The 54,319-nt window shown below is 66.6% G+C and carries 65 protein-coding genes and 2 pseudogenes (2 of these 67 only partly in view); 22 read left to right on the top strand and 45 right to left on the bottom strand.

Annotated elements, in window-relative coordinates; genetic code table 11:
- A protein-coding gene (locus K244_RS0102170) for an MFS transporter (protein WP_020184601.1) crosses the window boundary here: on the bottom strand, positions 1–759 show its 5' portion. Its footprint begins 528 nt before the window's first position; 759 of the gene's 1,287 nt are visible here — the first part of the coding sequence; it begins with the start codon at positions 757–759; the stop codon falls past the left edge of the window.
- A 344-nt stretch (positions 760–1,103) separates the two neighbouring features.
- On the opposite strand from K244_RS0102170, the gene K244_RS23390 reads away from it, so the two are divergent.
- From K244_RS23390 to K244_RS0102115, 11 genes are all read left to right on the top strand, one after another.
- A complete protein-coding gene (locus K244_RS23390) occupies positions 1,104–2,042 on the top strand; it encodes an aliphatic sulfonate ABC transporter substrate-binding protein (RefSeq protein WP_020184600.1) in 939 nt (312 codons plus the stop codon).
- 3 nt (positions 2,043–2,045) lie between these two features.
- Complete coding sequence (gene ssuC / locus K244_RS23385; RefSeq protein WP_020184599.1) at positions 2,046–2,813, top strand: aliphatic sulfonate ABC transporter permease SsuC; 768 nt, start codon at positions 2,046–2,048, stop codon at positions 2,811–2,813.
- A 12-nt stretch (positions 2,814–2,825) separates the two neighbouring features.
- A complete protein-coding gene (locus K244_RS0102155) occupies positions 2,826–3,707 on the top strand; it encodes an ATP-binding cassette domain-containing protein (protein WP_020184598.1) in 882 nt (293 codons plus the stop codon).
- Positions 3,704–4,255, top strand: a complete 552-nt coding sequence (msuE, locus tag K244_RS0102150) for an FMN reductase (RefSeq protein WP_020184597.1) — start codon at positions 3,704–3,706, stop codon at positions 4,253–4,255. Before K244_RS0102155 ends, msuE begins: the two co-directional genes overlap by 4 nt.
- Before the next feature lie 46 nt (positions 4,256–4,301).
- Positions 4,302–5,270: a sulfonate ABC transporter substrate-binding protein gene (locus K244_RS0102145; RefSeq protein WP_020184596.1), complete on the top strand. Its 969-nt coding sequence runs from the start codon at positions 4,302–4,304 to the stop codon at positions 5,268–5,270.
- Entirely contained in the window at positions 5,267–6,439 is a 1,173-nt protein-coding gene (gene ssuD, locus K244_RS0102140; RefSeq protein ID WP_020184595.1) for an FMNH2-dependent alkanesulfonate monooxygenase, read from the top strand. The genes K244_RS0102145 and ssuD overlap by 4 nt, the downstream gene beginning before the upstream one ends.
- Before the next feature lie 11 nt (positions 6,440–6,450).
- The gene (locus tag K244_RS0102135) at positions 6,451–7,866 is read left to right on the top strand and encodes an FAD/NAD(P)-binding protein (RefSeq protein ID WP_020184594.1); all 1,416 of its coding nucleotides are present in this window, start codon (positions 6,451–6,453) and stop codon (positions 7,864–7,866) included.
- Positions 7,867–8,047: 181 nt separating this feature from the next.
- Entirely contained in the window at positions 8,048–9,022 is a 975-nt protein-coding gene (locus K244_RS0102130) for an MBL fold metallo-hydrolase (RefSeq protein ID WP_020184593.1), read from the top strand.
- Between the two features lie 70 nt (positions 9,023–9,092).
- Positions 9,093–9,902, top strand: coding sequence for an NAD kinase (locus K244_RS0102125; protein ID WP_051459994.1), 810 nt, complete (start codon positions 9,093–9,095; stop codon positions 9,900–9,902).
- Between the two features lie 63 nt (positions 9,903–9,965).
- A complete protein-coding gene (locus tag K244_RS0102120) occupies positions 9,966–10,511 on the top strand; it encodes a response regulator (RefSeq protein ID WP_020184591.1) in 546 nt (181 codons plus the stop codon).
- 10 nt (positions 10,512–10,521) lie between these two features.
- A complete protein-coding gene (locus K244_RS0102115) occupies positions 10,522–11,067 on the top strand; it encodes an Hpt domain-containing protein (RefSeq protein ID WP_020184590.1) in 546 nt (181 codons plus the stop codon).
- A gap of 167 nt (positions 11,068–11,234) precedes the next feature.
- On the opposite strand, the gene K244_RS0102110 is transcribed toward K244_RS0102115, so the two are convergent.
- Both K244_RS0102110 and K244_RS21340 read right to left on the bottom strand, forming a co-directional pair.
- The gene (locus K244_RS0102110; RefSeq protein ID WP_020184589.1) at positions 11,235–12,374 is read right to left on the bottom strand and encodes a DUF2336 domain-containing protein; all 1,140 of its coding nucleotides are present in this window, start codon (positions 12,372–12,374) and stop codon (positions 11,235–11,237) included.
- Positions 12,371–13,465, bottom strand: a complete 1,095-nt coding sequence (locus tag K244_RS21340; RefSeq protein WP_020184588.1) for a hypothetical protein — start codon at positions 13,463–13,465, stop codon at positions 12,371–12,373. The genes K244_RS0102110 and K244_RS21340 overlap by 4 nt, the downstream gene beginning before the upstream one ends.
- A 148-nt stretch (positions 13,466–13,613) precedes the next feature.
- On the opposite strand from K244_RS21340, the gene K244_RS21335 reads away from it, so the two are divergent.
- Positions 13,614–14,225 carry an aldolase/citrate lyase family protein gene (locus K244_RS21335; RefSeq protein WP_245259803.1) on the top strand — a complete coding sequence of 204 codons (612 nt, stop codon included), beginning with the start codon at positions 13,614–13,616 and terminating at the stop codon, positions 14,223–14,225.
- Positions 14,226–14,235: 10 nt separating this feature from the next.
- On the opposite strand, the gene K244_RS0102095 is transcribed toward K244_RS21335, so the two are convergent.
- Both K244_RS0102095 and K244_RS0102090 read right to left on the bottom strand, forming a co-directional pair.
- Entirely contained in the window at positions 14,236–14,841 is a 606-nt protein-coding gene (locus tag K244_RS0102095; protein WP_020184586.1) for a flavin reductase family protein, read from the bottom strand.
- 3 nt (positions 14,842–14,844) lie between these two features.
- Positions 14,845–15,426 (bottom strand): nitroreductase, encoded by a 582-nt coding sequence (locus tag K244_RS0102090; protein WP_020184585.1) that lies wholly within the window; start codon positions 15,424–15,426, stop codon positions 14,845–14,847.
- Between the two features lie 122 nt (positions 15,427–15,548).
- Between K244_RS0102090 and K244_RS0102085 the strand changes: the two genes are divergently transcribed.
- The gene (locus K244_RS0102085) at positions 15,549–16,712 is read left to right on the top strand and encodes a hypothetical protein (RefSeq protein ID WP_020184584.1); all 1,164 of its coding nucleotides are present in this window, start codon (positions 15,549–15,551) and stop codon (positions 16,710–16,712) included.
- A 9-nt stretch (positions 16,713–16,721) separates the two neighbouring features.
- On the opposite strand, the gene K244_RS0102080 is transcribed toward K244_RS0102085, so the two are convergent.
- The 3 genes from K244_RS0102080 to folE all read right to left on the bottom strand — a co-directional run bounded on the left by K244_RS0102080 (position 16,722) and on the right by folE (position 19,018).
- Positions 16,722–17,729 (bottom strand): patatin-like phospholipase family protein, encoded by a 1,008-nt coding sequence (locus K244_RS0102080; RefSeq protein WP_036306012.1) that lies wholly within the window; start codon positions 17,727–17,729, stop codon positions 16,722–16,724.
- Between the two features lie 85 nt (positions 17,730–17,814).
- Positions 17,815–18,279, bottom strand: coding sequence for a phosphoribosyl-AMP cyclohydrolase (gene hisI / locus K244_RS0102075; protein ID WP_020184582.1), 465 nt, complete (start codon positions 18,277–18,279; stop codon positions 17,815–17,817).
- Positions 18,280–18,367: 88 nt separating this feature from the next.
- On the bottom strand, positions 18,368–19,018 hold the full coding sequence (gene folE, locus K244_RS0102070; RefSeq protein WP_020184581.1) for a GTP cyclohydrolase I FolE: 651 nt from the start codon (positions 19,016–19,018) through the stop codon (positions 18,368–18,370).
- Between the two features lie 203 nt (positions 19,019–19,221).
- Here folE and K244_RS0102065 point away from each other — a divergent pair, with 203 nt between their 5' ends.
- From K244_RS0102065 to thrS, 3 genes are all read left to right on the top strand, one after another.
- Positions 19,222–19,659 carry an iron-sulfur cluster assembly scaffold protein gene (locus K244_RS0102065; protein ID WP_020184580.1) on the top strand — a complete coding sequence of 146 codons (438 nt, stop codon included), beginning with the start codon at positions 19,222–19,224 and terminating at the stop codon, positions 19,657–19,659.
- 179 nt (positions 19,660–19,838) lie between these two features.
- On the top strand, positions 19,839–20,129 hold the full coding sequence (gene yidD, locus K244_RS24040; RefSeq protein ID WP_036306010.1) for a membrane protein insertion efficiency factor YidD: 291 nt from the start codon (positions 19,839–19,841) through the stop codon (positions 20,127–20,129).
- Between the two features lie 69 nt (positions 20,130–20,198).
- On the top strand, positions 20,199–22,211 hold the full coding sequence (gene thrS / locus K244_RS0102055) for a threonine--tRNA ligase (RefSeq protein WP_020184578.1): 2,013 nt from the start codon (positions 20,199–20,201) through the stop codon (positions 22,209–22,211).
- 188 nt (positions 22,212–22,399) lie between these two features.
- Here the strand turns inward: thrS and K244_RS0102050 are convergent, their stop codons facing one another.
- A complete protein-coding gene (locus K244_RS0102050; protein WP_020184577.1) occupies positions 22,400–22,831 on the bottom strand; it encodes a CBS domain-containing protein in 432 nt (143 codons plus the stop codon).
- Between the two features lie 107 nt (positions 22,832–22,938).
- The gene (locus tag K244_RS0102045) at positions 22,939–23,739 is read right to left on the bottom strand and encodes a rhomboid family intramembrane serine protease (RefSeq protein WP_020184576.1); all 801 of its coding nucleotides are present in this window, start codon (positions 23,737–23,739) and stop codon (positions 22,939–22,941) included.
- A gap of 171 nt (positions 23,740–23,910) precedes the next feature.
- Between K244_RS0102045 and K244_RS0102040 the strand changes: the two genes are divergently transcribed.
- From K244_RS0102040 to K244_RS0102030, 3 genes are all read left to right on the top strand, one after another.
- Positions 23,911–24,528: a PAS domain-containing protein gene (locus K244_RS0102040; RefSeq protein WP_020184575.1), complete on the top strand. Its 618-nt coding sequence runs from the start codon at positions 23,911–23,913 to the stop codon at positions 24,526–24,528.
- A gap of 108 nt (positions 24,529–24,636) precedes the next feature.
- Positions 24,637–25,233: a PilZ domain-containing protein gene (locus tag K244_RS0102035; protein WP_020184574.1), complete on the top strand. Its 597-nt coding sequence runs from the start codon at positions 24,637–24,639 to the stop codon at positions 25,231–25,233.
- Positions 25,234–25,708: 475 nt separating this feature from the next.
- Positions 25,709–26,230, top strand: coding sequence for a transglutaminase-like cysteine peptidase (locus K244_RS0102030; RefSeq protein WP_245259802.1), 522 nt, complete (start codon positions 25,709–25,711; stop codon positions 26,228–26,230).
- Between the two features lie 182 nt (positions 26,231–26,412).
- Here the strand turns inward: K244_RS0102030 and nusB are convergent, their stop codons facing one another.
- The 12 genes and pseudogenes from nusB to K244_RS0101975 form a co-directional block, all read right to left on the bottom strand.
- Entirely contained in the window at positions 26,413–26,874 is a 462-nt protein-coding gene (gene nusB, locus K244_RS0102025) for a transcription antitermination factor NusB (RefSeq protein ID WP_020184572.1), read from the bottom strand.
- A gap of 1 nt (position 26,875) precedes the next feature.
- Positions 26,876–27,361, bottom strand: a complete 486-nt coding sequence (gene ribH, locus K244_RS0102020) for a 6,7-dimethyl-8-ribityllumazine synthase (protein ID WP_020184571.1) — start codon at positions 27,359–27,361, stop codon at positions 26,876–26,878.
- 36 nt (positions 27,362–27,397) lie between these two features.
- The gene (locus tag K244_RS0102015) at positions 27,398–28,012 is read right to left on the bottom strand and encodes a riboflavin synthase (RefSeq protein ID WP_020184570.1); all 615 of its coding nucleotides are present in this window, start codon (positions 28,010–28,012) and stop codon (positions 27,398–27,400) included.
- 27 nt (positions 28,013–28,039) lie between these two features.
- Entirely contained in the window at positions 28,040–29,188 is a 1,149-nt protein-coding gene (gene ribD, locus K244_RS0102010; RefSeq protein ID WP_346430343.1) for a bifunctional diaminohydroxyphosphoribosylaminopyrimidine deaminase/5-amino-6-(5-phosphoribosylamino)uracil reductase RibD, read from the bottom strand.
- Positions 29,185–29,673, bottom strand: a complete 489-nt coding sequence (gene nrdR / locus K244_RS0102005; RefSeq protein ID WP_020184568.1) for a transcriptional regulator NrdR — start codon at positions 29,671–29,673, stop codon at positions 29,185–29,187. The genes ribD and nrdR overlap by 4 nt, the downstream gene beginning before the upstream one ends.
- Before the next feature lie 22 nt (positions 29,674–29,695).
- On the bottom strand, positions 29,696–31,003 hold the full coding sequence (glyA, locus tag K244_RS0102000) for a serine hydroxymethyltransferase (RefSeq protein ID WP_020184567.1): 1,308 nt from the start codon (positions 31,001–31,003) through the stop codon (positions 29,696–29,698).
- A 414-nt stretch (positions 31,004–31,417) separates the two neighbouring features.
- Positions 31,418–31,645, bottom strand: a complete 228-nt coding sequence (locus K244_RS0101995; RefSeq protein ID WP_020184566.1) for a hypothetical protein — start codon at positions 31,643–31,645, stop codon at positions 31,418–31,420.
- A 25-nt stretch (positions 31,646–31,670) separates the two neighbouring features.
- Entirely contained in the window at positions 31,671–32,936 is a 1,266-nt protein-coding gene (locus tag K244_RS0101990) for a L,D-transpeptidase family protein (protein WP_020184565.1), read from the bottom strand.
- A 400-nt stretch (positions 32,937–33,336) separates the two neighbouring features.
- Positions 33,337–34,425 (bottom strand): tyrosine-type recombinase/integrase, encoded by a 1,089-nt coding sequence (locus tag K244_RS0101985; RefSeq protein WP_020184564.1) that lies wholly within the window; start codon positions 34,423–34,425, stop codon positions 33,337–33,339.
- 74 nt (positions 34,426–34,499) lie between these two features.
- Positions 34,500–34,640, bottom strand: a pseudogene (locus K244_RS24380) (helix-turn-helix domain-containing protein); the annotation flags it as partial.
- 109 nt (positions 34,641–34,749) lie between these two features.
- Positions 34,750–35,226, bottom strand: coding sequence for a hypothetical protein (locus tag K244_RS21325; RefSeq protein WP_155931526.1), 477 nt, complete (start codon positions 35,224–35,226; stop codon positions 34,750–34,752).
- A 185-nt stretch (positions 35,227–35,411) separates the two neighbouring features.
- Complete coding sequence (locus K244_RS0101975; protein WP_155931522.1) at positions 35,412–35,879, bottom strand: hypothetical protein; 468 nt, start codon at positions 35,877–35,879, stop codon at positions 35,412–35,414.
- A 392-nt stretch (positions 35,880–36,271) separates the two neighbouring features.
- Between K244_RS0101975 and K244_RS0101970 the strand changes: the two genes are divergently transcribed.
- A complete protein-coding gene (locus tag K244_RS0101970) occupies positions 36,272–37,897 on the top strand; it encodes a MobA/MobL family protein (RefSeq protein ID WP_020184561.1) in 1,626 nt (541 codons plus the stop codon).
- A gap of 3 nt (positions 37,898–37,900) precedes the next feature.
- On the opposite strand, the gene K244_RS0101965 is transcribed toward K244_RS0101970, so the two are convergent.
- Positions 37,901–39,415, bottom strand: coding sequence for a type IV secretory system conjugative DNA transfer family protein (locus K244_RS0101965; RefSeq protein WP_081761409.1), 1,515 nt, complete (start codon positions 39,413–39,415; stop codon positions 37,901–37,903).
- Positions 39,416–39,474: 59 nt separating this feature from the next.
- Between K244_RS0101965 and K244_RS22950 the strand changes: the two genes are divergently transcribed.
- On the top strand, positions 39,475–39,744 hold the full coding sequence (locus tag K244_RS22950; protein WP_081761408.1) for an ArdC family protein: 270 nt from the start codon (positions 39,475–39,477) through the stop codon (positions 39,742–39,744).
- Between the two features lie 87 nt (positions 39,745–39,831).
- On the top strand, positions 39,832–40,413 hold the full coding sequence (locus K244_RS22495; protein ID WP_020184559.1) for a zincin-like metallopeptidase domain-containing protein: 582 nt from the start codon (positions 39,832–39,834) through the stop codon (positions 40,411–40,413).
- Positions 40,414–40,631: 218 nt separating this feature from the next.
- On the opposite strand, the gene K244_RS0101955 is transcribed toward K244_RS22495, so the two are convergent.
- The 22 genes and pseudogenes from K244_RS0101955 to K244_RS0101850 all read right to left on the bottom strand — a co-directional run.
- A complete protein-coding gene (locus K244_RS0101955) occupies positions 40,632–40,871 on the bottom strand; it encodes a hypothetical protein (RefSeq protein ID WP_020184558.1) in 240 nt (79 codons plus the stop codon).
- The gene (locus K244_RS0101950; protein ID WP_020184557.1) at positions 40,871–41,299 is read right to left on the bottom strand and encodes a hypothetical protein; all 429 of its coding nucleotides are present in this window, start codon (positions 41,297–41,299) and stop codon (positions 40,871–40,873) included. The genes K244_RS0101955 and K244_RS0101950 overlap by 1 nt, the downstream gene beginning before the upstream one ends.
- Complete coding sequence (locus K244_RS0101945; RefSeq protein ID WP_020184556.1) at positions 41,299–41,544, bottom strand: hypothetical protein; 246 nt, start codon at positions 41,542–41,544, stop codon at positions 41,299–41,301. The genes K244_RS0101950 and K244_RS0101945 overlap by 1 nt, the downstream gene beginning before the upstream one ends.
- 32 nt (positions 41,545–41,576) lie before the next feature.
- Entirely contained in the window at positions 41,577–42,164 is a 588-nt protein-coding gene (locus tag K244_RS0101940) for a glycosyl hydrolase 108 family protein (RefSeq protein WP_020184555.1), read from the bottom strand.
- Positions 42,161–42,517: a hypothetical protein gene (locus tag K244_RS0101935; protein ID WP_020184554.1), complete on the bottom strand. Its 357-nt coding sequence runs from the start codon at positions 42,515–42,517 to the stop codon at positions 42,161–42,163. The genes K244_RS0101940 and K244_RS0101935 overlap by 4 nt, the downstream gene beginning before the upstream one ends.
- A gap of 335 nt (positions 42,518–42,852) precedes the next feature.
- The gene (locus K244_RS0101925) at positions 42,853–43,839 is read right to left on the bottom strand and encodes a hypothetical protein (RefSeq protein ID WP_020184553.1); all 987 of its coding nucleotides are present in this window, start codon (positions 43,837–43,839) and stop codon (positions 42,853–42,855) included.
- Positions 43,839–44,357: a hypothetical protein gene (locus tag K244_RS0101920; RefSeq protein ID WP_020184552.1), complete on the bottom strand. Its 519-nt coding sequence runs from the start codon at positions 44,355–44,357 to the stop codon at positions 43,839–43,841. Before K244_RS0101920 ends, K244_RS0101925 begins: the two co-directional genes overlap by 1 nt.
- Positions 44,358–44,382: 25 nt before the next feature.
- Positions 44,383–46,131 carry a hypothetical protein gene (locus tag K244_RS0101915; protein WP_020184551.1) on the bottom strand — a complete coding sequence of 583 codons (1,749 nt, stop codon included), beginning with the start codon at positions 46,129–46,131 and terminating at the stop codon, positions 44,383–44,385.
- Entirely contained in the window at positions 46,128–46,916 is a 789-nt protein-coding gene (locus K244_RS0101910) for a hypothetical protein (RefSeq protein ID WP_020184550.1), read from the bottom strand. The genes K244_RS0101915 and K244_RS0101910 overlap by 4 nt, the downstream gene beginning before the upstream one ends.
- The gene (locus tag K244_RS0101905; protein WP_020184549.1) at positions 46,913–49,030 is read right to left on the bottom strand and encodes a tape measure protein; all 2,118 of its coding nucleotides are present in this window, start codon (positions 49,028–49,030) and stop codon (positions 46,913–46,915) included. The genes K244_RS0101910 and K244_RS0101905 overlap by 4 nt, the downstream gene beginning before the upstream one ends.
- Before the next feature lie 3 nt (positions 49,031–49,033).
- Positions 49,034–49,222: pseudogene (locus tag K244_RS0101900) on the bottom strand (phage tail assembly chaperone); the annotation flags it as partial.
- 17 nt (positions 49,223–49,239) lie between these two features.
- Complete coding sequence (locus K244_RS0101895) at positions 49,240–49,578, bottom strand: GTA-gp10 family protein (RefSeq protein ID WP_197027136.1); 339 nt, start codon at positions 49,576–49,578, stop codon at positions 49,240–49,242.
- 10 nt (positions 49,579–49,588) lie between these two features.
- Positions 49,589–49,990: a phage major tail protein, TP901-1 family gene (locus tag K244_RS0101890; RefSeq protein WP_036305389.1), complete on the bottom strand. Its 402-nt coding sequence runs from the start codon at positions 49,988–49,990 to the stop codon at positions 49,589–49,591.
- 66 nt (positions 49,991–50,056) lie between these two features.
- Complete coding sequence (locus K244_RS23375; protein WP_197027135.1) at positions 50,057–50,239, bottom strand: hypothetical protein; 183 nt, start codon at positions 50,237–50,239, stop codon at positions 50,057–50,059.
- 56 nt (positions 50,240–50,295) lie between these two features.
- Positions 50,296–50,703, bottom strand: a complete 408-nt coding sequence (locus K244_RS0101885) for a DUF3168 domain-containing protein (protein ID WP_020184545.1) — start codon at positions 50,701–50,703, stop codon at positions 50,296–50,298.
- Positions 50,693–51,142 carry a hypothetical protein gene (locus K244_RS0101880; protein WP_020184544.1) on the bottom strand — a complete coding sequence of 150 codons (450 nt, stop codon included), beginning with the start codon at positions 51,140–51,142 and terminating at the stop codon, positions 50,693–50,695. The genes K244_RS0101885 and K244_RS0101880 overlap by 11 nt, the downstream gene beginning before the upstream one ends.
- Positions 51,142–51,528 carry a hypothetical protein gene (locus tag K244_RS0101875; protein WP_020184543.1) on the bottom strand — a complete coding sequence of 129 codons (387 nt, stop codon included), beginning with the start codon at positions 51,526–51,528 and terminating at the stop codon, positions 51,142–51,144. The genes K244_RS0101880 and K244_RS0101875 overlap by 1 nt, the downstream gene beginning before the upstream one ends.
- Entirely contained in the window at positions 51,525–52,013 is a 489-nt protein-coding gene (locus K244_RS0101870) for a DnaT-like ssDNA-binding protein (RefSeq protein WP_020184542.1), read from the bottom strand. Before K244_RS0101870 ends, K244_RS0101875 begins: the two co-directional genes overlap by 4 nt.
- Positions 52,014–52,376, bottom strand: a complete 363-nt coding sequence (locus tag K244_RS0101865) for a hypothetical protein (protein WP_020184541.1) — start codon at positions 52,374–52,376, stop codon at positions 52,014–52,016.
- 14 nt (positions 52,377–52,390) lie between these two features.
- The gene (locus tag K244_RS0101860) at positions 52,391–53,344 is read right to left on the bottom strand and encodes a major capsid protein (RefSeq protein ID WP_020184540.1); all 954 of its coding nucleotides are present in this window, start codon (positions 53,342–53,344) and stop codon (positions 52,391–52,393) included.
- 49 nt (positions 53,345–53,393) lie between these two features.
- Positions 53,394–54,065 (bottom strand): hypothetical protein, encoded by a 672-nt coding sequence (locus K244_RS22490; RefSeq protein ID WP_155931518.1) that lies wholly within the window; start codon positions 54,063–54,065, stop codon positions 53,394–53,396.
- Between the two features lie 92 nt (positions 54,066–54,157).
- A protein-coding gene (locus tag K244_RS0101850) for a hypothetical protein (RefSeq protein WP_020184538.1) crosses the window boundary here: on the bottom strand, positions 54,158–54,319 show its final stretch. It continues 864 nt past the right edge of the window; 162 of the gene's 1,026 nt are visible here — the last part of the coding sequence; its start codon lies off the right edge, out of view; its stop codon occupies positions 54,158–54,160.

The following is a 54,319-nucleotide window of genomic DNA, read 5'->3' as shown; positions in this document are numbered from 1 at the left end:
GTTGGCGAGCTGGTCCGGCACCCGGTAGAGGCCGATCAGCGCAAGCGTCGTGAGCGGCGTGGCGGCGACCAGCGCGAAGAGGTCACGCACGGGAGCGGCGAGCGCGGACCCGGCGCTCGTGGGCTCAGGCCGCGCGGCGTCGCGGTCCGTCGCGGGGATGATCGTCAGCGTCAGCGCGGCGACCAGCGCCATGATGGCCGCCATGCCGCCGTAGGCGCCGATCCAGCCGAGGTCGGTGGCCAGATAAAGCGCGCCGGCGCCGGCGGTCAGCATCGCGAGCCGGTAGCCGAGCTGGTAGGCCGCGACCAGCAGGCCCTGCTCGTCCGGCCCCGCCGCCTCGACGCGCCAGCCGTCGACGGCCGCGTCCTGGGTCGCGGAGGCGGCGGCGGTGGCGAAGCAGCCGATGGCGGCGAGCGCAAGGTTGGCCGCCGGATCGCCGAAGGCCATGGCGGCGAGCCCGGCCGCGACGCAGACCTGCGCCGCGAAGATCCACGCCCGGCGCCGCCCGAGCGCCCGGCCGAGCGGCCCGAGGCTGTAGGCGTCCATCGCCGGCGCGATCAGGAACTTCAGGCTGTAGGCGATGCTGGCCCAGGACAGAAGGCCGATGACCTGCACGCTGACGCCCGACTCACGAAGCCAGAACGCGAAGGTGCTGCCGACCAGCAGCAGCGGCAGGCCGGAGGCGTAGCCTAGCACGCCCGAGGAAACGCGCTTCAGGCCGAAGCCGGCGGACCGGGACGGCGGCGGCGGATTGGGCACGGACGACCTCCCTGGCCGAGCGATGGCGATGGGCGCGCCCGGCGGCGATTCGTGGCCGCGAACGCATCGTCTCCTTCCTAACCCATCCCTGCGCCCGCGCGCGCCCGCCATCCGTCGCACGCGGTTCACAGCCCGCGGAGGCCGCCTCCGCATTTAATGTTGACAGGTTCTATGGAATTAGATGGTTATAACGACGTGGCGGCGACGATCGCGGCCGACCGAACCCCGCCGAGGGCCCGATCCGATGCGCTGTCGACCTTCGCGCTGACCTACGTTCCGCCTGAACCGCCCCCGTCCGTATCGAGCGCCCCGCCGCTCCGGACATGAAACCCGAGATTAACCTCATGTTGACCCGCCGCACCGCGCTCGGAGCGCTCGCCGCCGCATCCGCCCTCCCGTTCGCCGGCCCCGCCCGCGCCGACGCGAAGACGATCCGGATCGGCCTGCAGAAGAACGGCGTCTTCCTGATCGCCAAGACCCGCCGCGCTTTGGAAGAGCGGTTCGCGGCCGACGGCGTGACGATCGAATGGCTCGAGTTCACCTTCGGCCCGCCGCTGCTCGAGGCGTTGAACGTCGGCTCGATCGACATCGGCACCGCCGGCGACGCGCCCCCGATCTTCGCCCAGGCCGCCCGCGCCCGCTTTGTTTACGCCGCGACCTACCCCGCTTCCGGCGCCGCGATCCTCGTCCCGAAGGACTCGCCGCTCCGTTCCGTCGCCGAGCTCAAGGGCAAGCGGATGGCAATCCCGAAGGGCTCCAGCGCCCACAACGTCGCGGTGCAGCTCATTGAAAAGGCAGGGCTTTCGTTCGCCGATGTGACGGCCGCCTACCTGCCGCCCGCGGACGGACAGGCCGCCTTCTCCCGCGGCGCGGTCGACGCCTGGGCGGTGTGGGACCCGTTCTTCGCCATCGCCGAGCAGACGCTCGGCGCCCGCGTGCTCGCCTCGAGCGACGACGTCGGACCGCAGAACGGCTTCACCCTCGCCAACCGCGGCTTCGCGACCGAGAACCCAGCGCTGCTGAAGGCCGTGATCGACGAGTTCGCCCGCGTCGGCGTCTGGGCCGACGCCCACAAGGACGAAGTGGCCGATCTCTTCGCCGCCGCCACCAAGACTCCGCCCGAGGCGCAGCGCCGCGCCCAGACCCGCACCGGCTACGCCGTGCGGACCGTGACGCCGGACGTCGTCGCGACCCAGCAGGCCAACGCCGACCGTTTCCACCGGCTCGGTCTGATCCCGACGCCGGTGGTGGTCGCCGACGCGGTCTGGACCGCGGGAGCCTGAGCCATGCGCTTCGACGCCAAAAACCTGCTGGCCTTCGTCATTCCCGTCGGGCTGATCGTCGTGTGGCAGGGCCTGTCCCTGCTCGGCGAACTGCCGCCTGAAGTGCTGCCGGCGCCGACCGACGTGGTGGCCGCCGGCTGGCGGCTCGGCGCCTCGGGCGAGCTCTGGAGCAACATCGCCATCAGCGCCTGGCGCGCCGGCGTCGGCTTCCTGATCGGCGGCGGCATCGGCTTCGCCTTCGGTCTCGCCAACGGCCTGTCCAAGCTCTCCGAGCGGCTGACCGACCCGACGCTGCAGATGATCCGGACCATCCCGCACCTTGCGATGATCCCGCTGGTCATCCTGTGGTTCGGCATCGACGAGACCGCCAAGATCTTCCTCGTGGCGCTGGGCGTGTCATTCCCGATCTATCTGAACACGCTGCACGGCGTGCGGACCGTCGACGCCCAGCTCGTCGAGATGGGCCGGGCCTACGGCATGACGAGCCGCGAGCTGTTCTTCCGCGTCGTGCTGCCGGGCGCCCTGCCCTCGATCTTCGTCGGCCTGCGCTACGCGCTCGGCATCATGTGGCTGACGCTGATCGTCGCCGAGACGATCTCGGCCTCCTCGGGCCTCGGCTACATGGCCATGAACGCCCGCGAGTTCATGCTGGTCGACGTCGTGGTGCTGTCGATCCTCATCTACGCCCTGCTCGGAAAGCTGGCCGACAGCGTCGCCCGCTGGCTCGAGCGCACGACCCTCTCCTGGCACCCCGCCTACCTCGCCCGCTGAAGGACGATCCGCATGACCGCACGCACGTTGTCCTCCCGCGGCTTCGCTGCGGCCTTCTCGCCGCTCTCGGAACGCCGCGCCGACGCCGCGAACCGCTTCGCCTCCGGCGGCCAGGGCGCCACCGTCACCTTGCGCGGCCTGTCGAAGGCTTTCGGCTCGAAGCCCGTGCTGAAGGGTGTGGATCTGCACATCCCCGCCGGCCAGTTCGTCGCCGTGGTCGGCAAGAGCGGCTGCGGGAAGTCCACCCTGCTGCGCACGATCCTCGGCCTCGAAGCGCCGACCTCCGGCGACGTTCGGGTGGCGGACGCGGCCCCGAACGTGCGGTCGGCGCGCATCATGTTCCAGGAGCCGCGGCTGCTGCCGTGGGCCAGCGTGCTCGACAACGTCGTCGTCGGCGTGGGCGACCGCTCGGACAAGGCCGCCGCCCGCGCGGCGGCGCAGGCCGCGCTCGCCGAGGTCGGGCTTGCCGACCGCGCCGGCGAATGGCCCTCCGCCCTGTCTGGCGGCCAGAAGCAACGCGTGGCGCTCGCCCGCGCGCTCGTCAGCCATCCGCGCCTGCTGGCGCTCGACGAGCCGCTCGGCGCGCTCGACGCGCTGACCCGGATCGAGATGCAGGCGCTGGTCGAGCGCATCTGGCGCGAGCAGGGCTTCACCGCCGTGCTCGTGACCCACGACGTGTCGGAGGCGCTCGCGCTCGCCGACCGCGTGGTGCTCGTCGAGGACGGCGCCATCGCGCTCGACCTCGCCGTCGACCTGCCCCGCCCTCGGCGCCGCGGCTCGCCCGAGCTCGCCCGACTCGAGGGGATCATCCTCGACCAGCTGTTCAACACCGGCGCCCGCGCAGGCGACGCCAAGGACGCGCCGGTGCGCGCGCGCCAGGAGGTCTACGCATGAGCCGCAAGTCCATCGTCGCGATCACCGGCAGCCTGTCCCAACCGTCGCGCACCCGCCGGCTCGTCGAGGACGTCGCGGGCCGCGTCCAGTCCCGCTCCGGCGGCGCCGTCACGCTGATCGACGTGGCCGAGATCGGCCCCGACCTCGGCCAGGCCTTCAGCCGCGCGGCCGCCTCGCCGGCGCTTGAAGCCGCCCTCAAGGCCATCGAAAGCGCCGACCTAATCGTCGCCGGCTCGCCGGTCTACAAGGGCTCCTACACCGGCTTCTTCAAGCACCTGATCGACCTTGTCGACTACAAGGCGCTGGCCGGCGTGCCCGTGGCCCTGCTCGCGACCGGCGGCTCGGACCGCCACGCGCTCTCGGTCGAGCACCAGCTCCGGCCGCTGTTCGGCTCGTTCGACGCCCACACCTTGCCGACCGCCGTCTTCGTCGTCGACCGCGACATCGTCGACGGCCGGGTGGTCAACGAGGGCGTCGCCCGTCGCGTCGACAACCTGATCGCCGAAGCCGCGGGCGCCCTCGCGCGCCCCGCCGCGATCGCCGCCTGATCCCCGCACCACCGTCTCGGTCTCTTACGCTTCAGGAACCCTCGAAATGTCCTCCATCGGTCTTCGCGCGGGCAGAACGCTCGCGGCCGCCCTGCTCCTCGCCTCGCTCGGCGCGGCCACCGCCGCCGACGCCGCCGAGCGCACGCTGCGCATCGGGTTCCAGAAGTACGGCACCCTCATCCTGCTCAAGGGCAAGGGATCGCTCGAAGAGAAGCTGAAGCCGCTCGGCGTCACCGTGAAGTGGTCGGAGTTCCAGTTCGGCCCGCCGCTGCTCGAGGCGGTCAACGCGGGCGCGATCGACTTCGGCACCACAGGCGAAGCGCCGCCGATCTTCGCCCAGGCCGCCAGCACGAAGCTGACTTACGTCGCCTACGACCCGCCGTCGCCGAAGGCCGAGGCGGTCCTCGTGCCGAAGGGCAGCACCCTTCAGACGCTCGCGGATCTGAAGGGCAAGAACATCGCCGTCGCCAAGGGCTCGAACAGCCACTACCTGCTGGTCAAGGCGCTCGAGAAGGCCAGCGTGTCCTACGGCGACGTCAAGCTCTCCTTCCTCACCCCCGCCGACGCCCGTTCGGCGTTCGAGAGCGGCAAGGTCGACGCCTGGTCGGTGTGGGATCCCTTCTTCGCCGCGGCCGAAGTCGCCGGCGCGCGCGTGCTGACCACCGGCGAGGGAATCGTCGAGAACCACCAGTTCTTCCTGAGCTCGCGCGACTACGTGAAGGACAACGAGGACGTGCTCGCCGTCGTGCTGGCCGAGCTGCGCAAGGTCGAGGACTGGGTCGCCGAGGACCCGAAGGCGGCCGCCGAGGAGCTGTCGCCGCTGGTCGGCATTCCGGCGCCGCTGCTCACCACCGCGATCTCGCGCCTCGGCCTCGGCGTCGGCCCGCTCAAGCCGGAGGTGATCGCCGCCCAGCAGCGCATCGCCGACGCCTTCCTCGAACTGAAGCTTCTTCCCAAACCGATCGTGGTTCAGGACGCGGTCGTGACCATCAAGACAGCGGAGGCCGCGCAGTGACCGGACACGCCGCAGACACCGCCAACGTCCTCTGGTTCCTGCCGACCCACGGCGACGGCCGCTACCTCGGCACCTCGAAGGGCGGCCGCCACGTCGACCTTGGCTACTTGCGCCAGGTGGCGCAGGCGGCCGACCAGCTCGGCTACTACGGCGTGCTGCTGCCGACCGGCCGCTCCTGCGAGGATTCGTGGGTGGTGGCCTCGGCGCTCGCGCCGCTGACGGAGAAGCTGCGCTTCCTCGTCGCCGTGCGTCCCGGCCTGCAGTCGCCGACGCTGGCGGCCCGCATGACGGCGACGCTCGACCGGATCTCGGACGGCCGCCTGCTGATCAACGTCGTGACGGGCGGCGACCCCGCGGAAAACGCTGGCGACGGCATCTTCCTGAACCACGACGAACGCTACGCGGTGACCCGCGAGTTCCTCGACGTCTACCGCCGGCTGCTCGCCGGCGAGACGGTTCACTACAAGGGCGAGCACATCCGGATCGAGGACGGGCGGCTGCTGTTCCCGTCCCATCAGGCGGGCGGTCCCCCGCTCTACTTCGGCGGATCGTCGGCGGCGGCGAACGAGGTCGCGGCCAACACCATCGACAAGTATCTGACCTGGGGCGAGCCCCCGGCGAACGTCGCCGAGAAGATCGCCGGCGTGCGCACGCTGGCGGAGGCCGCCGGCCGGAAGGTGACCTACGGCATCCGCCTGCACGTGATCGTGCGGGAGACCAACGCGGAGGCCTGGGCGGCCGCCGACAAGCTGATCAGCCACCTCGACGACGAGACGATCGCGGCCGCGCAGAAGGTCTATGCGCGCATGGATTCGGTGGGCCAGCAGCGCATGGCGGCGCTCCACGGCGGACGCCGCGACAAGCTGGAGGTCAGCCCCAACCTGTGGGCGGGCGTCGGCCTCGTCCGCGGCGGCGCGGGCACCGCGTTGGTGGGCGATCCGGAGACGGTCGCGGCGCGGATGAAGGAGTACATGGCGCTCGGCATCGACACCTTCATCCTGTCGGGCTATCCGCACCTTGAGGAGTCCTACCGCTTCGCCGAGCTCGTGCTGCCGCTGCTCCCGACGGCCACCAAGGGGCGCGAGGCGGCGACCACGGTCAACATGGGCCCGTTCGGCGAAACCATCGCGAACGATTCCCGCCCACGGTTGCGCGTCTCGCAGTCCTGAGGACCTCAACGATGAGCCGTCCCGGTTCCGGCGTCCCCTCGGTCGTCATCCTCGGCGGCGGCTTTTCCGGCGCGGTCGTCGCGCACCAGCTCGCCCGCCGCGGGCCGGGCGAGCTGCGCATCACGGTGGTCGAGCCGCGCGAGCGGCTGGGCTCCGGCCTCGCCTACTCCACGGCCGAGCCCGCCCACCGCATCAACGTGCCCTCCTCCCGGATGACCTTCGTGCCGTCCGACCCCTGCCATTTCGACCGCTGGCTGCGGCGGGACGGCGTGCTGGACGAGGACGTCGCGGCCGAGCTCGCGGACGGCCGGGCGTTCCCGGCCCGCGCCGTGTTCGGCCGCTACGTGTCCGAGACGCTCGAGCCCTACCTGCTCTCCGGCGCGATCGAACACGTCGTCGCGCGAGCGACCGGCCTCGCCCGCGATGGCGACCGCTGGCGCGTGGCGCTTGGCGACGGCGGCGCGCTTACGGCGGACGCCGTGGTGCTCGCGACCACCCACCCCCGCCCCGACGCGCCGCCCGCGCTCGCGCCTCTCGTCGGCGACCCGCGCGTGATCGTCGACGCGCAACGCGGCGACGCGCTGAACGAGGTCGATCTCGACGCGCGGGTGCTGATCGTCGGCACGGGGCTCACCATGGCCGACATCGTCGCAGCGCTGGACCGGCGCGGACACCGCGGCCCGATCGTCGCGACGTCCCGCCGCGGGCTTCTCTCGCGCGGCCATCCCAATGGCCCCGCCGGCGAGTTCGGCGCCTTCGCGGACCCGCCGGAGCGCCGGGCCTCCACGCTCGTCCGCCGCATCCGTCGAGCGATCGACGCCGCCGCAGCCGAGGGCCGGCCGTGGCAGCATGTGCTCGACGCCGTGCGCAACCAAGCGCCCGCGATCTGGGCGAACCTGCCGCTCGGCGAACGTCGGCGGATCGTACGCCGCCTGCGCCCGTTCTGGGACGTCCACCGCTTCCGCGTCGCGCCGCAGGTCGAGGCCGCGGTGGCGCGGCGACGGGCGGACGGTTCGCTCGTCGTGATCCGGGGCGAGACCCTCGCCGCCGAGGCCGGGGGGAGCGAGCTCTTCGTGACGCTGCGGCCCGCGGGGGGCGCGGCGGAGCGCAGGTCGTTCGACGTCGTGGCGCTCGCCACAGGACCGGCGCACCGTTCGCTGATCGAGACCGATCCGCTGGTCTCGGCGCTCTACGACACGGGGCTTGTGGCGCCCGATCAGGTCGGTCTTGGTCTCTGGACCGACGACCGCAGCCGGGCGCTCGGTCCCGACGGCGTCCCCACGCCCGGTCTGTTGATCGCCGGCCCCCTCGCGCGCGGCGCCCTCGGCGAGCTGATGGGGCTGCCTGAAGTCGCGCGCCATGGCGAGGCGGTCGCGAAGGAAGCGCTCCTCGAGTTGCTCTGGGAGGACGAGCGCGAGGTCGCCTGAGGCCGCCGCGCTTTCGCCTCCCCGTCACGCAAGAGTGACGCTTCCAAGCGATTGCCCGAAGCTTGCCGCTGGCCTAAGCCCATGGTCCCCGCGAGGGACGAGGGCGCCGCCGGCGGACGGCGCGCCCCGTCTCCCGCGCCGTTTCGAGCGACCGCCTTAGCCTCCGCAGGAGACGCGAGAGATGACCGCCTTGACCCGTCGCACCATCCTCGCAGGCGCCGCGGTCGCGGCGGCGGCCGTGAGCCCCACGGGCGAAGGCGCCCGGGCCGCAGCCCCCGCCGCCGGCCGCCAGTCGCCCGGCGTCTACCGCTACCGCATCGGCGATTTCGAGATCACCGCGCTCACCGACGGCGTCGCCCGGCGCCCGCTCGACGAGAACTTCGTCAAGAACGCCTCCGTCGAAGACGTCCGCGCCGCGCTGCACGACGCCTTCCTGAACACCGAGCGCGTGCCGATCAGCTTCACCTCGGTCGTCGTCAACACCGGCGGCAAGCTCATCCTGATCGACGCCGGCACCGGCGGCCAGATGGCGCCGACCGCCGGCCAGCTGCAGGAGAACATGGCCGCGGCCGGGATCGATCCGAAAGCGATCGACACCGTCGTGATCTCGCACTTCCACGCCGACCACATCTCGGGGCTTCGGCTGAAGGACGGCGCGCTCGCCTTCCCCAACGCCGAGATCGTGGCGCCGGAGGCAGAGTGGGCGTTCTGGATGGACGACGGCCGCATGAGCCAGGCGCCGGACGCGATGAAGCCCACCTTCAAGCTGGTCCGGAAGATCTTCGAACCCATCGCCAAGGACGTCCGTCGCTTCCAGCCCGACGACGAGCCCGCCCACGGCCTGACGGCGATCCCGGCGCCGGGCCACACGCCCGGCCACACCGCGTTCCGCGTCTCCTCGGGGTCCGAGCAGCTCATCATCTGGTCCGACACGACCAACCACCCCGCGCTCTTCATGCGCAATCCCGGCTGGCACGCGGTGTTCGACATGGACCCGCGGCAGGCCGAAGCGACGCGGCGGCGCATGCTCGACATGGCCACCACGGACCGCCTGATGGTGGCGGGCTATCACTTCCCCTTCCCCGCGGTCGGCCACATCGCCCGCCGGGACAAGGAGTTCATGTTCATGCCGACGATGTGGAACCCGGCGATCTGACCCGAACCTCCGCTCGGTCGCGCCCATGGACGCCCGCGGCCCGGCCCGTGTACATCTCGACCGCCCGCAGATGGCGCGCGGGCGGTCGCCCCGACGACGCGGCAGGAACGGACGCACCTTGGACCGGATAGCCTTCGTCGCGAGCGGCGCGGACGATGCGCGCGAAGCCCGCGCAAAGCTGAGCGAGCGCTACGGCGGCGTCCCGCTCGACCAGGCCGACGTGGTCGTCGCGCTCGGCGGCGACGGCATGATGCTGCTCACGCTGCACGACGTCATGGGCCGCGTGGTGCCGATCTATGGCATGAACCGCGGCTCGGTCGGCTTCCTGATGAACGACTACCGCGAGGACGACTTGCCCGAGCGCATCGCGGCCGCCGAGCGCACCGTTATCCATCCGCTCACCATGCGGGCGCGCGACGTTCAGGGCGGCGTTCACGTCTCGAAGGCTATCAACGAAGTGGCGCTCTGGCGGCAGACCTACCAAGCGGCCAAGTTCCGGATCGACGTCGACGGCAAGACGCGCTTGCCCGAACTGATCTGCGACGGCGTTCTGGTGGCGACGCCGGCGGGCTCCACCGCCTACAACCTCTCGGCTCACGGCCCTCTTTTGCCGCTCGCGAGCCCGCTTCTGGCGCTCACCCCGATCTCGCCGTTCCGCCCGCGCCGGTGGCGCGGCGCGCTGCTGCCGGACCGCGCGGCCGTCGCGATCGACGTGCTCGAGCCCGAGAAGCGCCCGGTGGCCGCGGTCGCCGACAACACCGAGTTCCGCGACGTGCGCCGCGTCGAGATCGCGCTCGACCGCAAGACCAGCCTGGTGATGCTCCACGACCCCGGCCACGGGCTGGAAGAACGCATCCTCGCGGAGCAGTTCGGCTGGTGACGCCGCGTTAAGGGCGTCGGCCTTACCCTCGCAGGCGTTTCCGAACCCCGAGCGTCCCGCGCGATGATCCGCGTCGATTTCACGAAGCTGCGCATCCTGGTGGTGGACGACAACGCGCACATGCGCCGCATCGTCCGCACGCTGCTGCACGGCTTCGGCGCACGCGAGGTCTACGAGGCGGAGGACGGGGCCTCGGGCCTCGAAATGTTCACGACCCACCTGCCGGACATCATCATCGTCGACTGGGCGATGCCGATCTTCGACGGCGTCGAGCTGACTCACATGATCCGCAAGCCGGACAGCGCCATCAATCCTTATGTGCCGATCATCATGCTGACCGGACATTCGGAGAAGAGCCGCGTCATCCGCGCCCGCGACGCGGGCGTGACCGAGTTCCTCTGCAAACCAATCTCCGCGAAGGCGCTGCATCAGCGGCTTCTGAACTGCGTGCTCAATCCCCGGCCGTTCATCAAGACGCGCGACTACTTCGGTCCCGATCGGCGGCGGAGCATGAGCCCGAACTACAACGGCCCCGAGCGGCGGACGCACAACGATCACGTCGTGGAGGACTCCGCTCCCAACCGCCTGCGCGAAAGCGTGGTGTCATGAAGGCGCTCCCATGCCCGAAGCATCGCATCTGGACGGCCTCCGGCTCAGCCCCGAGGTCGCTGCGGAATCCTTCAAGGACCACATGGTGCTGCGTCCCCCGAACAAGCTGAAAGAGCGCGCCACCCGGCAGGCGCCCATCCGCGACAATTCCGAGGCTCAGGCGGTGATGCGGGCGGAGCTTGCGCTCGAGCGCCTGTCGCCGGAGTTCGACGGCTGGATGCGCGCCGAGATCGAGACGCTGGAGGCGTGCCGCGCCGCCATCGCGCTCGGCCGCGACGAGCCCACCATCGCCGCGCTGTTCCGCTCGGCCCACGACCTGCGCGGCCAGTCGGCGACCTTCGGCTATCCGCTTGCGGGCGAGATCGCTGACGGGCTCTGCGACCTGATCGAGTATGCGACGCCGGACACGCTCCCCCGCCAGGCGCTGATCGACCGGCACGTGGAGGCGATCCGGGCGATGGTGCGCGAGAACGTCCGGGAGCGCAGCCATCCCGTCGGGAAGGAGCTGGCAAACCGTCTCGCCGAGCTGCGGTCCGAGGCCGCCAAGAAGGGCTGAGGCCGTTCGAGAACCAAGACCCGGCTGATCGAGCGACCCGCCTGCTTCGAGACGCCGCCTTTGGGCCGCTCCTCGAGCCATGAGGCAAGCGTGAGTCGCGTCGGATAGACCATCGTTCTCATGCCGAGGAGCCCGTCCCTTGACGGGCGTCTCGAAGCCGCGCGCCGTCAGGCGGCCGCGGCGCTCGGCATGGGGGCGTCGAAGAGGCGCCGCGCCTCGACGCGCGCCGCCTCCGCCGCAAAGCGCCGCAGCATCGCGCGCAGCGGTTCGATCGAGCGGTCGTAAGGGGGGCAGCCGGCGAGCGCCCGCTCGACGATCCGGCGCGACAGCTCCGCGCTCTTGTCGCCGCCGGCGGATTCGAACTCGCGCGTCGCGGCCAGCGCGGCGCGGAACACGGGCAGCGCGGACAGCGGCAGGCCGCTGTCGCGGTACACCGCCTCGAAGCCGCGGCCTGAGAAGTCCCGGACGAACCCGGAGACCCGCGCCGGCGACTGGCCGGACAGAGCCGACAGCGCCGCCTCAAACAGCGTAACGTCGCCGCCGAGCAGCGCGCGCAGGGCGAGGCTCGGCGAAAACTCCCCGCGCGCCGCAAGCCGGGCGACGAAGGCGCGACGGTCCGCCTCGCCGGCCGCGATCGCGAGCGCTCCGCGGTCGCACGCCTCGTCCGCCGCGCGGCGGGCCCGGTCCGGAGCAAGCCAGCCGCAGCCGGAGACGAAGCCCTGCAGCGCGGAGGCGACCGCGCGCATCAGGATCAGCCGCAACTCGGCACCCAGGTCGTCGCGCGCGAACAGGGCGTCGCGCACCGCGCCGTTGGCGCCGTGCCGGGTCGCGATCCGGGCCGCGGAGGAGCGCATGAGCCGCGCGCCGGGATTTGCGATCAAAGCGACGCAGGCTTCGGGGTCGCCCACCTCGGCGATCGCGGCGCACAGCGGCGCCGACAGCGGGCGGCGGCGGGCGATCGCCGCCTGCACGCGGCCTCCGCCCTGGGCCACCAGATCGACCAGCTCGACATCTCTCAGCAGCGGGGAACGCTCCAGCACGGGCGTCGCGACGTCGGGCGCGTCGTTCGCCAGCGACAGCACGACGGCGTGCGGCGCGTCGGGCGAGCCCGCGAGCACGTCGGCGAGCGCGGCGCGCACCGCGAGGCTGCGGTCGTCGAGCGCGTAGACCAGGGACTGCTCGACGTCGGCGCGAATGTGAGGTTCAAGATCGCCGTGGAGGTAGGAGCGCGCGAGCGCGGCCACCGCGTCCGCCCGCAGATCGGCCGGCGCGTCCTGCGCCCATTCGACGAACCGCTCGACGATCATTTGCGTGCGCTCCGGGCGGCGCGGCCGACGGGCGTGGAATCGACCGCCGTGCGGAAGCTGGCGAGATCGAGCGGAGCCGCCGAGGCGGCGAGCGCCGCCCGCACCGCCCGACGGCGCGACTTCGTGGCGGCCTGGGCGGCGACGACGTCCGCCGGCCGGACGTCAGTCGTCACGGCGGCGGATGCGGTCGTCGCAGCGGTCGGCGCGGGAGCCGCGTAAGCGCGCGCGACCGACTGCTGGGTCGTCGCGGACGGCGCGGCCGTCCGGCTTCCGGCGTCGGAGGCGAGGCCCGCCGCCCCGAGCGACGACCATGTCTGGGACACATAGGCCGCGACCGGCGAGCGCCGGCCCGTCTGGAACAGCGAATGGAACGCCTTGCCGTCGTTCTCCGCGCGGAACGGGCCGTAGTCGGTCGGGTCGGCCGTCTGCTGCAAAGCGAGCGCCGCCGTGGCGGTCGCGGGCGCTGCGGCGGTCGTGGCGACGGCGCTTCCGCCGGTCGTCAGGCGGGCGTAGACCTCCGAGGCCGTGCGCTCCCGTCCGCGGTCGTAGAAGATCGCCCGGTTGCTGCCCGCCTGCAGGGGAAAGGCGTCGGCCGCGGAGGCGTTCGGGGTCGCGGTCGCGAGCTTCACCAGATCGACCGCCCCGCGCGCGCCGAGGAAATGCGCGACGTAGAGCTCGCCTTCGGTCGGCGCGCGGCCGAGCTCGGACGTCAGCGTCTGGGCGTTGCGGCGGGTGAAGGCGCCGGCGAGCAAAGCCGCGGCGTTCGGATCGTCGCGCAGCGCCAGCAGTTCGGCCTTGCGGGTGGGATCCGCCACGACATAGCGGCCCGACGCGCTCTTCGACACGTCGGCGGCCTCGGCGGCGAGGCCGAGGCTCGGCCCGTCCTCCTTCAGGACCTGAAGCCAGGTCTGGTCGATGAACTGGAACAGCCCGCGGGCCGACGAGGTCGGCGCCTTGGCGGAGGGATTGAGCGAGGACTCGCGTTGCGCCGTCCGGAGCAGATAATCAAAACCCGCCCCCGTCGCGTCGGCGGCGCCTTTCAGCGCGGCCTTCACCCGGCCGGCAGCCTCGGACGGAGACAACAGCTCCATGTCGTTCGTACGCCCCCTCGACGCAACCGGCGCCCTGTCCGAGCGTCTTGGCGAAGATCGCGCCGATATGGTTAATCCCGCCTTAACGGCCCCGTACGAGGCCAAGAGCCCGAGGCCGTCCGGGGCCGCGGGAGGACCTCGTTTGGCCGTGATAGCGACCTTCCCGACACGGGATGCCGACGGCGTTCTGGCGGGCGCAGCGACGTCGGCAGAGACTCGCGTCGAAACGCTGCTGGTCCCTGTCTCGCTGGTCGCCGGCGAGATCGCCTTCGCGGACGTCGAGCGCTGCGTCGCCGCAGGAGCCCAGGCGGCGCTGCTTAGCGGCGTCCGCACGGGAGCCGACCTCGGCCATCTCGCAGCGCTGCTGGCGGTCGCCGAGGCGCGCATGGGCCGTGCGGACGGCGCGACGCGGGTCGTGGCGGAGGTCACGACGGCGCACGGCTTGCTGGAGCTTCGCAGCCTCGTCGGCGCCACGCCGCGGCTGGCCGGGCTCGCCTGGGACGCCGACGCGCTGCGGGCCGATCTCGGCGCGGCCGTCCTGCGCAACGCCGAGGGAAGGCTTCTCCCGCCGCTCGCCCAAGCCCGCAGCCTCGTTCTGATCGCAGCGGCCGCCGCCGGCGTCCCCGCGATCGATACGTCGTCGTCCGAGGACGGCGACGCCTTTCGTCAGGAGTGCCGCGAAGCGCTGCGGGACGGCTTCACGGCCAAGCTCGTGACGACTACGGAGCAGCTTCGGATCGTGCGGGAGATCGCGGGCTGACGGCTCGGCCTCACCCCTTCGGCCGCTCCATCGCGAAGGTCTCGAACACCGAGGCGTAGTCGAGGTAGCCGCAGCGGGCCAAGGCTCCGGCCTTGGCGAGATCGAACAGCCCCTCCGTGAGGAACGCCTCTTCGATGTGAACGCCGACCACCTGCCCGATCACCATGAAACGGTTGGTCGCGGCGCCGTCGACGCCCTTGAGCTCCGTCACGCTGAGCGCCTTGCATTCGAGCGCAGCGGGGCTCGCCTTCACCCGCGGCGCGCGGACCAGCCGCGACGGAGCGGCCTCCAGACCCGCCAGCTCGAACTCGTTCACCTCGGGCCCGACCAGCGCCGAGCTGAGGTTCATCGCCTCGCGCAGCGCATGGCTCGCGAAGTTGCACACGAACTCGCCGGTCGCCTCCACGTTGGCCACCGAGTGCTTCCGCCCGCCGGATGAGAACATCACCATTGGCGGGCTGTCGCAGACGCCGTTGAAGAAGCTGTAGGGCGCGAGGTTCGGGACGCCGGCAGCGTCCACGGTCGAGATCCAGCCGATCGGCCGCGGCGCGACGATGGCCTTGAACGGATCGTGCGGCAGGCCGTGGCCCTTCGAGGGCTCATAGAAATGGGTCATCGCTCAGGCCGACCAGCGCGTGACGATCTCGGCCAGATCGGGCCGCGGACGGTCGGGGAGCCGCTCCTTCGGCGTGCCGAGGTGCAGGAAGCCGGCGACCTTCTCGGCGGGCGTCAGGCCGATCGCCGCGCAAGCCTCCGCGTCGTAGGCGGCCCAGCCGCTCAGCCACTGCGCGCCGTAGCCGAGCGCGTTGGCGGCGATCGTCAGATTCATGCAGACGGCGCCGGCGGACAGCACCTGCTCCCATTCCGGAATCTTCACGTGGGGGGCCGCCGTGCTGACCACCGCCACCACGACCGCCGAGGCCGAGAAATTGTTCTCCTGCGCGGCGATGCGCGCGGGGGACAGCTCCGGCTGTTGCGCCTTGAGCAGGGCTGCGAGCTTCAGGTCGAGCGCCTTGCGCGCCTCGCCCTCGATCACGATGAAGCGCCAAGGCGCGAGCTTGCCGTGGTCCGGCACGCGGGCGGCGACGGTCAGGATGCGCTCGAGCTCCGCGGCCGAAGGGCCGGGCTCGGCGAGCGCGTTGGCGGGCACGGAGCGGCGCGCGCTCAGGAGATCGAGGGCGTCGGGGGCGGGTCCAGTCATGGGATCGCTGTCTCCTTTGGACTATGGCGCGGCCATCGCACGCCGGGCCCCGCCGCGCAACGCATGGCGCGCAGCAGGGGAGCGGACTTGCAATGGCGGGCCGGCGATGGCATCGCCATGGGATGGGTGATCGTCGCTCCTCCGCCTGCACCGTCGTCGCGCGTCTCGTGCTGGCGCTCGGCCTCGCGGGAGCAGTCGCGCCGGCCCTCGCTGAGGATGGCAAGGCCGCGGCCGGCGGCGATCGCGGGCCAGCCGAGCGCGGCAAGGGCGGATTCAGCTACGGCGGCGAGATCACGGGGCGCATGAACCTCCTCGCGCCCCCGAAACTCGGCGAGATCGGCCCTCCCCCCATGCCCTCGCCGCCGCCCGGCTTCGGCGGGCCGGACATCGGCTCCCGCGGCCTGCCGGAGCACGACGTTCTCAAGGGCCTGAAACTTCCGCATCTCACCCCGGCGCCGCGGCCGGGCGCGCAGCCGACGCCCGTCACGCCCACGCTGGAGGACGCGCCAACGCCGGCAATCGCAGCGCCGATCGTCAAGCAGCCGCTGCACCTTGCGGCGACCTTCGGCGACAAGGGCGCGAAGGTCCCGAACGGGGTGAAGTGGCGGGTGTTCACCGACCAGCCCGACATGAACGGCGAGCATCTGCTGGTGGCCGAATCCAGCGACGCCGCCCCGCGGTTCGATCTCGATCCCGGCGGCTACGTGGTGCACGCGGTCTACGGCCTCGTCAGCACGGCGCGCTACGTCTCCGTCGCGCCCGACCATCCCACCGACACGACCATGTCGCTGCCCGCTGGCGCGATCCGGCTCGCGGCCTTCGTCGGCGACGCGCGCGTGCCGCCCGACCGGGTCGGCTTCACGCTCACCCGCAACGACGCCGGCGTCACCCGAACGGTCGCGGAGAACGTCCGTCCGGGCGCGCTGCTGCGCGTGCCCGCAGGCCAATACCACGTGGTCTCCGCCTATGGCGACGCCAACGCCATCGTCGAGGTCGACCTCGACGTGGCCGCAGGCAAGCTCGTCGAGGCGCAGGTGCACCACAAAGCCGCGCGGATGACGCTGCGGCTGGTCCGCGCCGCGGGCGGGGCCGAGGTGAAGAACACGTCTTGGACGGTGCTGACCCCCGGGGGCGACGTCATCCGCGAGTCAATCGGCCAGTTGCCGCCGATCGTGCTGTCGGAGGGCGACTACACCGCGATCGCCCGGCACGACGGCAAGATGTTCCAGCAGAACTTCTCGGTGCGCGCAGGGTTCGACGCGACGGTCGAACTCACGCTGAACTGACGTCTCCGCTCAGGCGAAGGCGCGCAGCGCGTCGCGGATGGCGTCAAGCGAGCGTTCCGCGGCTTCGGCGCCGAGCCGGATCGCTTCTTCCGCGCGGTGGAATTCGAACAGGCCGATGCCGCTCAGCCGCGGGCCGATCATCACGTCGGGCGGGTCGCCCGCGAGCCGCGACCGCGAGATGCGATCCTGTGTGATGTTGTAGGCCTGAACCATCACCCGCGCGATGCCGGGAGCGCCCGGCGTGCGGTCCGCGGCCGGCGGCGGCGTCCCTTCCTTCGAACGGTTGCGGCGCAGACGCAGACGCCGGCGCGCCCGCGTCACCCCGGCCGCCACGGCGTCGTCGCCCTCGGTCGCCTCATAGGTCTGGATCACGGCCCCGTGGGGCGAGATCTCCGACTGCAGCCCGACCGCGACCACGACCCGCCCCCCGAGCGCGCGGGCGGCGGAGACAGGAACGGGGTTCACCAGCGCGCCGTCCATCAGCCAGCGCCCCCCGACCCGCACGGGCTCGAACACGCCGGGCAACGCGTAGGACGCCCGCAGCGCCAGCGCGAGGTCGCCGCGGCCGAGCCAGACCTCGTGGCCAGTGCCGTACTCGGTCGAGATCGCCACGAAGCGGGCGGCGAGGTCTTCGATCCGGGTTTCGCCGAGCTGGGATTCGAGCTGCGCGCGGAGCTTGCCGCCGCCGATGAGGCCGGCGCCGGCGAGGCTGACGTCCAGCACGCCGAACATCCGCCGCCGCGTGAGCGAGCGGGCCCAGGCCTCGAGATCGTCCAGCCGGCCCGCGGCCCAGCACCCGCCGACGACGGCGCCGATGGACGTGCCGGCGATGATGTCCGGCCGGATGCCGGCGGCCTCCAGCGTGCGCAGAACGCCGATGTGCGACCAGCCGCGCGCCGCGCCGCCGCCGAGAGCGAGCGCCAGCAACGGCGGACGCGGAGAGTCCGGCTCGCGCGCGTCGGCGTGCTCCGTCGCGGCGATCGACGGGTGGCGGCGGAAGGGAAGATTGGGAAACACCAGGCCGGGCACTCCGTCGCGAACGGCCGGACGCCGCCGGCGGGCGCTCCATAGGACATCCGTGCGACGGCTTCGCGTCGCCCGGTCAGCCCGTCTTGTACGTCTCCGCCGGGTCGAACAGGCGTGCGTCGTCCACGGGCGTCAAAGCCGCCCCGAGCGCGTCGGGGCCCGTCGGCGCCGCCCGGTAGAAGCACGATTTGCGGCCGGTGTGGCAGGCCGCGCCGGTCCCGGCGACGCGGACGCGGAGCCAGAGCGCGTCCTGGTCGCAGTCGACCCTGAGTTCGACGATCGCCATCTCGTGGCCCGAGGTCTCGCCCTTGCGCCACAACGCCCCGCGCGACCGTGACCAGAAATGCGCGACGCCGGTCTCAATCGTCGCCTTGAGCGCCTCGGCGTTCATGTAGGCGAACATCAGCACGCCGCCGGCGTCCGCGTCCGTCACGATCGCGGCGATCAGCCCGTCGCGGTCGAACTTCGGCGCGAACCCGAGACCTTCCTCGACCTCGTGATGTGAGCCGCGGGCGGCGAAAGCAGCGGGTGCGTCGGTCACGGGTGAAGATCCAAACGCCGCTCCGGGCGACGAGGGCCCGGGCGGAACGACGAGGCTGCAGGAAAGAGCCGCCGGCGGGCGGCCGTCGTCAGCGCGGCGTGTGAGCGGCGCGCACCAGCGTGATGAAGCGCACCTGCTCCGCCGGATCGTCGCGGAACACGCCGGTGAACTGCGTGGTCACCGTGGACACGCCCTGCTTCTGGATCCCGCGCATCGCCATGCACATGTGCTCGCCCTCGATCATCACGGCGACGCCGCGGGGCTTCAGGTGCTCGTCGATCGCCTCGGTGATCTGCGCGGTGAGCGCTTCCTGGGTCTGAAGGCGACGGGCGTAGGTGTCGATCACCCGCGCGATCTTCGACAGGCCGACGACCCCGTTCGACGGGTAATAGGCGACATGCGCCTTGCCGTAGAACGGCACCATGTGGTGCTCGCAGTGCGAGAAATACGGGATGTCGCGCAGCACGACCATGTCGTCGTAGCCCTGCACGTCCTCGAACACGCGCTCGAGACTGTCGGCCGCCTTCTCGGCGTAGCCGCCGAACAGTTCGGCGTAAGCCTTCACCACGCGCTTCGGGGTGTCGATGAGGCCCTCGCGCGCCGGATCGTCGCCCGCCCAGGCGATGAGCGTGCGCACCGCAGCCTCGGCCTCCTCCCGCGTCGGCTTGCGGGTGGTCTGGTGGCCTTTGGGGGCGGGGATCGGAACGCGGGCAAACGGGTGCTGAACGACAGCGTCCATGAGCTTCCTCTTGCCGGGGCCACACGACGGCCCCGCTACGCAGCGCGGAGATGCGTAGACCATAGCACGACGAAACGACAGCTTCCTGCCTCTTTCGCCGGCTCGCATGGCGAGCGTCTCCCTCGATCGCTATATAGTCGATCGGCGCGCGGGGACAATCGAGCCAATCCGCGCATCCTGGTCGACGTAAGGGCTGGTCAGCCATGTTGGACGACATCTACAACCGCCGCATCCTCGAACTCGCGGCTGAAATCCCGCGCATCGGCCGCCTGCCCGCGCCCGACGCGACCGCAACCGCGCACTCGAAGCTCTGCGGCTCCACCGTGACCATCGACCTCGCCTACGACGGCGAGCGCGTCACCGACTTCGCCCACGAGGTGCGCGCCTGCGCGCTCGGCCAGGCCTCGTCCTCGATCATGGCGCGCACCGTCGTCGGCCGCACCGCCGAGGAGCTCCGCGCGGTGCGCGAAGCCATGCGCCGGATGCTGAAGGAAGGCGCTCCGGCGCCCGAGGGCGTCTGGGAGGACCTCAAGGTTCTTGAGCCCGTCCGCGAGTACAAGGCCCGGCACGCCTCGACGCTGCTGACCTTCGACGCCGTGGTGGACGCGCTGGACCAGATCGAGTCGAAGCGGGCGGCGTGAGCGGGCATGGCGTCATCCCGGACGGCCAAAGGCCGAGCCGGGATCGTCATTTCGCCGGGACGCCGCACTCTAGCGCGCCTGGCGCCAACGACGATCCAGGCTCTTCGCTTCGCTCCGGCCGGGATGACGCCCGTGTCCCCGGCCTCTCCCTTCGCTCCCCCCTCGCCTCCGCGCTCCGCCTGCCGATCCTCGCCTATCGCTACTCGCTGTCCCTGCTGATCGGCCGGCAGTGCCGCTACCTGCCGACCTGCTCGGAGTTCGCCGACGAGGCCTTCGCGCGGCACGGCGCCTGGGCGGGCGGCTGGATGGCGGCGGGGCGCATCTGCCGCTGCCACCCTTGGGGCGGCGACGGCTTCGATCCCGTGCCGCGCGCGTTGCCTTCGGACGCGGCGTGGTCTAGGCCGTGGCGCTACGCGCGCCGGGCGGAGATCCGCTGCGAGCACGCGCCCGACGCCGGCGACGCTGCCTGACCGCGGCGCGCGGGCGACCTTCCCAACACGCTTACCTGCACTCGTAGGCAGAACTGAGCGGAGACCGACATGCCTCTCGTCACCTTCCCCGACGGCGCCCAGAAGTCCTATGACGCCGGCGTCACCGGCGCCGACATCGCCGGCCAGATCTCGAAGTCGCTGCTGAAGCGCACCGTCGCCATGGCTCTCGACGGCGTGGTCGTGGACCTCGCCGACCCGATCGAGCGCGACGCGAAGATCGAGTTCCTGAGCCGCGAGGACCCGCGCGCGCTCGAGCTCATCCGCCACGATTGCGCGCACGTGCTGGCCGAAGCGGTGCAGACGCTGTGGCCGCAGACCCAGGTGACGATCGGACCGGTGATCGAGAACGGCTTCTACTACGACTTCGCCCGAGCCGAGCCGTTCTCCACCGAGGACCTCTCGGCGATCGAAGCCGAGATGCGCAAGATCATCGCGCGCGACCGGCCGTTCACGAAGGAGATCTGGTCGCGCGACCAGGCGAAGGATTTCTTCCGGGAGAAGGGCGAGGCGTTCAAGGTCGAGCTGGTCGACGCGATCCCCGAGGACCAGTCGCTCAAGATGTACGCCCAGGGCGAGTGGAAGGACCTTTGCCGCGGGCCGCACATGACCTCCACGGGCAAGGTTGGCGACGCCTTCAAGCTGATGAAGGTGGCGGGCGCCTATTGGCGCGGCGACTCGAACAACCCGATGCTCCAGCGCATCTACGGCACGGCCTTCCCCGACCGGGCGGCGCTCGACGCCTACCTCCACATGCTGGAGGAGGCGGAGAAGCGCGACCACCGGCGCCTGGGCCGCGAGATGGACCTTTTCCACTTCCAGGAAGAAGGCCCAGGCACGGTGTTCTGGCACCCCAAGGGCTGGACGCTGTTCCAGGCGCTGATCGACTACTCCCGCCGCCAGCAGAAGGCGAAGGGCTTCGTCGAGGTCAACACGCCCCAGATCCTCGACCACTCGCTCTGGCAGACCTCCGGCCATTGGGACTGGTACCGGGAGAACATGTTCGTCACGCAGACCGAAGACGACCGCGTCTTCGCGATCAAGCCGATGAACTGCCCCGGCCATGTGCAGATCTTCAAGCACGGACTGAGGAGCTACCGCGAACTGCCGATCCGCATGGGCGAATTCGGCATGGTCCATCGCTACGAGCCGTCCGGCGCGCTGCATGGCATGATGCGGGTCCGCGCCTTCACGCAAGACGACAGCCACACGTTCTGCACCGACGAGCAGTTCATGGCCGAGACGCTCATGCTCAACGAGCTGATCCTCGACATGTACGCCGACTTCGGCTTCGACAGGATCGTGCTGAAGCTCTCGACGCGGCCCGAAAAGCGGGTCGGCTCCGACGCGCTCTGGGACCGCGCGGAGCAGGTGATGAGCGACGCGCTGGAGACGATCTCGCAGCGTTACGGCGACCGCGTGACGACTGCGATTAACCCTGGCGAGGGCGCGTTTTACGGGCCGAAGTTCGAGTACGTCCTGCGCGACGCCATCGGCCGCGACTGGCAGTGCGGCACCATCCAAGTCGACTTCAACCTGCCGGAGCGGTTCGGCGCGTTCTTCATCGGCGCGGACGGCGAGAAGCACCACCCCGTCATGATCCACCGCGCGATCTTCGGCTCGCTGGAGCGTTTCACCGGGATCCTGATCGAGCACTACGCCGGGCACTTCCCGCTCTGGCTGGCGCCGACGCAGGCGGTGGTCGCGACCATCACCTCCGAGGCGGATCCCTACGCGGCCGAGGTCGCGGCGGAGCTGCGCCGGGCGGGGCTGCGGGTCGAGCTCGACCTGCGCAACGAGAAGATCAACTACAAGGTCCGCGAGCACTCCCTGACCAAGACGCCGGCGCTCGTCGTCGTCGGCAAGAAGGAGGCGGAGACCCGGTCGGTCTCGATCCGTCGCCTCGGCAGCCAGGGCCAGACGGGCATGTCGCTCAGCGAGGCCGTCGCGTTGCTCGCCGAGGAGGCGACGCCTCCGGACCTGAAGCGCGCCGGCATGGCGGACGCGTCCGCGCCCGCGATCGGCAAGCTGTCGGACGCGGCCGGACAGTTGCTCGACCTCTGACGAGACGGAGGAGGCGGCGGCGACCCGTCGATCGCGAGCGGCGCCGACGCCCGCCTCCGCCCTCCGCCTCGGCGACAGCCGGCTCGGCGCGCTCTACGCCGGGCGTTTGCGCAGCCTGCCGGCGGAGACGCGGCGGCGGTCGCGCCCGATCGAGCGCGACCGCCGATAATCCTGGATCGCTCGAACCCTCAGGCGGTCGCGATGTAGTCGCGCATCGCCGACGCCTCGGCCTCGGCCGTCGCCATGCGGTGCTTCACCACGTCGCCGATCGAGACGATGCCGACAAGTCGCTTGCCCTCCACGACAGGCACGTGGCGAAACTTCCCCTCGGTCATGCGGTCCATGATCTCCTCGATCGACTCGTCCGCCGTGGCTGTGAAGACCTTGCGGGTCATGTGCATGGACACCGGGTCGGACAGGACGTCCGCCCCGCGCGCCGCAAGCGACCGGACCACGTCGCGCTCGGAGATGATGCCGGAGATGCCTCCGTCGGCGCCGGCGATCACCACCGTGCCGATGCGCTTCTCGGCCAACAGGGCGACGATTTCGCCCATCGTGCGGTGCGGCGAGGCGGTGAAGACCTCAGGCCCTTTGAACGCCAGAATGCGTGCGACCGTCATGCGAGCCTCCTTTTATGTTTGAGGCCAAGCAGATGCGGCCTCGTTCGCGAGGGGCCGGCGGGAGGCTCGTCGGTCCTTGGGTCGAGGCCGTCCCGCGGCCTGCTCCCTCAATCATGGGGGGCGGGAGGACGCCGAGGCAATGCTACGGAGGCATCAGCCCGGTCACGGAACCGTGCGACTTTCGGATCAAACAGCGGAAACAGGACGAGTCCCCCGAGAAATCCGCCGATGTGCGCCTCCCAGGCGATCGACGCGGTTTCTCCGCTGATCGCCATTCCGCCGAGGCCGAAGGCGATGTTGGTTCCGAACCAGGCCAGAAGGAAGATCAGCACCTGAGGGTTGCGTAGCGCCGTCGCGAGAGGGACCGCGGGCGCCGAGAACGCCAGCCGTCCGCGCCGGCGGAACGCGCCGAGCGGGCCGCCGGCCTCGAACATGAAACGCATCGCCGCCGCCATCTGGCCCGAGATCGCCGCGGACGCGCCAATCACCGGCTGCGGCTCGTCGAGATGAAGCGCTAGGTGAGCCGCGGCTCCTCCGACCGCGCAAAGCGCCGAGAAGCTCAGGAACCGCATTGATCCGAACCGCCAGGCGACGGCGCTCCCGAAGGCCAGCATGGCGACGCTGTTGACCAGGAGGTGCGTCCAGTCGCCGTGCAGGAAGGCGTAGGTGAGGAACGTCCAGAGCTTGGCGCCCTCCCCGCCGAGCATGTCCGGGAGATAGGGCGACGCCGGGTCGTAGCGGGCCGGGATGAACGCGAAGCGCAGGAGAACGGCGATGTCCGCGTCTTCGGAGAGAAAGACGCGCCAGAGATGGATCGCCGCGAACAGCGCGATGGTCGCGATCACGACGGCGGGGGCGTTGAACGCCCGCTCCCGGCGATCGGCCGGACGGCTTTGATGCTCTCTCACGCCACTGTCCCCGCTACCGCCATTGCTCGTTCGATCGGCCGACACGACGCGACAAGGCGCGCGAGGCTGGCACGCCGCCTGCTGCGCTAGGGGCGAAGCGCCCTCGTCGGCCGGAAAGCGTCCCGCGACGACACATGGGCGCCCCAAAACGAAACGGAAGGTCCGCCCTCTATGAAGGCCGCCGCCACCCGCGAGCTCTTTGCTTACTGGAACCGCCTGCGCGGCGCACGCGCGGCGCCGGAGCGCGCCGACGTCGATCCCGGCCAGATCCGCGGCATCCTCGGCGACACGTTCATCCTGGAAGCGTCCGAAGAGGCGCAGTTCCCGTTTCGACTTGCGGGGTCGCGCCTCTGCGACATCGCAGGCCACGAGATGAAAGGCGAACGCTTCCTGGAGCTCTGGTCGGCCGCCGACCGGGCGACGGTGCTCGGCGCGCTGTCCACGATCTCCGACGACGCCGCCGTCGCGGTGCTCGGCGTAACGGGCGGGACCGAACTCGGCCGCAAGGTCGACCTCGAGCTCGTTCTCCTGCCCCTTCGCCATCGCGGCCGCACCCATGCGCGCATCCTTGGCGCGCTCGCGCCGGTCGAAACGCCCTATTGGCTCGGCGCCTGCCCGGTGACGAGGTTCGAACTCGCCTCGCTGCGGATGATCTGGCCGAGCGGCCGGCGGCGCGCCATCGGCGAGGCCTCGGCGGCGCAACCGGCGTCCCTCACGCCGCCGCCCCACGCCCTCGCCGGCGCGGCCCGCCGCATCGGGCGCTTTCTGGTCTTCGACGGGGGCCGATGAGCCGTGTTCGAGGCGGCGAGGTTACGGGGCGTTAACACCGTTCGTTTAGGTTTGAGACACGCGGCGCGCAATCCGACGCGTTCCACGGTCTCGGGGACGGACGCCTTGATGTTCGCGATGAAAAAGCCGCTCTCGGACGAGCAACGTCGCCATCAGCGGGTCAAGGTCGCGCTTCTCGGACGTTACATGCTGACGTCGCGCCGAGAGTATCCCTGCCAGACCCTCGACATGTCTCCCGGCGGCGTTGCGTTGATCGCGCCCGTGCCGGCGCAGCCCGGCGAGCGCGTGATCGTCTATCTCGACCACATCGGTCGGGTGGAGGGCGTGATGGTGCGCCCGATCGCGAACGGCTTCGCCATGACCGTGACCGCGACCATCCGCAAACGCGATAAGCTCGCCGCGCAGCTAACCTGGCTCGCGAACCGCAACATCCTCGGCCTTCCAGAAGACCGGCGCCACGAGCGCGTGATCCCGCGCAACCCGCGCGCGGTGCTTCAGACCGAGGACGGCGCCTTGCACGATTGCCGCATCATCGACGTGTCGCTCTCCGGCGCCGCGATCCAGATCGGGCTCGATCTCCCGATCGGCACGCCGGTGATGCTCGGCCGGACCTCGGCCCGCGTCGTCCGCTACCTCGAGAACGGACTGGCCGTCGAATTCAGTCGTCCGCAGAACCTCGAGACGCTGGCGGAACAGTTCGGCTGACCTCGCCGACCAACGCCTGAAGACGAAGCCGCCCTTCGAGGCGGCTTTTTTGTGTCGTCTCGCCGCCGCGCCCGCGTCTGCCCGCGCCGATGACGCGCAGCCTCTTCGCCGCATGGTGAAGACTTTGTAAATCACCCCCCTCGAAAAGCCGGCGCCGTTAAGGTTTGGATGACCAAGACGTTCGTTCATTCTCTAAAGGCGACCGTAGTTGGTAAACGAAACACCCACCGCATCTCTGAACAATTCGTATTAAACTTCTTTCTGAATTCCAAATCATCTCGCTAAAACTCCACGTCTTGATTTAGACGGACTGCAAAAGGAATGTGAGACGTTGCTTCCCGGGACAGGACGGGAGACGACAGTGTTTACTGAGATCAAGAAGAAGACGGTTTATATCTTGTTTGGACTTGTTGCCACCGGATTCACCATGGGTCCGGTCGAAGCGCAGACCGTCAAGGTCGCGGCGGCGAGCCCGATGCAGGTGATCGGCGGCGCCAAGGCGCCGATGGGCTGGACGCAGTTTTGCGCCGACAAGCCGGTCGAATGCGACGTCAAGCCGATGCGCGCGGCGAAGGCTAAGCTGACGGCGACGAAGCTCGCCGAACTCGACAAGCTCAACCGCAAGGTCAACGCTCAGGTGTCTCCGGTCACCGATCAGGAGCTCTACGGCCTCGAGGAGTTCTGGACCTACCCGACGGACAACAAGGGCGACTGCGAAGACTACGTCCTGCTGAAGCGCAAGCTGCTGATCGAGGCCGGCTGGCCCCGGCAGGCGCTGCTGATCACCGTGGTGCGCGACCTGAAGGGCGACGGCCACGCTGTGCTGACCGTCTCGACCGACCGCGGCGACTACGCCCTCGACAACCAAGCGGACGACGTCAAGCCGTGGTTCGAGACCGGCTACACCTTCGTGAAGCGCCAGTCCCAGACCGATCCCAACCAGTGGGTCCTGCTCGGCGACGGCGTGAACCCGGTCGGCGTCGCCGCGGCTCCGTAAGATCCCGAGATCCAGAGATCCGCGCGGCCGGCCGCCTGTCCCCATCCCTCCCGTCCAGGCCGGACGCGCGTCAGAGGCCGGTTCTCCGAAAGGAGAGCCGGCCTCTTCCTTTTCAGGCCCGTCATGTTCTGAGCAGGAAACAGCCGGCGCGCGAGACCCGTGCGCCGCCTCGACCCCCGACGTCAGCCCTTCGCCAGATCCTCGGCGCGGACGTTGCGGGCGATGGCGTCGAGAACGGCGTTGACCATGCCGGCCTCGTCGCGGTCGAAGAAGGCGTGGGCGATGTCGACGTACTCGCTGATCACCACCTTCACCGGGACGTCCTTGCGCTTGCCGAGCTCGAAAGCGCCTGAGCGCAGGATCGCCCGCATGATCGCTTCGACGCGCTTCAGCGGCCAGCCGGCCTGCAGGGTCTGGTCGATCAGCGGGTCGAGCGTGCGCTGCTGCTTCAGCACGCCGCCGACGAGGTCGCGGAAGAACGCGGCCTCGGCGGGCTTGTACTCGTCGCCGTCGACCACCTTGCCCATCCAGTGGGATTCGAACTCGGCCAGCGTGTCCGGCAGCGACGTGCCGGCGATGTCCATCTGATAGAGCGCCTGCACGGCTGCGAGCCGCGCCGCGGAGCGCTGTTCGCCCTTGGCCATGTCAGACGCACCCCGCCCAGCGCTTGAGGCGAAGCACGGCGAGGGCCGCGGCGGCGGCGTCCCCGCCCTTGTCCATCTCGGCGACGCTGGCGCGGGCGAGCGCCTGCGCCTCGTTCTCGACCGTCAGGATGCCGTTGCCGAGCGGGAGCTTCCGGGCGATGGACAGGTCCATCAGCGCGCGGGCGCTCTGCTCAGTGACGATCTCGTAGTGGGTGGTCTCGCCACGGATCACGCAGCCGAGCGCGACGACCGCGTCATAGGGCTGGTGGCAGGCCGAGGCGGCGTCGGCGAGGATCGCGATCGTCGGCGGGATTTCCAGCGCGCCGGGCACGCTGACGACGTCGAAGGCCGCGCCGGCCGCCTCAAGGCGGGCCTTCGCTCCCTTCAGCAGTTCGTCTGCGATGGCGTCGTAGAAGCGCGCCTCGACGACGAGCACGCGGGCGGGCGTCTTCTCGACGCCGCCGACGCGGCGTTGCGGTTCGGCCATGGGGTGACAAATGCCTTCAAGATCAAGCGGAACGGCTCAGTAGCCGAGGCTGCGCGCCTCGGCAAGCCGCCCGGCGTAGCGCGCCATCATGTCCACTTCGAGGTTGACGCGGTCGCCGACCTGACGGTCGGCCCAGGTCGTCGCCCCGAGGGTGTGGGGGATGAGATGCACCGAGAACAGCTCGCGGTCCACCTGATTGACGGTGAGCGAGATTCCATCAAGGCAGACCGAGCCCTTTACGGCGATGAACTTCGCGAAATCGATCGGCGCGGCGAGCACGAAACGCGAGGTGTCGGGGCCGTCGTCGCGCTCGACGATCTCGGCCGCGCCATCGATATGGCCGAGCACGAGATGACCGCCGAGCTCGTCCCCGATCTTCAGGGCGCGCTCCAGATTGAGCCGCCGTCCCACGCCCCATTCGCCGACCGTGGTCAGACGCTGGGTCTCCGGCCCCGCCTCCACGGCGAAGGCCGCGCCGAGGCCTTCGGGCTCGACGGAGACGACCGTGAGGCAGACGCCGTCGCAGGCGATCGAGGCCCCGAGGTCGATCGAGCGCGGGTCGTAGCGCGACGCGATCATGAAGCTTGTGATCTCGTCGCCGTCGTCGCGGGCGACGACTTCGCCGATGTCGGAGATGATGCCGGTGAACATTGAGGCGCCTCAGGGTGACGGCGCGGCTTAAGCGCGCTCGAAAAACGTCCAGCAGTCCTCGCCAACGCTTTCGCGGTCGATTTCGGCGAAACGCGCCGACTCGGTCAACGCGCCGAGCGGTCGGCCCTCGAGCGCGCCGATGGCGTCGGGCCCCAGCGTCGCGGGCCCCCGCGCCACCACAGCGGCGTCCACGAGGTCGGCGTCCAGCAGGCCGGCGGCGATCGTGGGGCCGCCCTCCACCATCAGCCGGGTGACGCCGCGCAGCGCAAGCAGCTTCAGCGCCCGCGGCAGCGAGAGCCGCCCGTCCGGCCCGCGCTCCACGCGCATGACGTCGCAGCCCGCGGCGCGCAGCGCGAGCTCGGCCGCGACGGGCGCGTCCACCGCCGCCACGATCCACGTCGGGACCGCGTGACAGGTCGTGACCAGGCGCGAGGTCAGCGGCAAGCGCAGGTCGGAATCGAGCACCACGCGCGACGGCGAGCGGTCCGCCATGCCCGGCAGCCGGCAGGTCAGGGACGGATCGTCGGCGAGCGCGGTCCCGACGCCCACGAGGATGGCGTCGGCCTCGGCGCGCATCATGTGGACGCGGCCGCGCGACGCCTCGCCGGTGATGGCGACCGGACGGCGGCCCGCCAAGGCGACCTTGTCGTCAGCCGACACCGCGAGCTTCAGCGTGACATGCGGTCGTCCCAGGGTGACGCGGCAGACGTGGCCCGCCGCGATCCGCAGCGCCTCCCGTCCGCAGCCGCCGATCGCCACCGCAACGCCAGCGGCGCGCAGGCGATCGACGCCGCGGCCGTCGACCCTGGGATCGGGATCGCGCAGGGCGGCCGCGACGCGCGCGACCCCCGCCGCGACCAGGGCGTCGACGCAGGGCGGGGTGCGGCCATGGTGGCTGCAGGGCTCGAGCGTGACGTAGAGCGTCGCCCCCGCCGCGGCCTCGCCGGCCTGCGCGAGCGCCATGGTCTCGGCGTGCGGACGTCCCCCGGGCTGGGTCCAGCCGCGGCCCACGACGCGGCCTGCGGGCGACACCAGGACGGCGCCGACGGACGGGTTCGGAGCGGTGCGGCCCAGGCCGCGCCGGGCCAGCGCCAGCGCGACCGCCATCCAGCGCGCGTCGCTTTCCGCGCAGCCGTCCGGGCCATCGAGGCGGGGGAGCGCGAGGACGTCCATCATCGCGGCTCGCCCGCCGCGGCGGCGGACGCCGCCTCGTCGCCCGCGAGCTCGTCGAGCAGGGTTTCGAAGTCCTTGGCTTCCCGGAAATTCTTGTAGACCGAGGCGAAGCGCACATAGGCGACGTCGTCGACGGTCTTCAGCCCCTCCATCACGAAGCGGCCGATGGTCTCGGTCGTGACCTCGGTCTCGCCGCTCGCCTCGAGCTGGCGCACGATCGCGGAGACCATCTGCTCGATGCGCTCCGGATCGACCGGGCGCTTGCGCAGGGCCACGGCGAGAGACCGGTGCAGCTTGTCGCGGTCGAACGGCACGCGGCGGCCGGAGCGCTTCGCCACCACGAGCTCGCGCAGCTGCACGCGTTCGAAGGTGGTGAAGCGCTGGCCGCAGACGCCGCAGACCCGTCGGCGACGGATTGCGGCGTCATCTTCGGTCGGACGGGAGTCCTTGACCTGCGTGTCAGGCGCGCCGCAGTGCGGACAACGCATTCAGTACTCCCGCGGTTGCTCCTCAGTCCGCGTAGATGGGGAAGCGCTCCACCAGGTTCGAGACCTGCTGGCGAACCTTCGCCTCAACCGCGCTGTCCTCTTCCGTGTTGTTCTGCGAGAGCACGTCGAGGACCTGGGCGATCATGTCGCCGATTTCCTGGAACTCCGCAACGCCGAAGCCGCGGGTGGTGCCGGCCGGGGTGCCCAGGCGGATGCCGGAGGTGACGGTCGGCTTCGCCGGGTCGAACGGAATGCCGTTCTTGTTGCAGGTGATGTGTGCGCGGCCGAGCGCGATCTCGGAGACCTTGCCCGACAGGTTCTTCGGACGCAGGTCGACGAGGATCAGGTGCGTGTCGGTGCCGCCCGAGACGAGGTCGAAGCCGTGGCTCTTGATGTTCTCGCCGAGCGCCTTGGCGTTGGCGATGACGTTCTTGACGTAGACCTTGTAGTCCGGCTTCAGCGCCTCGCCGAAGGCCACCGCCTTCGCCGCGATGACGTGCATCAGCGGGCCGCCCTGCAGGCCGGGGAACACCGCCGAGTTGAACTTCTTGGCGAGCGCCTCGTCGTTCGTCAGGATCATGCCGCCGCGGGGGCCGCGCAGCGTCTTGTGCGTGGTCGTGGTGGCGACGTGGCAATGGTCGAGCGGGTTCGGGTGCTGGCCGCCGGCGACGAGGCCCGAGAAGTGCGCCATGTCGACCATGAAATACGCGCCGACCGAGTCCGCGATCTTGCGGAAGGCCGCGAAGTCGATCTGACGGGGGTAGGCCGAACCGCCGGTGATGATCACCTTGGGCTTGTGCTGCTCGGCGAGCGCCGCGACCTCTTCCATGTCGATGAGGTGGGTCTCGGGGTCGACGTGGTAGTTCACCGCGTTGAACCACTTGCCCGACATCGCCGCCTTGGCGCCGTGCGTCAGGTGGCCGCCGGCGGCGAGGTCGAGGCCCATAAAGGTGTCGCCCGGCTGCATGAGCGCGAGGAACACCGCGCCGTTCGCCTGCGCGCCCGAGTGAGGCTGCACGTTGGCGAAGTCGCAATTGAAGAGCTTCTTGGCGCGGTCAATCGCGAGCTGCTCGGCGACGTCGACGAACTGGCAGCCGCCGTAGTAGCGCTTGCCCGGATAGCCTTCGGCGTACTTGTTGGTGAGCACGGAGCCTTGCGCTTCGAGCACCGCCCGCGAGACGATGTTCTCGGAGGCGATCAGCTCGATCTCGTCGCGCTGGCGGCCCAGCTCCGACTTGACGGCGTCGGCCAGCTCGGGATCGACCTCCGCGAGCGAGGCCTGGAAGAAGCGGCTTTCGGCCGCGCGGGCCTGGACGTCGGTGACGGACATGGACGGCTCCTCCTCGAATTGAGCGAGCGTCCGCCGGCGCGCCGTACGCGAACCGTCGCGGACATCAACCCAGCGAAACCCGCGCGTGCGACGCGGGCGGCTGCGTGTTCTCGACCAACGGCTACCACATGTCGGAAAGCGCAGCCAAGCCGCGCAAGCCGGTCCCGCGACTTGGTCGCATCAGACTTTCGAAGGGCTGGCATGCCAGATACCTGCGAGATTCGCTCGGGCTTTAGCGATTCAGCGGGGTCGCCTTCAGGCATTCTGAGCCAACCCCGACGTCGCGCCAGTGACTGGCGGGCGACCCCAAAGCGTCGCGAATCCAGCGTTCGCCGTCGCTCAACGACCGCGTCACCGTGTGTTGAACATGCCGGACCACCCTAAGCCCGCCCCGTCAGGGCCTGGCTCAGCGCGCTATTCCCGGGCCAGCCGCAACCGAAGCTTGCGCAACGCGATCAGCTTGAGGTGCTCCTGGCTGGCGTTGGTCGGGCCGACGACGACCACCTCGATCCCGGTCGCGCCGTCGATCGCCGCGCAGCGGACGAAGCCGCCGCGGGTGATGAACTCGAACAGCACCTCTCCGGAAACGCCGACGGCCGGCGCGCCGCCTTTGGGAGGCGTGCGCGGCCGGCCGTCGGTCATCGTCGCGGGTCCTGCGGGGCGGCGCTCAGCGCGCCATCGCGAGTTCGCCGGTGCCGTCCATGCCGTAGATGTCCTCGCGGAACTGCACGGCGCCGTCCTGCGCGCCCCAGCCCGAGATGTAGCGCCAGTAGACCGGCACGTAGGGCGTGAGGTTGATGTCGATGCGCTCGCCGGACTTGACGGCGGCGTCGATCGCGCGCCGGTCCCAGCCGGCCTGGTTCTTCGCCAGCCAGCCGACCAGTTCCTTGACGTTCTGAATGCGCACGCAGCCCGAGGAGTGGAAGCGGGCGTTCTCGCCGAACAGGTTCTTCGACGGCGTGTCGTGCATGTAGACGCCGTCCTTGTTCGGCATGTTGATGCGGACCACGCCCATCGAATTGTCGTCGCCCGGATCCTGGCGATACATGTACTGCGTCGCCTCCATCGTGTTCCAGTTGATCTGGTCGGGCTGCGTCTCGACGCCCTGCTGGGAGTAGATGCGGATGCGCTTCTTCGTCAGGTACTGCGGGTCCTTCTGCATCATCGGAATGAGGTCTTTCCGGATGATGGAGGCGGGCACGGTCCAGAAGGGGTTGAAGTTCACCTGCTGGATCTTGGCGTCGAGCACCGGCGAGGCGCGGTCCGCCTTGCCGACGACCGCGGTGTAGCGCGCCGCGACCTGGCCGTCCTCGACCGCCTCGATCTCCGCCGCCGGGATGTTGCAGAGCACGTAGCGCGCGCCGATGTTGCCGCCCGCCATGGTGCGGATGCGCACCACGTTGGTCTCGAGCTGGCGCAGACGGGTCTCGGCCGGAATGTTGAGCGACTGCATGGTGTCGTCGCCCACGACGCCGACCGGGATCAGGCCGTGGCGAGCCTGGAAGCGCTTCACCGCGCCCTCGACGTAGCTGTCGAACACCGGCGACATGCCGAGATTGGGATCGAGATCATTCGTGGCCGCGAGACGCTGGCGGAGCGCGACCACGCGTTCGCCGCGCGAGCCGAGCTTCATGCGCTCGCCGGCCGGCACGCGGCTCCAGCCGCCGCGGGAGACGATGCTGGTGTAGTCCTGGATCGCCTGCTCCGTCTGCTGGACGGTCGCGGGCGACAGCAGCGGAGTGCGCGAGCCGGACGTGCGGCTGACGCGCGCGGAGGCGTCGAACCTGTCCTTCCACTCGGCCTGGCTGTCGAAGGAGAGCGACATCTCCTGCGCCGAAGCCGCCGTCGCGAAAGCGCCCGCCGCCGCGCCGACGCCGAGCCTGAGGGCGTCACGGCGCGAGACGCCGCCAAACATCGAGGACCGTTCCGTCACGACCGAGTGCTCCCCACTGAAGACATGCGGCGCGGGCGGATGACCGCCCCGGCGCCGACACGCAGAGTGCGCGGGTCTTGGTTAACGAACCCCGACCGACCCATCCTGCAACGAGTGGAGAACGCGTGCGAGTCGGACCGATCCGATCGTCCTGCGCCGCCTTAGACCCGAGAGCCCGCGCCTCCGTTTCGCTTGATCAGCCACCGGTTTGAGGCGGAACGATGTCAGGAGCGAGGGTCCGACGCGCGCTCAACCCGACGTGATGCGCCGAGGCCGCAGCCCGAAACGCAGAACGGCCGCCGGAGGGGTCCGACGGCCGCGCGCAGAGCGAAGGCGAAAACAGAAAATCGATCAGAGACGGAAACGGATCTGGTCGGTCCTCAAAGCCGCGAGACTGTAATTACGCCGCTTTTCGGAGCTTGTGGCGCGACGTTGGCGCGAGAACGTCCTGCAGCAGCTGTTCCAACGCGGCGCAACTCTTGGCCAGGTAGTCCGGCGCGTGCGGAGCATACCGCAGCGTCATGTCGTGGCCAAAGCGGAGATGCCCGAGCTGGCAGGCTATTTCCGCCGTGTCCACGCCCTGCTGCCTCAGATACCGGGCAACGGTGTGGCGAAGGCTGTAGGCGTTCACCTGGTCATCCAGCCCTGCCCTGCGCCGGGCCAGCCGGATGATGTTGTCCATCTTCCCCACCTCCCGGCCATGGAACCAGATCAGGCGGCCCTCAGGACGGCCTGTGAAGCGTTCCGCGAGCGTCGGCGGGAGTTTGACCGTGGGACGAAATTTGGACGTCTGACGCCTTCCCTGCGGGTTGAGGAACACCAGCCCCTCCCCGAAGTCGATTTGCCGCTTCTCAAGCGTGATGATCGCCTTGGGCCGTGAGCCGGTTCCGAGCACCAGCAGGAAGAAGTCCTGCCAGTGGCGTTCTTCGCTGCCCCGGTAGTAGGCCCGCAGCTCATCAAGCGTCAGTGGTCGACCAAGCGGCTTGTCGTATTCCCCCTTCACCGTCTGAATATACGGACAGGTGTCGATAACACCGCGTTTCCATGCCCGGCGGATTGCCGCCCGGCCAATCTCCACCACCCTGTTGATGCTGTTTGCGGAGTAGCCGTGAAGCCGGAGGAATTCGTGGAACTCCTCCTGGCGGTTTACGTCCCGCACGTCCTGAATGGTCGCATCGCCCCAGAACTCATTCCACTGGCGGAGCAGGATTTTCACAGTTGGACCGGACACTAGCTTGGAGCCGTGGTGGTTCCAGTAGTCTAGAATGACCTCCGCCAGCGCCACGTCGCCGGGCTTTGAAAACCCCGCAGGCATTTTATGGTTGGCGTAATACCATTCCAGCAGGCGCGTGCGCGCTATTTCAAAGTCTGACGTGCCCAAGCTGACGCGCTTGCTGGACTTTGAGGCTTTGTCGTACCAGACGCGATACCAGGCGTCGGAGCCGCTTCGCTGTCCGAGGGCGTATTCTCCGATTGTGAACTCAGCCATAGCTTGACCGCCTCTGTCCCGAAAATCAGGTAATCGCAGAGGTGGATGCCGAGGTACTTAACCCCACCGTCTCCGCGCGAGACAAACGGTATCTTCCCTGCCCTGCGCCAACGCTTCAGGGTCGTATAGTCACAGTCGAGAATGGCGGCCGCTTCCTGCTCACCGTAAGAACGGAACAGGACGATGCCGTGCTCTATGGCAACCGCTTCCCGCATGGCTTGGCGCTCGGAATATTCCACCTTTGCACCCTATCCTACCGAACACCTGCTACCAACCACGGCTCTTGGGTTTGGGGCACTCTGAACGCGGGTGCATCCGGGGGCGTCAGTAGAGCCCCCCGGTGCCTCCCTGCGGCCCCTGAGGCGTCTTTGGGCGCTTGGGAGGGGCTGGAGTGATCTGCATGGGCGGCGGTGGCTGGTGAGCCCGTCCCCAGGCTTTCCGCTCAGCCTCGGAACAGAACCCTCCCAGCCGGAATAGCGTGTCCGCCCACATCGGCAGCAGGAAGGCGACCACGGCATAGACGAGCGCCAGTTGCAGACCCCTCTGCCAGCGCCAGAGCCCCACGACGATCACGGCAATGAACAGGTACGCGAGGCTCAGGTCTAGCAGCGCGGCCACACCCAGGTTGTAAAATAGCCAGCGTCCCGCGCAGTACGCGAATGGGTAGTTGAACCAGTGGTTCCAAACCCAGTTTACTACCCCCACGGCCACCGCCACACCGAGGACGGAGCCGACTGAAATCCCGATACGCTTCACACTGATTGAATGGCGCGGCGCTCGCTGGGGATGGAAACCTTTCATGCGACGCCTGCAAAACCCAAGGGGACACCACATGCGCAGAGAAACGCTCCGGGAAACATATGATCGTTCTAAAGCAGAAGGGCAGATTTTAGCGGATCAGGGCGTTTCCCGCCCCGCCAGGTTTGCCATCGGCGCAGGACGCGCGGTGGCTATCAACATCGTGCCGCTCACGCTGAAGTTTGTCGTCACGATCCTGCGGATAGGGTTCTCGGCGTTTCGCCGCTGATCTCTATGTCACGGTCAAATCCTATCCGGATGTCGCCCGGGTAAAAGGACACACCATCCTTCTCAAGCGGGCTGTTCTTGAACACGATGACCGGGAACAGCCCGTTATTGAACAGGAAAAGGTGTAACATTTGCCATTCCGGCCATTCCCGAATGGATTCCAACCTCGCTTTGGATACAAGAAAGCCCATGTGGAAGGGGAATTTGCCCCCTCCGATCCGGCTAAAATAATGAGCCTTCATATGCTCATCTAAAGCCTTATCCAAAACCGGCAGGCCTTCGTATCCAACCCCGTTCCCCATGAGCAGCGCGGGACCGGGTGCCATGTTCATCAAGAAATGGTTTATCGCCTGCGCCGGGTAACTCTGCCACGCCGCTTCTGCTTCTTTGACCACCACACGGGCATAGTCAGTGAAAAGATCGCTCACAATTCCAGACCCCGACCGTGAGTTCTACATCGCCGACGCGGACGGGATTTACCCCATCGAGGACTCTCACATCCTTCGTGCTCACTCTGTCATAGCCGAACACGAATACAACCAGAAGCTTCTGGACAGCTCACTTCCGGCCGAGGGGCCGCTAGAGGTTCCGCAGGGACCGCCGTCCGTGGAATTGCCTGCGCCCGATGGCCGTTCGTGGTCGATTGATGCCCATGGAAAGCTGACCCCGGTAGGATTTGGCCCAACCACCCGACAGATGTGACAGCGGTGCTTGGCACCGAGATGCACCCTCGCAACAGGCGCGAAGAAGGCAAAAGCATGTATAGTGCCCATCTACGGGTTGTTTCCAACAACCCCAGGGCAAGGGTATATCTGTTAACATGCCAGAGAAGGGCTATTACTGGCTCGATCTGAGCAACATTAACCGCCGGGACCACTCGCCCGGCACGATTAACGCGCACGCCAAATACTGCGCGCGACAATCCGCCTGCGACCTCATCATCTCGGTTAACCTGCCGCAGAATAGACACGCCCTGCAAAGGGCTTTGCGGGATTACGAGCGGCACATCACCGCGACCAGCCGGAAGGATGCACGGCTCGCGTACAAGGTCATGGTGGCGCTGCCGGTGCAGGCGCCTCGGGAAGCCCAAGTTGAAGCCACACGCCGATTTATTTGGTCCCTCTCCATGCAGGGGCGCGGTCGGGTGGCCGCGTTTTTCCATGACTTGGAGACTGCGAATCCGCACGCCCACATCCTGTTCATCGATCGGGATAAGGACACCGGCAAATCAGTTGCCATGCTCTCCGCCAAAGCCAAGGAACGGGCCGCGAAGGGGCTAGAGCCGAACTCCACCGAATGGCTCCGACAACTGTGGGAGTTGGAGTGCAACGGTGTCCTCGCGGAACAGGGTCTGGAGGTCCGGATAGACCGGCGCAGCAACCTTGAGCAGGGTTTGGAGAAAGGCCGTCAGAGGCTCGCCAAGGAGGAATACGAGAAGCTTCAGGAGCGCCAGGCTCGGCTGAAGCTTGAGGCCGAGTCCATCTTTGCCGAGCTGCGCAAGGGAGACGTTCAGGAGCCACCAACGCCCGAGGAATTCGGCATCGAAACGCCGGAGCCTATCGTGATGCCGGAGGAGGTTGAGCGCGAGGAGGCCCCTGCACTGGCGCAGGACGAGGCTATCGAAGCGCCCGAAATCGTCGAGGACGAGCCGGAGCTGCACCCGCATGCACCCGCAGAGCACCTTGCCGCACCTGACGAGGAGGTGGAGGAATTGGCACCCCCTTCAGCCGCGGAGGACCCAGTGGCGGGCACGAAATACGACGGGCCGGAGCGCCCTAATGATCAGCGAGTGCGGGACGCCCTCTGGTTCGCTCGGGACCACGAGTTTCTGCGCGAAACACGGGCGGAGATCCAGCGTCTTAAGGACCAGAAAGAAAGCCTTGAGAGGGAGGCCAAGCTGGCGTCGGCCAACTACTTCGCCGCCATGGCGGATCGCAATGCGGCGGACCAGGCTTATTTGGAAGCCGTGGACGCGCACGCCCGGTACACCCGCAACGGCGAGCCGCGCGGCTTCACTGTTCTCGGCTTTCGGTCCCCCACGCGAAGGAGGGCGGAACGCGCCATTAAAGCCAAAGGTGAGACCGATTATGCGCTTCAGAAGGCCGAGGAACGCCTGACTAAGCGCTCGGATGAGGTTGAAGCCCTCCGCAAGGCCGAGGAGCGGCGCGCTGCCCGCGAGGAGGAGGTCACCCAGAAACTCCAGTCGAAGTTCGAGCTGATGGGCAGCGAGGAGGAAATGGCGCGGGCCGAGCAGATGCTTGGTGCCGGTGTCCACGACAGCCTTGAGGGGATAACTGTGGACATGCTGGAGGAAATGCACAGCCGGGGACAGATCACCGATGGCGAGTTCCGCGGAGCCCTTCACTGTCTGGGCGAGCGTGCCAAGGCAGAGCTTTTTGACGAATTGCTTGAGGAGCGCGACGACAAATACGATCGGAGTCGATAGCACCTATCCGTAGAGAATATGCCCGTTCCGCTCCACGGACGTTTTCCAGCACCGGATGGAAAGTCTTCGGGTTAGTACCAGCCATTCATCTTCCGTCACCCGGCGCACGGCGTCCGGCTGGAGCACCTTTCCACCATATTCGTGATAGCTTCGGCTTTGACCGTAGTCATTCTGGCTAGTCGTCTCCCCGATATAGGTCCCCTGACCAAACATCTGCGATATGTATTGCAGGGTTCCGTAATGGGTAATTCCACTTGAGAATATCTGCGTCCACCCGCTCATGAATGACGGGCTGTCCCGGTAGGTATGGGACATTTCATTATGGTCGAGCCAAGCCATTACCAGTGTGACGCCGGCCTTGCGCAGCTCATTCTGCCCACGCTTCACGCCTTCGGAGTTTCCGAGGTTTACGGCCTCGTCAATGTAGATGCGCAGCGGTCGCTTGAAGGCAATCTTGCCCCGGGGGCGGTCCTTGATGTATCGGCCGAGGTTAATCCTCTCACGCACGGCATTATTGATAAGCATGCGCACCTGGGGGCCGACCGTGCTTTGATCGCCCATTGTTCGGATGAATACCGCTGTCGGCTGGTCACCCCTATACATTTTGGTGAAGTTCCAGCTGTCGGGATTTCGCTCCGTCAGCTTGCACCAATGGCGGGTTTGGAACGGCCGCAAAGCAACCTTCATTGTGGAAATAAAACTGCCATACTCATTCTTGCCGATAGTCTCCGCGAGCGTCAGGGCATTCAGGACGCTGTAATCCCCTTTCAGCTCTTGCCACTTCTCGGTCTCGGCCTTGAGCCCATCGCGCGACTTGAAGATGGACTGCAGAATGTCGATCAGCGGCGTATCGGGCTTTTTGTGAAGGTAATAGCTGATCGCACCCGCAAGTAGGCCGCGCGGCACGTCGGAAAAGTGCTCATTCCGCGGGTCGCCTGTTTTTGGGATGACGCTCAGGCAAAACGCCTCGGTGTCGATCTCAAAAGTCGCACTGTCCTTATCCAGAGATGCCAGCGGATCGATCTTCATCCCCATCTTGGGATCTTCGAGGGTTATCAAGATAACATTGTACCCCAGACGCTCCAGCTCGGCCCGGTGTAATCCCTCAAATTCCCCGGCGGCATCTAGGACAATGATGTCAGTACGCGGTTTACTTTTGGGCCAAAACTCCATCTGAAAAATATCGCTCGAAATGAACCGCGACTTTCCGGCACCACGTCCGCCGAAGATGCAAACGCCGTCATCCTCGTGTGAGTAGATGCTCATTTTGGTCTTGCCAAACAGTCTCGGAACGTCGGTCTGCCCGATGAACACGCCGCCGTTGTGATACGGCAGGTGACCCTCCCGCTTAATATCCGCGGGTGTTGCGATGCGCGCGTCTCCATGAGAATAGGTGTTTTCCACCTTTCCCCGCCCGATCTTACCCTGAATAAAGCGCGACGATTCAAGAACGGTTTTACCGACGAGGTACGGCGGACCCCAAAAGGGTAGCGTCGCTATTTTGATTACGCCCCACATCGGTTAGTATTCCTCCGTTAATCCTTAAATATCTTAACCTTTTAGCGGAGTGCTTGGCGATGAGCCACACAACGAATGCAGACTCACGTCCGCGAAAGATCGACGCCCTTTATGAGAGCGTCACCCAGCAGATCATCAACCACCTCAAAGAAGGGGTCCCGACTTGGACACGTCCCTGGGTCGTTTCAAAAAGGAACGGCATCGGTATCGTACCTGCGAACGCCATTTCCGCCAGACCTTACAGCGGGGCCAACATCCTCATTCTCTGGATTGCGCGCGAATTGTGTGGGTATCCGTCAAACGGCTGGCTCACCTACCAGCAGTGCTAGAAGGCAGGGGGACGCGTCCGCAAAGGTGAAAAGGCCACCGGCATCACCTTTGTCCGGTTTAAGGAGAAGACTGAGGAAGACGGCACGGTGCGGAAGATCCCCCAGACCCGCGCTTATTCCGTCTTCAACGTGGACCAGTGCGACGGCTTGCCGGAAACCCTCGCCGGGCCTTCCGGGACCATTCCCGAGAGCGTGGCGCAGGACCAGCTCATGCGCTGCATCGTCGCCACCGGAGCCAAGATCGAGTACCGGGGCAACAAGGCCGCCTATCTGCCCAACCGCGACATCATCGTCATGCCGCCCTATGAGACGTTCAAGGACGCTGAAGGCTTCTTCGGCACCCTGTCTCACGAAACAGTCCACTGGACCGGCGCTAAGGAGCGTCTGTCACGGGAGTTCGGCAAGCGGTTCGGAGACGAGAAGTACGCAGCGGAGGAGCTGGTCGCCGAGCTTGGCGCAGCCTATCTATGTGCAACTCATGGCGTCCCGGCCACCTTCCGTTCAGCTCAGTACATCGCAAGCTGGATCAAGGTGCTGGAAAACGACAGCCGGGCGATCTTTACGGCCGCCAGCTACGCCAGCCAGGCCGTCACGTTCATCCGCTCGACAGAGCAGAGCGACGTTGACGAGCTGGAGGAGGAGCTGGACCGGCTGGAAGCGGCGGAATGACAGAGCCGGGGGAGAGATCCCCCGGCTTCCGCCGTTGTGGAGCCTGTTTCTGTTAATCAGCTAATATTTTGGGAGTCCCGTAAGCCCACGAAAGGGAGCGGGACATGGACCCCCTGATTATCGAACTGCTGAACGCACTTTCGCCCCACGTCAAAGCTGTGACTTCGTTGATCATCACTGTGCTCATGATCCGTCATTGGCGGCGGCCCAGAGGATGATCAGCTGAGCAGTCGGCCTATGGCGATCCATAGAGGCTCAAGCAGATCCAGCTTGCCCGTGAGGCCGAGCGTGGCGACGATCGCCAATACGAGTCCGAGCAGCACCAGGCCGCGCCAGTTGATCAGGAACATGAAGGCGATTGAGACAACCGCCGCGAGGGTGCCGAGATAGAACAGGCGGTTCGGTTTCGCCCGGACTGTGGCCTGAGGCTCGTGGATGCCGCCACCATGGATCGGCATCACCGCGCCCCCACGAAGTCGAGCAGGCCGCTCACCTGAAGCCGGTAGCCTTCGCACTCACCGGCAAAGTCGAGGAAGGTTCCAGTATCCACACCATCCGCTGCACCATGCTCACCGGCTGGGGCCGTTTGGCCAGATTGCCCGGCAGGTCGGCGGATAAGGACTGTTGGACGGTCCGCGAGCAGCCGGCGAGCAGCAGCAAGCTCGCCATCCCGAGTATCAAGGCGTTTCTGAAAATCATTGAAGGCTTCCTGTGATTTCTGTTTAGACGCGGCGCACTCGGCCACCAGCGACTTTTGCTGCGCCTCCATGGCTTGCGCGTGCCGGATCTCCGCTACGTCCCGCAGCATGGTGTGGACGAACCACACCAGCAGGCCGCCGATGACGGCGGCGAGGATCTGCGACCAGTAGCGGAGCAGCAGCGCCATTACTCGGCGGCGGTGGCCGACGTGGTTACGGTGGTGTCGCTGGTGACGAAGGTTGGACCCTGGGCAATCACCGTGGCGCGCTCTTGAATCAGCACGCCGTCGACGACCTTCAGGGCGTCCTGCACCGGCTTGATCTCGAAATACTCGGCCACCCGGCTTGAACCGCCTATGATGAACAGGGCCAAGAGCATGTAAATGGTTTTCGAGGCAATCTCGGCAATTGCTTTGAGCGCGAACGTCGGCATGGAATAGCTTTCTTTATGAAAGCAGAATGTTCCTAAGCCGGAACCTCGTCAAGAATCCGATTAACGAACCAGCCATAGGTATAGTCGCGCTGGGTCACGTCGTCGGCCAGGTTCATGTAGCGGTTGCCCTGCAGGGTTTCGACCATGGCCACCAGCACGCGCTGCCCATCCGCGCCCCGGTGTGACTTTACCTGTTCGAGACGGCGAATGGTGGCTGGACCGATCTTGCCGTCTACCTTCAGATCCATGCCGTACAGGAACTTCCCGGCCTTCTTGTTGTAAGTGTTCAACGCGTTCAGGCTCCGCTGGAGCCACGGCCCGACTGAGGACACTCCGCAATTCACCCCGGCATCGCAGATCTCAACCGCCAGCACGGGCATGACCGCGGCGACCGCATCGAGGTTCAGGCTGTGCCAGTAATCGGTAAGGTAGATGCGATCCCGCAGCTCGTCCGGCAGCTCACGCATGTCGCCCTTGTAGAACCAGGGCTTCCCACGGGCGACGCGCTCAGTGATCCCGTCCTTCGTCTTGCCGCCCCGGTCGGTTGCGCGGTCGGAATAGCCGCGCTCGCGGATGATGATGTGCTGCAGGGCGTAGGCGCGGGCACGGGCGGTTGTCATTGACGGCTCAGTAGCCACGACACGAAGGCACCCACGCCACCAGCTCCGCCGATCGCGGCCACAAACTTGCTGCTAAGCCACCAGGCACCCTCAACGCGGGCCAGGTTGGTGGCCTGAATGCGCTCCACGTCGGTGATCCGCTTTTCGAGGCCGTCCGCTCTGAGTTCCTGACGTGTCGTCGTGCCGATTAGCGCCGCCATGGTCGTGTCGATGCGCGTTGTGGCCGCTTCGAGCACCTGCAGGCGCTGGGGGACGCCCTTCAACTCTCCGAAGCCGGAGGAAACGGTGCCGACCAGTTCATCAAGCAGGCTCTCTATGCGAGTGAGACGGGCGGTGTCGTTGGCGTTGCTCATACCGTCTCGCAGACACTAACTCGCGCCATACAGCTGTGATCTGAGTTGGCGTTTACGCTCCTTGATGGCGAACAGAAATTCGTCGTTCTCCGCAGTGATTGCGGGCTCCGCGTATCTGGGAAGCTTGCCGTCTAACGCCCATAATTCCTGCAACATGCGCTCCCGTTCGATTTCCTCCTCACCACCAGTCCAATTATTTCCGTCCCACACCTGAGACGGGTGCAGCGGCTCCGAAGGAACCTCAATGCTCCCCTCGGGCGGCGGGCATCCAACCCAGCTGCCGATATAGTTTCCTTGCGGGTCCACGAAGTGATGGCACCCAACAGCATGCTCCATTACGCCAGCTTCCATACTTTGACTTGTGCATAGGTTTCTGTTCCATACCCCGCGGCATTACCATAGGTCCCGCCGGCCGAACTCATTTGAAGCGCGAAAGCTTTAGGCGACACGATAGCGAACGGCGTCGGCGTATTTACCAAACCGGGCAGGTTGCTGGCGTATTGTGCTTGACCGGACATACCCCCACCGCTCGCTCCGATGCCGCCAACGGTAATGCCGTCAGTGAGATTTTGAATGCGGTGAGCAAAGGGGACCCCAGAGGTCCCAGGCAGTTGGGCAATGCCCCACGCTTCGGCGTAGTAAGTGCCCGCTGGCAGCGTGAATTGATTGCCCCCTAGGGTCGCACCGATGATATTCCGGACAATGGTATTCAGAACACGGGTCGTGTTTGTTCCACCCGCTCCTCCGCCTCCCGTATTTTGAGGCTTTTGATCCTCAATAATCAGGTCCGGCACAGCGGAGGCATAAAGGTTCGCCGGGATTGCACGGCCGGGTGTCTTCGATGCGATGGCGGCTAAGTCTGCAAGCTGGACAGCCCCTTGAGCGCTCGTCGTGGCGCTCGGCATGTCCGCCGGCACCATGCTGCGGAAGGTCGGGACATCCGGCGTGCCCGTCGTTGGGCCGAATAGCCCGCGGTTCGCGTTGACGGTCTTCCACTCCACCGCCTGACCATTGACGGTGAACTGCGTCGGCATTTCCAGGTCGAGCTGGATCGCCGTGCCGTCATAGACGTAGAGGCCGTAGATCCAGCGATCCACGCCAGATACGGTGATTTTGAGGTCATACTTCCCGTTGGCCAGCGTGCATTGGACCAGCCCGTTGGTGTCGGCCGTCAGCGGGTTTGCCTTGGCAGTGGTGCCGTCGTCTTCGAACAGGGCCGCCAGCGTCGTGGTGCCTGTCTCATAGATGCTGAGCTTGCCGCCCGGTGAAGGGGCCAGAACGCCTGAGGCGCTGCTGGTGATGGTGAGATAGAACTTCTGCATCAGGAGCCCGCCACCATGTGGCCCTGGAACAGAGCACCTGCGTTCACCGTCATGATCGCGCCGGCCGCGGTTGCCAGCACGTCAAAGTAGTCAGTGCTACCGTTCGCTTGGGCGAGAACGGAGACGGACGCCTGGCCACCGGTGACTGTCACCAGCGGCGTGCCGTTCTTTCGGATGGAGAGAGAGCCGGAAGCGGTATAGGTCGCGTTCAGCTTGAACTCGTAATAACCCGCCTTTGTCGGGACGTTCTGCGCATCGCCGGGGCTATAACTTCCCTTGGTGTCGAATTGCTCAGTTTGGAAAGTGACGATTGCCGAGTTTAAAGATGGGATTGTCTGGTTTGCATCCTTGGCGGCGGAGAAGGCTCCGATACTCACCGCCTTAAGCGCAATGCGAGGCGCGTTTACCGCCCCTTCTGTGACAGCTACGAGGTTATCCCGCAGGCGCTGAAAAATGCTTTGTTTAGCAGGCTTGTCCTGAGAAACCTCAGCATCATCAATCTCAAAATAGTCCGCCAATTACCCCGCTTTCGTTTAAGGCATCCTATGCGATAACGGGACCGGCTTGCAAGGCGCTCATTGCTCCGGCGTTATTGCTTACGAATAGGTATTTGGCTTTCTGAGTAGACGTAGCCGCGGACCAGTCCGGCAGATCGTTCGGCGCAATCAGAAAGGCTTTACCGCCGCCGGTCTGGCTAATCTGCAAAGCGGTATATTCCTGATGCGTGCCGACTTCGACATCGCGCACCTCAGTGATGATGAAGCGTGTGGTGGCCGGGTCGCCCATGGCGTTCTGAATCTGCCGTGAGGTCAGGTCGATCAGGTCGCCGGTGCTGCGCTCGTCCTTTGCATCGAGCCGGAACGTCACCTCGCGCGGTGTCTCGCCGTACCGGGACAGGATGCGCATTCCTAGAGCCGTCCCCTGCGCGGCCGTGGACAGCCACCGGGTCGCAATCTCCTTGCTCGACACAACGCCGTAAGAGACTTCGCCCTCCGCCACCGCATCGAGCACGGCGGCCACGGATCGCAGGTTGGCCTTCTGCACCTCCTTCACCGCGCTGATCTGTCCGAAATAGACAATTACCCGGCTGATCCGCTCTTTCTCCAGATCTTTGACCCGCAGCGAGCCCTCAAGAATGTTGTCGGCCTCATTGAGCTGCGGCACCTGCCCGGCAGGAAGGACCGGCACCAGCACCTTGAACCGAAGCTTGGCGGTTTTCTCATCCCACCAGAGCGCCGATCCCGTGCTGACCAGGATTTCTTCGATCAGCTTTTTGACGCCGGTGGGCTCGCTCAGGGTCACCGTGCTGGTCAGGCTTGAAAGCCAATTCCCCTCCTCCGCCTGCCAGTCGGTCAGGGGAATGTAAGCGGGGTCAATCTCGGCATAGGTGGTCAGGAGTTCGTAGAGGATCTGCGAAACGGTCAGCCGGTTGGTGTAGACCTTGGCCAGCTGCACCTTGTCATTGAGCTTGTGCGCCTCTGCGGCTGTCCCCTGTGCCCCGCGCACCAGACTGGTCAGCGTGTCGCCACTTCGGCCGCTGAAGGTCAGCAGCTCGTCCCCGATGCGAATGGTGCCAGACGCGCCGTATTCCACCCCGATGCCGGCGGGCACGAGCGTCAGGCTTGTGGCCACGTTGGTGATGTCGGCCGACAGAGCGCCTTGGCTGGTTTTCGGGGCTTCGGCCTTTTCCTGATCGGCAAACCGCAGGATGTCCTTCCCGATGATCTTGAAGCGGCCGTTTGCGTCCGGCCCCTCGAAACGGTCGATGAAATAGAGGCGCGTGCTGGTGTAGATTACCCGGTCGTCGTCAATGTAGCCGGTGTTGACCCGCATCGGCCGGTTGATGACGAAGGGGTTGCGGGCGCGCAGCTTCCCGAAGAACGTACCCACCGCCTCTGGCTGGTAAGGCCGTTCGGTCACATAGGGGTCTACACCCCGGTCGTGGTGCGGGAAGTCCGCCATGGAGATCGTGACAGAGGCGGAGACGGACAGCCCGTTTGGATTGAGCTGGGTCGCCGCAATGTCCACGTCCGTGATGCAGGGATAGATCACGTCGCCGCCGATCGGCAGCAGCGAGCCCGCCGAGCAAAAGCGGTAGGTTTTGGTGGTGCGGGAGAAGTGCTGCGGGTCCTGACACGTCTTGAACGTCTTGAAGCACTTTTGCGTGCCGGTCAGGCCCAGCACCGCGGCGCACGGCGCGACGCCGTATTCATTGGCGCAGGTGTCCAGATCCAGCTCGACAACGGTTATCGGCCGGCGGCCGACGCTGATGCGCAGCTCCCCTTCACTCACTCCACCATCCCCCGCAGGCGCAGGGCGGTTCCCATATAGCCGTAGTTGGAATGCCGGGGCGGCGTCAGATCATCCTCCACCCAGGCGAACATGCAGTCATCCGGCCGCTGCAGTGCGTCCGGCGTGAAGAAGAACGGCTTGCGCTCGGCGTGCTCCACAAACGGCTGCCAGTGATCCCGCACCCACTGGTCCGTCGTGCCCTGCAGGATCAGGTCGGTTTTGACGCCTTGCCCAATGACGCTGCGGCCGAGAAACGCGCCGGATTCTGACACGCTGGACAGCGTGCGCGTGGCCCGCGCCAGCACCGGCGGGGTCCAGTTCAGGTACATGCCGTAAGGCAACAGCAGGGCTTCCCCGAAGGCCAGCACGCCGATGCTGAAAGCCTCGTCGCACGTCAGCACCACGCGCCACTGCTTGGCCGGCACCGGGTCGAAGAACAGCATGCGGGGAGCGTTGTCGGCCGGGGCGATACCGTCACCCACGTTGACCCAGCTCGCGCCGTCCAGGCGCTGCAGGCGCAGGCTGCCGCCCTTCTTGAACAGATCCTGCTGGAAGTACGCGAAATAGCTGGCGTGCCGGGCCTTCGGCAGCGTCAGGGTAATGGTGACGGTCCCCGCCGAAGCGGGTCTGAAGAAGTCATCAGTCCGCCAGTCAAAGGCATTTTCTACGGGGTATTGAACTTCCGCGCTGGAGGCTACGACGGTTCCCTGTTCCAGCAGGTTATCATACCCGATACGTGACCGCCCCTCATTATAAAGCTGTTTTCCGACCGCTACGATGTTCATGCGAAAGCCACCTTTAATTGGGAGCCATCGCCAAAGGCGTCGTTCAGCTGATCAATGAGCTTGCGCACTGTGCGCTTGCTCAAAAGCGTATCTTCGTCGCCGTTCACGGTGATGTAGACCGAGCGCTGCACGGCATCCTTGCTGGGGGTCTCCGCTTCGGCCGGTGAAGGCATTCCGCCCGACCCACCCCCGCCGCCACCAGACGCGCCCACGCTGCCGCCTCCGCCGCCGTACGACGTTGAGGCAATAGCCGCGATGTTCGCCGCCTGGGCAGCCGCAGCGACCGCGGCGAACGTCGCCCCGAGCGCCGGCCCGCCGATCTTATTTCCGAACTTGTAGGCGTCCACCACGCTCTGGCGCGCCGAGATCAGCGCCTGTGCCAGGGCAGCAGCCTTCTCGACCATGAACGCTGTCTTGTTGTGCTGCGCGAGCTGCTGCAGCGAATTCCGGAAGCTCGCGCCTTCCTGTGCGGCGGATTTCTGCTGATATGCCAGCTGTACGCCGAGGAAGCCCTGCAGACCCCGCTGCGCCTCTGTCAGCCGGTCTTCATTCGCCTGGTTCTGCAGCTCAAGCATGCGCTCGTTGTGCTCGCGCTCCGCTTCCTCCAGCAGCTCATGGTGTTCCTGCACGGTGATGAGACGGTCATCGAGGCCCTGTAGCAGCAGCTCCTTGCGCTCCTCAAAGCGCTCCTGCTCCTGCTCGATGTCCGTGCCGAACTTGTCCACACGGTAGTCGTTCATGCTCTTGTCGAACTCGATCTCGATCCTCGACATCACCTCGTTGTAGCGCTGCTGCGTGATGGCCTTCTTCTCTAGCGCCTCCTCCAGAATCTTCTGGTCTTCCGCGTAAGCCAGGCGCATGCGGTCGGTGTCGTTCGAGTTGGCCGCATAGACGCTATCGACCCGGCCGGAGAGGCTTTCACGCTCCCGCGCGGCCCGGTCCGCAGCCGTTTTTGCTTTCCGTGCCGCTCCCGCGTTAGGCAGGGCCACCGCCTTGGTCCCGAGCGTGTAGGAACTCGCCACAGGTGCGGCAGTAGGAGTAGCCCCGACCGTCGCCGCCGCCTGATTGCGTGCCCCACGCGCCTTGTTGATGGCGTCAGTGCCTTCCTTCCCGAACAGGCCCCCGAAGATCGAATTGCCCACCGCCTCGGTAGCGGAGTTGATGGCGGAGACCGCGGTGCCGATTGCGCCGGCCACCCGCAGCGCGATATTCAGCACGTTGCTCAGCAACTGGACGAACGACGACAGGCCCGAGATCAGGCCAGGGTCATTCAAGGCGTCGGTGAGATCCTTGATGGAGCGGACCACCACATCCAGCAAGCCGCTGGCAGCAAGCTTTGTCTGAAGATCGAAGAACGCGTTGCCGAGCCGGTTAAACGCCGCCTGAGCGCCTTGGCTGGCTTCCTCGACACTGCCGCCAAGATCTTTGCGGATCTGTGCCGCGAACTTCGGAAGGAAGTCCGCCGACATCACCTCTCCGTTGCTAACCATCTTGGTAAACTCGGCCGTGGTTTTTCCCATGGACTTAGCAGCGATCTCAAACGCGCCCGAGAGACCGGAATCTCCAAGCTGGCCGCGCAGCTCTTCCATGCTCACGGTGCCCTTGCCCGCGATCTGTTCGAGCGCCTTGAACACCAGCCCGGTCTGTTCCGCGGAGAGGCGCATGGACACTGCCGCCTCGCTGACGCCGGTGAAGATCTGCTTGGTTTCGTCCAGCGTCAGGCCCGCGCGGAGGGAGGACGCCGCAAACCCGGCAAAGCCGTCAGAGGCCACCTGAATAGAAAGGCCGAGCCGGTCAGCTTCCGCACGGATAAAGGCCAGGGCGTCTGCGGCGACAGTCGTGCTGCCGGTGGCGGCGATCATCTTGTTGCGCAGGGCTTCCACCTGCACACCCGCGTCGATAATGCCCTTGCCGATGCTGAAGGCTGCCCAGGCACCTCCGAACGCCACCACCGCCATGCGGGCGCGTTCGATTGCAGCCTGAATGCCGCCGATGTGCTTTGTGGAGGAACCGCTGAAGCGTTGAATGTCGCCGGTAGCGGTAGCAAGCGAGGCTTGGAAGCCCTTTATGTCTGCGCGTAGCTCAACAATCAGAGCGTCAAGCGATTGCGCCACATATCAAGCTTTCCTTCGTTTCTCGTCGGCGGCTTTCAGGTCAAGGAATTCCTCCCTTGTCATGCCGCCCTCAGTCTTCACCCCCTTGGCCGCCAGGTAGCCTTTAACAGCCACGCTGTATTCGAACATGGTGCTGGCCCAGAACTCGGAGGGTGGCCAGCGCAGAACCCCGAGGGCGGACATCATCACGTCCTCCCACGGGAATGCCTTTAGGCCTTGTCCTCCGGCTGAGGCTTTCCCACGGCCACCCCTTTCAGGGTTCCGGTGACGAACTCAACGACCGCCGGCATCACCGCGCTCAGACCTCTATCCATGACGGCTTCACCCACCGCATCCTTGGTCAAGCGGTGGTCATCAAAGCCCTTGAGCCCGTAGAAGATGATGGTGGCACACTGGTCCACACCCACGTTCCCCTGACCAATTTTGTCGATCAGCGGCAGGATGTTGCCAAGGTCGCGCTCGATGTTCCGGATTGCCGCGAAGGACGCCCGCATTGTGCGGGTTTCTCCGGCTAGCTCGATACTTACCTCATTGCGGGGATTATCCATCATAACCCCCTTAGGTCAGCGTTACGGCCCCGGCGCTTTCGAGCGTCAGGCTGTACGTGATCATTCCATTGTAGGTGCCTGCCTCTTCCAGCGAGGCGATCATAAAGAGGCCTTCATAGACGTATGTGCCGGAGGTTTTCGGCATGACGATCTGGAATTTCTTGTGGGCGTTCGTCATCGCCGCCGAGCGGATGGCGGTCGAAGGCGCGTCGTCAATGTAGACGCCCGACATCTTGACGCTGATGGAGTTGACGCCAGCGCCTTCCAGCAGCTTGCGAATACCCGCATCGTCCGAGCTGGTAACGTCCACCGCTTCGTTATTGATGGTAATGGTGGCTTCACGCGCACCGCCGACCGTGACAAAGGTCGTGCTTACCGTATTGAGTTTGAGCAGGACATCCCGCCCCTTCATTGGTGCCAAGTAAATACCCTTTCCTTAGCTGAAAGGGTAAGCGCAAAAGCCTATGGCCTGCAATAACTAAACCGCTTTTTCCGGCTCTTTGGATTTCGTCGTGGCATCCACTGCATTGCCATGTAGCTTCAGCACATCGGCCAATTCAGCCGGAACGGTGTATTCCTTATCGGCCTCATAGTGGCAAACACTCACGCCATCGGGTGAGACAACTTGGTTGCGGATCATTTTAATACGGACATTCGCCATGCTCATCGCTTTCTTTACCCCTTAATCCTCTAACAGGTTAAAGGGTCCGACAATGGCTATGTGACAATGGCGGAAAATTCGATCACGGATTGCCAGGTATTCCCGTCATCCTCAGGGAAGTCATCAGCTACGCCGTCGTACTGCAGGCTCACCAGCTCGAAACCTCCACCGATGGCTATGTCCGCCTCCCGCCGGTCCAGTGCGGCGAAAGCCAGCTTGCGGATGGCCAGAACCATGCCCGGCTTGTTCTCTCGGGCGAACGCCTGCACGCGGACCGTATGCTGCATCCCGCTGAAGTCACCGGCCGCGAATGGCTGGGCTTCCGACGTGACGAGCACAAAGGGGTACTTCGGAGAAGGCGGCGTTGCGCCATGCACGCGGTCACTCACGAAGGCCGACATCCCGGCTTCGGCCTTGAGCCGGGCCACCACCGCCTGCAGGAGATCGACGGCGCTATCGGCCACTGGCGTACCTCCGCAGGGCCGTGTTTACCGCCAGCTTGATCCGTGCCTGTGCCTTTGCCTTCAGGAGCCGGAAGGTCGGCCGCATGAAGGGGCGCGCAGCCATCCGGCTGGTGCCGTACTCCAGGTATTTGGCCTTAACGTCATAAGCCCCGAACGTCGCGATTATGCCTTGTCCATCCCGACTTGCCTTGCTCGCCCGCATTTTACTGACCAGCTCGCCATAGTCGCTGTTGGGAAACTCGCCCGGAGCCGATGCCGTGTGCGTCCGGCCGCCGCGCTTGTAGGTTCGGCCCCCGCCACTGTTCCGCTGGATCTTCTGCACGGCATACCCGTGCATCTCTGCGGCAGAGGCTTCCAAAGCGTCCTGAATGCCCACCTGCAAAGAGGCCGGCAGCTGCGACAGCTTCCTAATGAGGCTGGAGGCACCGCGGACGGCCATCAGGCGTCCACCCCGGTATCTTCCGAGACGTAGAGGCGCAGGCCCACGCAGTCGCCAATGACGGCCACGGAATCGACCCCGTAGACCATCTCTCCCTTGAGCACGCGGAAGGACAGGGCCGCGCCAGGCACGTCCATGTCGGCGCGATAGGCGATCGTCATGGCGCGGGTGGTGGACGCCGCAGGACCGCCGCTCACCAGCCCTTCGCGGTCACGGGCAGGCGTGTCCCAGACGGCTTTTACGCAGGCATGATTGCGCCAGGTGCCGGAACCCACCGCGAAATCACCGCCGGCAGGCGCAGTGCGCTTCTGGAGATCGACCGAGAAGCCGTGGCGCTCGAGCATTTCCGGCAGGCGCTCAGCAAGGCGGGCGTTCACGCCGCTCATACCCGCTGCAGCTTCACCGTCGCGTTTGTCTTGGAGCGCAAGGTGCCGAGCCCGCGCAGCAGCATCTCGACATAATCGAAGTTGGCCGGGCGGATCGTGGCGGTGTCGTACTGCACCCGCACGTCGCCGATTTCCTCGCTCTTGATCGCCCCGCCGTTGTCCTGCAAAGCCATCGCGCTCAGCCGGCCGCCCACGGCCAGCGCCGCCAGCTCAATCGCCGCGTTCTTCACCGCCACCGGGATGCCTGAGAGCGTGCGGCCCTCCCGGTCCTTCACACAGATGCGGGGCCATGACAGCGCCTGCGCGGTATCTTCAATCTTGCCCGCCCATGCGAAAGCGGCATCGAGAAAGGCCGTAGCCTCAATCAATGCCGCCTCCTTGGCGGGTGGGTAAGCACCATCCCACGCAGACACTCCGCGGGAGGACAGGTAGGCGTCCGCCTCAGCCAAGGTGGCGTAGGTGTCGGTGCCGACCAGAAGGGCCAATTACTTGGCTTTCTTGTCGGTCTTTTCGGCCGGCGGCTGAGTGGTGGATTCAACCGGCTTGGCAGGGGCGTCAGGGTCGAACTTTCCCTTATCGCTGCCATCCGGGACCTTCTGGCCGGACTTCTCGCGCATCTTGGCCACATAGTCGGCCACAGGGATTACGTCGGCCTTGCCCTGATACGCTTGGCGGATCTCGGCATCGCGGTCGCCGCCATCCACGAGGACGATTTCAACGTCCTCGATCTCGTTCGCCTTGAAGGCTTCGGCGTTGCGGCCGGGGACGCGTACTCCCGCGTCCTTCAGCAGCTCGGCATCAACCTTATTGGGGTGGCTGCCGTGGTGATAGAAAACAACTTTACTCACGAATATAGCTTTCCTTAGGAGGCGTTAGCGGTGATGTCCACCTTCAGCAAGACGCCGGGCAGGCTCTTGAAGCTGGTGACGTTGCTATCCCAGTTGGTGCCGGTCGCAACAGCAGCAGCAGACGGGTTGCGGGCACCGTTGGTGATGTCCCACTTGAAGCCCTTGAGCTGGATGTTGTAGGCGCTCTCACCTTGGAACCGGGTCACAAGGTTTTCGAGGCCGGTAACGGTCTCAACGACAGCCTCGGGATCTTCCGACACCTTCATCATTGCGGCAGCATCTTGGAGGCCCAGGATGTTGTAGCCGGTGGTGGAGATGTTCAGCGCCGGGATGTCGGTCACGAGAACCGGGCGACCCAGGGTCGGGGCACCACCGTTGTAGATGGAGATCCCACTGTCGTTGAACGTCATGTCGCTCAGCGAGTTGCCGATCAGGGCGTGATAGGACGCGCCGTTCATGACCCACAGCTTCACGTTGGACGAGGCATCACCGAGCTTGGCGAGGGCCTTGTTCATGTTGGCGTGGTTTAGAATATTTGCAGTCACCCCGGAGGCGATCGCGGCAGCGTCGTAAACGATGTCGGACTGGCCAGCCATCGCAGCCGTCAGAGCAGCTACAGTGGTGTTCAGCATTTCCTGCCGGGTTTCGTCGGCCATTTGCTGACCGGCCAGCACGGCAGCTTCGTCAGGGTCCATACCCATACTGCGGAAGCTGTCGCGGGTCGCGTCAATCGGGCCGAACTTGCGCTTGACCTTGACGCTGATGTTTTCATCCATCGTCAGCTTGATCGCAGTGACGGAGGCGACGCTGGTGTCATCGCGGCGGGTCATGCCGGACACGTTCTTGAAGAACGCCTGCTTCTCGTAGTCGCCGGTCAGGCCCTGGTTCAGAAGGCGCAGCGCGCCGTTTGAGGCGGCATTGAACGCGTTCGTGTTTTGGGTGATGCGCTCATAGAACGCGGTCGCCATGAGCACGTCATATGGGCGGGTATCGGTAATAACAGTCGTTGCCAACTATTTATCTTTCATTATCAACCTTGTTTTTAAATGCCTCTGCACCGTGTTGACCGATGTAAGCGGCTTTCTCCTTGGCAGTCATATCTGCCGCTTTTTTGCCGGTAGCCCCGCCACCTGCGCCACCTTTACTGCCACCACCTTGATTGTTGGCTGCAGCGATAAAGGGTTTTGCCTCATCTGAAGCCGCCCACGCCTTGACGTAGTCGGTCACAGGTTTGCCATCCACCAAGGCCCCGCCTTCGGTGACTTCGATCTTGCGGCTACCGCGGAAGTCCGCCTTCACCGCACGAATAAACTCAGGGGCAACGCCCGCCTCGGTCAGTGCCGTGGTCAGGCTGCCGTCAACAATGTTCGCGTTCAGCTTGGCTTCCAGCTCCTCCGCACGCTTTTCAGCGGCAGTCAGCTTGGGCGCAAACTCGGCTTCAATCCGCTCGCGCAGCTTGATCGGGTCGCTATCTTTGTCTTCGGCGTTCCGCTTACTGGTCTTCAGCGTCCGGTATTCGTCAGGATCGACATCCTTGAAGCGATCTTCAAGCTGCTTCTTCTCGCGGAGCACCGCATCGCGGCTTTCCTTGAGACCCTTCGTTTCCTTTTCAAGCAGCTCCGCCACTTGGGCTTGTGTCGCGGTTTTCACCGCTTCCTGAAACTCTGGTGCATTTACGTCGATATTCACTCATCAAGACCCCATCTCGATTAACCGGCCCAGCATCCTCCCAATAAGGAAAACTTACCTGACACCATCATGGGGTTAAGGTTTAGCGCCTGTCAATGACTGGCTTTAAGCTGTTCGAGCGTTAAAGGTCGGCCGCGTTGGTCCACCAGATCGGCCAGGGTTATCTTACCGGCGCGGTACAGCTCCGCCCGGCCTTTCCCTAAAAGCTGGTCTGTGAACTCCGGAGACTTGCCGGACAGGAACGTGTCGAAGTC

Source organism: Methylopila sp. 73B (assembly GCF_000526315.1).
Taxonomy (GTDB): Bacteria; Pseudomonadota; Alphaproteobacteria; order Rhizobiales; family Methylopilaceae; genus Methylopila.
Note: the sequence above shows the minus strand (reverse complement) of the source record. Positions and strands in the feature narration are given on the sequence as shown.

Excerpts from the sequence above, each read along its gene's own strand:
- K244_RS23390 (WP_020184600.1), top strand. The coding sequence starts at position 1,104 with ATGTTGACCCGCCGCACCGCGCTCGGAGCGCTCGCCGCCGCATCCGCC.
- ssuC (WP_020184599.1), top strand. The coding sequence starts at position 2,046 with ATGCGCTTCGACGCCAAAAACCTGCTGGCCTTCGTCATTCCCGTCGGG.
- K244_RS0102155 (WP_020184598.1), top strand. The coding sequence starts at position 2,826 with ATGACCGCACGCACGTTGTCCTCCCGCGGCTTCGCTGCGGCCTTCTCG.
- msuE (WP_020184597.1), top strand. The coding sequence starts at position 3,704 with ATGAGCCGCAAGTCCATCGTCGCGATCACCGGCAGCCTGTCCCAACCG.
- K244_RS0102145 (WP_020184596.1), top strand. The coding sequence starts at position 4,302 with ATGTCCTCCATCGGTCTTCGCGCGGGCAGAACGCTCGCGGCCGCCCTG.
- K244_RS0102135 (WP_020184594.1), top strand. The coding sequence starts at position 6,451 with ATGAGCCGTCCCGGTTCCGGCGTCCCCTCGGTCGTCATCCTCGGCGGC.
- K244_RS0102130 (WP_020184593.1), top strand. The coding sequence starts at position 8,048 with ATGACCGCCTTGACCCGTCGCACCATCCTCGCAGGCGCCGCGGTCGCG.
- K244_RS0102125 (WP_051459994.1), top strand. The coding sequence starts at position 9,093 with ATGGCGCGCGGGCGGTCGCCCCGACGACGCGGCAGGAACGGACGCACC.
- K244_RS0102120 (WP_020184591.1), top strand. The coding sequence starts at position 9,966 with ATGATCCGCGTCGATTTCACGAAGCTGCGCATCCTGGTGGTGGACGAC.
- K244_RS0102115 (WP_020184590.1), top strand. The coding sequence starts at position 10,522 with ATGCCCGAAGCATCGCATCTGGACGGCCTCCGGCTCAGCCCCGAGGTC.
- K244_RS0102110 (WP_020184589.1), bottom strand. The coding sequence starts at position 12,374 with ATGATCGTCGAGCGGTTCGTCGAATGGGCGCAGGACGCGCCGGCCGAT.
- K244_RS21340 (WP_020184588.1), bottom strand. The coding sequence starts at position 13,465 with ATGGAGCTGTTGTCTCCGTCCGAGGCTGCCGGCCGGGTGAAGGCCGCG.
- K244_RS0102095 (WP_020184586.1), bottom strand. The coding sequence starts at position 14,841 with ATGACCCATTTCTATGAGCCCTCGAAGGGCCACGGCCTGCCGCACGAT.
- K244_RS0102090 (WP_020184585.1), bottom strand. The coding sequence starts at position 15,426 with ATGACTGGACCCGCCCCCGACGCCCTCGATCTCCTGAGCGCGCGCCGC.
- K244_RS0102085 (WP_020184584.1), top strand. The coding sequence starts at position 15,549 with ATGGGTGATCGTCGCTCCTCCGCCTGCACCGTCGTCGCGCGTCTCGTG.
- folE (WP_020184581.1), bottom strand. The coding sequence starts at position 19,018 with ATGGACGCTGTCGTTCAGCACCCGTTTGCCCGCGTTCCGATCCCCGCC.
- K244_RS0102065 (WP_020184580.1), top strand. The coding sequence starts at position 19,222 with ATGTTGGACGACATCTACAACCGCCGCATCCTCGAACTCGCGGCTGAA.
- thrS (WP_020184578.1), top strand. The coding sequence starts at position 20,199 with ATGCCTCTCGTCACCTTCCCCGACGGCGCCCAGAAGTCCTATGACGCC.
- K244_RS0102050 (WP_020184577.1), bottom strand. The coding sequence starts at position 22,831 with ATGACGGTCGCACGCATTCTGGCGTTCAAAGGGCCTGAGGTCTTCACC.
- K244_RS0102040 (WP_020184575.1), top strand. The coding sequence starts at position 23,911 with ATGAAGGCCGCCGCCACCCGCGAGCTCTTTGCTTACTGGAACCGCCTG.
- K244_RS0102035 (WP_020184574.1), top strand. The coding sequence starts at position 24,637 with ATGTTCGCGATGAAAAAGCCGCTCTCGGACGAGCAACGTCGCCATCAG.
- K244_RS0102030 (WP_245259802.1), top strand. The coding sequence starts at position 25,709 with ATGCAGGTGATCGGCGGCGCCAAGGCGCCGATGGGCTGGACGCAGTTT.
- nusB (WP_020184572.1), bottom strand. The coding sequence starts at position 26,874 with ATGGCCAAGGGCGAACAGCGCTCCGCGGCGCGGCTCGCAGCCGTGCAG.
- ribH (WP_020184571.1), bottom strand. The coding sequence starts at position 27,361 with ATGGCCGAACCGCAACGCCGCGTCGGCGGCGTCGAGAAGACGCCCGCC.
- K244_RS0102015 (WP_020184570.1), bottom strand. The coding sequence starts at position 28,012 with ATGTTCACCGGCATCATCTCCGACATCGGCGAAGTCGTCGCCCGCGAC.
- ribD (WP_346430343.1), bottom strand. The coding sequence starts at position 29,188 with ATGATGGACGTCCTCGCGCTCCCCCGCCTCGATGGCCCGGACGGCTGC.
- nrdR (WP_020184568.1), bottom strand. The coding sequence starts at position 29,673 with ATGCGTTGTCCGCACTGCGGCGCGCCTGACACGCAGGTCAAGGACTCC.
- glyA (WP_020184567.1), bottom strand. The coding sequence starts at position 31,003 with ATGTCCGTCACCGACGTCCAGGCCCGCGCGGCCGAAAGCCGCTTCTTC.
- K244_RS0101995 (WP_020184566.1), bottom strand. The coding sequence starts at position 31,645 with ATGACCGACGGCCGGCCGCGCACGCCTCCCAAAGGCGGCGCGCCGGCC.
- K244_RS0101985 (WP_020184564.1), bottom strand. The coding sequence starts at position 34,425 with ATGGCTGAGTTCACAATCGGAGAATACGCCCTCGGACAGCGAAGCGGC.
- K244_RS21325 (WP_155931526.1), bottom strand. The coding sequence starts at position 35,226 with ATGAAAGGTTTCCATCCCCAGCGAGCGCCGCGCCATTCAATCAGTGTG.
- K244_RS0101970 (WP_020184561.1), top strand. The coding sequence starts at position 36,272 with ATGCCAGAGAAGGGCTATTACTGGCTCGATCTGAGCAACATTAACCGC.
- K244_RS0101965 (WP_081761409.1), bottom strand. The coding sequence starts at position 39,415 with ATGTGGGGCGTAATCAAAATAGCGACGCTACCCTTTTGGGGTCCGCCG.
- K244_RS22950 (WP_081761408.1), top strand. The coding sequence starts at position 39,475 with ATGAGCCACACAACGAATGCAGACTCACGTCCGCGAAAGATCGACGCC.
- K244_RS0101955 (WP_020184558.1), bottom strand. The coding sequence starts at position 40,871 with ATGCCGATCCATGGTGGCGGCATCCACGAGCCTCAGGCCACAGTCCGG.
- K244_RS0101950 (WP_020184557.1), bottom strand. The coding sequence starts at position 41,299 with ATGGCGCTGCTGCTCCGCTACTGGTCGCAGATCCTCGCCGCCGTCATC.
- K244_RS0101945 (WP_020184556.1), bottom strand. The coding sequence starts at position 41,544 with ATGCCGACGTTCGCGCTCAAAGCAATTGCCGAGATTGCCTCGAAAACC.
- K244_RS0101940 (WP_020184555.1), bottom strand. The coding sequence starts at position 42,164 with ATGACAACCGCCCGTGCCCGCGCCTACGCCCTGCAGCACATCATCATC.
- K244_RS0101935 (WP_020184554.1), bottom strand. The coding sequence starts at position 42,517 with ATGAGCAACGCCAACGACACCGCCCGTCTCACTCGCATAGAGAGCCTG.
- K244_RS0101925 (WP_020184553.1), bottom strand. The coding sequence starts at position 43,839 with ATGCAGAAGTTCTATCTCACCATCACCAGCAGCGCCTCAGGCGTTCTG.
- K244_RS0101910 (WP_020184550.1), bottom strand. The coding sequence starts at position 46,916 with ATGAACATCGTAGCGGTCGGAAAACAGCTTTATAATGAGGGGCGGTCA.
- K244_RS0101895 (WP_197027136.1), bottom strand. The coding sequence starts at position 49,578 with ATGGATAATCCCCGCAATGAGGTAAGTATCGAGCTAGCCGGAGAAACC.
- K244_RS0101890 (WP_036305389.1), bottom strand. The coding sequence starts at position 49,990 with ATGAAGGGGCGGGATGTCCTGCTCAAACTCAATACGGTAAGCACGACC.
- K244_RS23375 (WP_197027135.1), bottom strand. The coding sequence starts at position 50,239 with ATGGCGAATGTCCGTATTAAAATGATCCGCAACCAAGTTGTCTCACCC.
- K244_RS0101880 (WP_020184544.1), bottom strand. The coding sequence starts at position 51,142 with ATGGCCGTCCGCGGTGCCTCCAGCCTCATTAGGAAGCTGTCGCAGCTG.
- K244_RS0101875 (WP_020184543.1), bottom strand. The coding sequence starts at position 51,528 with ATGAGCGGCGTGAACGCCCGCCTTGCTGAGCGCCTGCCGGAAATGCTC.
- K244_RS0101860 (WP_020184540.1), bottom strand. The coding sequence starts at position 53,344 with ATGGCGACCGCGTTCTATGAGCGCATCACCCAAAACACGAACGCGTTC.